Here is a 55171-nt window from a genome sequence, read left to right as displayed (position 1 = left end):
CTAAGGTAACGCGTCATCATCAAGCACTCACACTTATCGGTTGTTCGTTTGTTAAAGAGCGGTTGCAACTAACTTTAAACTTTCGTAAACTCAGCTGTTTTTCGCTTCGTTTCGTCGTCTGCGTCAGCAGCAGAGAGGCGAACTATACGCACCAGACCAAACAATGTCAACACCTTCCCTACACCTTTCTTTACAGACACCACCATCAAAACACATCAACCCTTTGATTCCAAAAGAAAATATTACATAAATATTTTTTGAAACTTTTAGACCAGATCTTATCTTTCTTCGACACCACTAAATAAAACTAACCTTTAATACCTAAAAATCTCTCTACAAAAGTCGGAAATGGACCTTAATCAGGTAAATAACTTCCACATGCAGCATTCAAAACACCTAAAGGCAAAAAATGAAAAAGGGTTGTCTTTTCAGACAACCCTTTTTCTTTGGAAGCAACTATATATTAATGAGCAAAAGGATGTCTCATCACAATTGTTTCTTCACGATCCGGCCCTGTTGAGATCAAGTCAACTGGCGCACCACACACTTCAGCAATACGCTTTAGATAGGCTTGAGCATTTACAGGCAGTTGATCAAATGCTTTAACACCCACCGTAGTCTCAGACCAACCTGGCATGGTTTCGAAAATTGGCTGGCACCCTTCTACCAATTCTGCACCATATGGAAGAATGTCATACTTGATGCCATTTACTTCATAGCCAGTACAAAGATTAATGGTTTCCATGCCATCCATCACGTCAAGCTTAGTTACACACAAACCGGTGACACCGTTCAATTGAATTGAACGCTTTAATGCAGCGGCATCAAACCATCCGCAGCGGCGTGGGCGACCTGTTGTTGCTCCGAACTCGTTACCGCGCTTTGCAAGGAATGCGCCTGTATCGTCAAACAATTCGGTTGGGAATGGACCAGAACCTACACGTGTTGTATAAGCTTTTGTGATGCCTAAAACGTACTGAAGCATTTGCGGCCCAACACCAGCGCCTGGCGCGGCTGCACCTGCAATACAGTTTGAAGAGGTCACAAAAGGATAGGTTCCATGATCTACGTCTAGCAACGAACCTTGAGCACCCTCAAATAGAATTGATTTACCAGCTTGCGACAGGTCATACAACTCGCGAGATACATCTGCAACCATCGGACGGATACGCTCAGCAAATGCCAATGTTTCATCCAGCACTTGTTGATAATCAACTGTATCTACCTTGTAGTAGTTTGCTAACGCGAAGTTATGGTACTCCAATACTTCTTTTAACTTAGCAGCAAAACGTTCTGGATAGAACAAATCCTGCAAACGAATTGCACGACGCGCTACTTTATCCTCATACGCAGGACCAATACCGCGGCCAGTAGTACCAATTTTTGCCTCGCCTTTTGCTGCTTCACGTGCCTGATCTACAGCTACGTGGTAAGGCAAAATTAGTGGACAAGCTTCTGAAATTCTAAGACGTGAAGAAACAGCAATACCAGCAGCTTCCAACTTAGTGATTTCATCAAGTAATGCTTTTGGAGAAAGAACAACCCCATTACCAATGTAGCACGCAACACCCTCACGCAAGATTCCACTTGGAATCAAGTGTAAGACAGTTTTTTGACCACCAATAACCAATGTATGACCAGCGTTATGCCCGCCTTGGAAACGAACAACACCTTGTGAATGGTCTGTTAACCAATCAACAATCTTGCCTTTACCTTCATCACCCCATTGGGTACCAATTACTACGACATTGCGTGCCATTTGTATTCCTCGAAATACATCATCTAAAACAATTAAATAAAAGCCAAACTTACTGTTAATGGATTTTATTTAGCAAAAAACATTCAGCAATTACAACTAGGAATACTATTTTGATACAACTTCCCAGCCATTTACTGACTTAACAATCTTTCGATCCCAGGCTAGTTCATCTGAACTGCCGCCTGAAATATCTACTCGCACGATTTCTCCACTTTCACGGAGTTTTGCAATCAGTTCGCGAAGCTCAGGTTCCTGAGAATCAGGCGCCAAAATCGACATTTTACCAGAAGGAGTACTCAACCCCCTAAGGATATCTCTTAAATCAATACTAAAACCCGTTGCTGCACGAGCCCGGCCAAACTGCTGACCAATATTGTCATACCGCCCCCCTCTAGCCACAGGGTTTGACCATCCCTTAGCAAAAGCAGTAAATACAAGGCCATTATGATAAAAACCGGTTCTTAGCTCGCCGAGTTCTACAGAACATCGAACCCCAATTGTCGCTAAGTGAACACACACACGCTCAATCGTCTCTAATGCATCTTGTATGGCAGGAACAGTTGGCAGTTTTAATCTCGCAGTTGCGAGTACAGATTCAGCTTCACCAAATAAACTAGGTAAGGCGAGTACAGCCACCTTTAACGACTCTTCCCAATTAATAGTGAGTTCGGCAATAGACGGAAGATCTTTTGTTTGCAATGCAGTAAAGAGTTGGTCAACTATTTGGGGTGATGCTTTAGCCAACTCGCAAATTGTACGAAAAATTCCTACATGCCCAATATCAACATTCATCTCACTAATGCCAGCAACCTTTAATGCTGAAGACATCAATTCAATGATTTCAATATCTGCCGTAAGATTTTTCGAACCATAAATTTCTGCACCTACTTGCAATGGTTCGCGGGTTGAAAAGTGTCCTGCCGGCAAGGTATGAACAACATGACCAGCATAACAAAGTCTGGTTACATCCATCCTATTGAGTAAGTGAGCATCTATGCGGGCAACTTGAGGCGTCATATCAGCTCTGAGCCCAAGTTGCCTACCTGTGATCTGATCCACTAGCTTAAAGGTTTTCAGATTTAGATCATCACCCTCAATGCCCGTTAGCGACTCAATGTATTCCACATGAGGAGGAATAACTAGCTCATATCCATATGATTTAAAAAGGGATAGTAACTTTGCTCTTACATCTTCCACCTGCCAAGCCGCCTCAGGTAGAACATCTTCAATATACTCAGGAAGTAACCAGCGATTATTCATTTCACACCAATTTTTACTTTGCAGGCTTCAGTGCACCTGAAGGATTTTTCAAATATTTAAAGAAATCAGATGAAGGGTCTAACACAATAACATCTGACTTATTCTTAAAGGAGTTTTGATAAGCTTCCATACTTTTATAGAAACTATAAAACTCTGGGTTTTTAGAAAATGCTGAAGCATAGATTTTTGCAGCTTTGGCATCCCCTTCACCTTTAACTTCTTGTGCCTTTTTATAGGCTTCAGCAATGATTACCTCACGCTGGCGATCAGCATCCGCTTTGATTCTTTCAGCTTCTGCAGCACCTTCAGAGCGCAATTCATTTGCAACTCGTTTTCGTTCTGCGTTCATACGCTCATAAACTGCAGTACTAATATTTTGCGGAAAGTCTACACGCTTTAGGCGAACGTCCAACACCTCAACCCCTAGTTTAGGAGACTCCATGTTTACCTTTTTGCGCACTTCACTCATGATGCTGTCTCGTTTTCCGGTAATCACCTCATAGACCGTGACATTACCGATTTCATCTCGCAACCCACTATTCACGATTTGACGAATTCGCATCTCGGCAACTTGATTATCACCACCTGTAGATTTATAGAATTGCACCACATCAGAGACACGCCATTTGATAAAGCTATCTACTAAGACATTTTTCTTTTCTTTAGTATTAAATGGGTCCGGCGCTTCAGCATCAATAGTCTGCACTCGCTTCTCGAAGAGTTTTACAGATTGTGTTAGTGGTACTTTAAACTGAATGCCAGGTTCTTTTACAACACGGACAATCTCACCAAACTGAAACACCATCGCATACTGAGCTTGATTAACAGTGAAAAGACTCACATTTACCAAAAAGAGTGCCAACAATAGAACGACTGCAGTTGAAATTAGCTTTTGCATAATTATCTCCCCTCTCTTACTGCTGAATCAGGGGTATCTTTAGTTACCGTCATTGACGAAGAGGGAACATTTGAAGTTGACCCCGAAACGCTCGGAGATTTTGCAACACCTAGGTTTTCTTGTTGTAGTAGTTTATCTAAAGGTAAGTACAATAAATTATTACCATTTTTTTGATCAACCAATACCTTACTAGATGAAGTCAAGACCTTCTGCATCGTATCTAAATACATGCGTTGGCGAGTAACCGCCGGGGCTTCAGAATAAGCCTCTAGCACTTGAGAAAAACGACTTGCCTCACCTTCAGCATTTGCAATGACGCTTTGGCGGTAGCCTTCTGATTCTGCCTCTAGACGAGAAGCTAAACCTTTAGCCTTAGGAACCTTGTCGTTGAAATATGCTTCACCCTCACTCTTTGACTTATCCTTATCTTGTACAGCACGAGTAGCATCATCAAATGAAGCTTGAACAGCCTCAGGAGGTTGAACTTGATTAATACTTACTTGGGTAACACGTACACCTGAACCGTACTTATCTAAAATGGATTGGATAGTTGTTTTAACATCGACTGCAATTTTTCCACGACCCTCATTCAAAACCGCATCAATTTTATTTCTACCGACAACTTCTCTTATAGCAGCCTCACCTGCCTGCTTAACAACATCTTGGGCATCAGCCATCGTAAAGACATTATTAAACAAGTATGCTTTTGGATCAGTTATGTCATATTGAATGGCTAGTTGAACATCAACAATGTTCTGATCTTCAGTAACCATCAATGCTTCTTCAGGGATTTTATTCTTAGAATTGTCACGATACCCGATTTCAACACTACGAACTTGGGTCAAGTTAATTACATAGACATCTTCAAAAGGATAAGGGAGATGCCAATTTAGACCTTCCGATGTGACCTCACTAAATTTACCGAATCGAAGTACTACACCTCGCTCTTTGGCATCGACAATATAAAAACCAGTTGCAGCCCAAATTAAAAGCAGCACGATTAATGCAATGCCAACCACCCCACCAATACCAGAAGGCTGGCTCGTTGGACCGCCATTAGACGGGGCCTTTTTCCCAAAAAGAGAATAAATTTTTTCATTTAATTGACGAAAGATATCATCAAGATCAGGTGGGCCACCATTCTTATTACCTTTACCCCACTGAGAATCGCTCATGTAAAAACACCTATGTTTCTAGAATGTAAGATCTATGCTTGTTCGTCCAAAGGACTCCAGTCACTACCCACTGACTCTTTTGCCGTAGCAACTATTGTTCCAGTCGTCGCTTGATCTCGTAAAATTGCTCTTAAAAGATCAAATCCGTCACCAGTTAACGAACTCACCCGAACCCCGTGAATTTTACCATATTCATCAGTTTCAACCCCATGCTCCAAACCGGGCTTAAGGTCGATTTTATTCCATACAATCACCTGAGGAATTTGATCTGCTTCGATTTCTTTTAATACTTTATTCACTTCAATGATATGTTGATCACGAAGTGGATGACTAGCATCAACAACATGCAGCAATAAATCTGCATGAATTGTCTCTTCCAATGTCGCACGAAAGGCCGCGACTAAACTATGCGGTAATTGGCGTATAAACCCTACAGTGTCAGACAACACCATATTCTCGCCTTCCGCCAAAAATACTTTTCGACTCGTGGTATCTAAAGTTGCGAATAGTTGATTCGCCGCGTAGGCCTGCGCTTTAGTCATTCGGTTAAACAGCGTAGATTTACCAGCGTTCGTGTAACCAACAATAGAAACAGAAAACACTTTACCCTTATGTCTTGCCCCTCTTTGCACATGGCGCTGCATTTTTGCTTTGGCTAAACGATCTTTTAAAAGTTTTACGCGCTTTCCAATTAATCGCCTATCCGTCTCTAGCTGTGTTTCACCTGGTCCACGCAGGCCAATCCCACCTTTTTGTCTTTCTAGATGTGTCCAACCTCTGACAAGCCTGGTCATTAAATGTTCCAACTGCGCTAACTCTACTTGTAACTTACCCTCATGGCTCTGAGCACGTTGGGCGAATATATCTAGAATAAGACTAGTTCGATCAATTACCCTACATTCGAGACGCTTTTCCAAGTTACGCTCTTGGGCTGGGGATAATTGATGATTAAAGATAACCAAATTGGCATCAACCGACTTTAGACAATAGCCAACCTCATCCACTTTTCCCGTCCCAGCAAAATACGCAGGATCGGGTCTATCTCGCTTTCCTGTCACCTCAGCGACAACAGAAAGCCCTGCACTTCTAGCTAACTCTTTCAGTTCAGCTAAAGACTCTAGAAAATCAATATCACCAAAATCAATTGCCACAAGGACAACAGAGTTGCCTATTTCCGGACGATCAAACACTTAGCTAATTTCTCGACAATGTGGGGAACAAAGAAATACCCAAGCTCCTTTACAGGTGCTTGGGTAACTAAAACAAGGAGGGGTGATTAGCCTTCAGAAGGCTGATCGAATGGAATCGAAACAGAACGAGCTGGAACTACAGTAGAAATGGCGTGCTTATACACCATCTGCGTCACAGTATTTCTCAATAGCACCACATATTGGTCAAATGACTCAATTTGGCCTTGAAGTTTAATTCCGTTCACTAAGTAGATAGAAACAGGTACGTGTTCTTTTCTAAGAATATTTAGAAACGGGTCTTGTAAAATTTGCCCTTTGCCACTCATGTTTTGACTCCATGTCAATGTTCTGATTTAAATTATACCGATCATCGGCTTACATTTTTAAATGTAATCTATCTGACCGAAAATACAAAGATTAATTCACTTCAATTAGATAAATTAGGCTGAATAACCACAATTTATCAATTCAATTTTGTTATCTCTTTTTAGTTCTCGATTGCACTTTCACTTTTGATTCAGGCTTTGGTTTTCTTCTTGCGCCTGGTTGGCTTGAAGTTCGACCTGGAATCACAGGATCTTTTGGTGCAAACGGATTGTCATTACGTTTATATTGTACGCTTAATGGCGTGCCTTCGAGCTGGAACATTTTGACAAATGTATGCTCTAGGTATCTCCAATAACTGTCTGGAATATGCTCCAGCGAAGTACCATGCACAACGACAACAGGTGGATTACTTCCCCCTTGGTGAGCATAACGTAGCTTTGGTCTAAACATCCCCGCTCGTGGAGGCTGTTGCTTCTCTACAGCCAATTGAAGCGCCCTGATTAATTTAGGTGTCGCTAGTTTCGCCATTGCAGAAGAGTAGGCCTTGTCAATAGAAGCAAATAATCCGCCAACACCATTACCTTGCAATGCTGAAATAAAGTGTAACTTAGCAAATGCCAAGAAACTTAACTTTCTTTCCAATTCATATTTAATTCTTGTACGCTGATCTTCTGGTAAGTTATCCCATTTGTTAACAGCAATGACAAGGGCACGACCACACTCCAAGATAAACCCAGCAAGTGAGGCATCCTGATCAGAAATTTCTTGGCGTGCATCTAAAACCAAAACAGCAACGTTTGCATCCTCTACCGCTTGCAACGTTTTAATAACCGAGAACTTCTCTATTGCCTCAGTCACTTTGCCTTTTTTACGAACGCCAGCAGTATCAATAATTGTATATGGCTTGCCTTCTCGCTCAAAATCGATATAGATACTATCTCTAGTTGTTCCAGGCGCATCAAATGCAATGACACGTTCTTCACCTAAAATTCTGTTCACTAATGTTGATTTTCCAACATTAGGGCGTCCAATGATCGCAATTTTAGGGTGATCGGGGTCTTCTTCTGCTGATGCCTCAGGAAAGTCACCCAGCACAACATCAATCAACTCACGTAACCCATCCCCATGCGCTGCAGAAATGGCCATCGGATCGCCAAGTCCAAGCTCATAAAACTCGGCTGTGACCACTGAACGCGCCATACCTTCGGCTTTATTCACTGCCAACCAAACTTTTCGGCCTGTTTTACGTAGTTGATCGGCAATTTGCTTATCTTGTGGGGTAAGACCCTGACGCGCATCAACAATAAATAAAATCACATCGGCTTCGTCTACTGCTTGTAACGTCTGCCTAGCCATTTCATGCATAATGCCATCTTTGACGACCGGCTCAAAACCTCCAGTATCAACGACTAGATAAGACTTATTGCCAACTTTACCGTTGCCATAATGCCTATCACGAGTTAAACCAGGCAAATCAGCAACCAAGGCATCTCGTGTTTTTGTTAAACGATTAAATAATGTTGACTTCCCGACATTAGGGCGACCAACTAAAACTAAAGTAGGCTTCATTCTTTTGTTTGGTAACCCTTAACGGATACCCAATCCATATACATTTCCATTCACCGTTTGAACAATGAATGTTTCATCTTTCACCAAAGGCTGTGCAACTACCGCACTGCCATCTAATTGTTGTCTACCAATAATTTGGCCATTATCTCTAGATAATACGTGTAAGTACCCTTCTGAATCAGCTACGGATACATATCTACCAAGCACGGCAGGTCCACTCACGTCACGATACTTTAGCTTGTCATTCTTCCAAACGCTTGCGCCAGAGTCTTTATCATAAGCATACACAACACCACTTGTATCAGTTACATAAAGATTTTTAAAATCTAAAGCAACACCTTTTTCACTTCCAACATCTCGGGACCATTTTAACTGCCCAGACTTTGCTTCGTAACACGCCACTTTTCCTTGATAGGCAACTGCACATACAGAATCAGCATTCACAGCAGGCGTGCTAGTAATATCGGACATACGCTCTAAATCGGTGGCCCCTCTAGGCTGAGCAATTATACTTTCCCATAACACTGTGCCCTTGCTTAATTCGATAGCCACCAAACGACCACCAGCAGTACCTACAAAAGCCACTGAGTCTATCACGGCAGCTGGAGCAAAATTTCTTAATAACAAGGCAGGCTGGGTTCGTGGCACCATCCATTTTTTGTTACCAGAAAATAAGTCAAAACCGACAAAACTTCCATCACCCGTACGCACAAATACCGTGTTTGCTGCGATCGTTGGTGCAGCTAGCACTTGCGAGCCAACATCTGCCTTCCAAACCAGCTTACCATCTTCATCATAAGTCAATAAGGATCCTTGGGTAGTAACAACGGCGATACGACCTTGCCCAGCACCAACACCAGATGACAATTGTTGACCTGTTGCAATTGAAAAACTGCTACCAAGTTGCTTGATTTGCCCATCTGAACCGGTTGCAAAAACTTTGCTAGCACTAATTGCGGGTGTAAATGAATATACACCGTTGGCACCAACACTAGTTTGCATAACTGTTTTAACTTCAGCCTGGGCCACAAAGTCTGTCAAAGGACTAGGTGGGTTTGCTCGTTCACCAGATGTCCATGAAGAACATCCTGACAAAGTTACCAATGCAGCTGCCACTATTACCAAACTAGCGCGTAAACGCATTACAAGCCTCCTAAGGAGTCGATTTTCATCTCAACGACTGATCTCAATGGATCAGCCTGATCCAATTGCTCTAAAGCCAAGCGAAACGATGTTTTTGCACCTGCTTTGTCATTTTTAGCAAGTAGCACATCACCTTTTTGAAAGCTGACCAATCCTTTCAGGCCATCTGTAGTTATTGCATTTAAATTTGATAATGCCTCATCAAATTTCTTTTGGTCTAATTTTAGTGAAGCTAGTCTCAAACGAGCTACATCTTGAATAGGTAGCTCTTTGCTATTTTGGATAAGCCATTGTAGATCTGTTGTTGCATCATTCAATTTTCCAGCCTCAATTTCAGCAGAAGAAATAATTAATACTCCTCTACCGGCATATGCAGACTCTGAATAATTGGTCAACAACGCATTTTTGTGCTGCTGAGCTTTAGCTAGATTTTTCTGTTGTACCGATTGCTGCAACGACTCAAACTCTACAGCAGCTTTAGCTGATTGTTCATTTTTCCAATACTTCCAGCCTTTGTAGCCAGCCAATCCAACCAAGGTAATAGTAACAATACTAACAACAAATTTTTTATTGTCTTGCCACCATGCCTTTAATGCATCTATTTGTTCTTGTTCTTGCAGATCATACACAGCCATTTTTAAGTCCTTACTTATTTTTGAGGCTTGTCAACTTAACGCCCTTGCCTACTAAACAATAGCTTTAGTTAATTCTTCAATTGTAAGCAATTGCTGAGTTGACTCTTCTCGCAATGCTTTTAGCGCGACTTTAGATTCAGCAGCTTCATTATCGCCAATAATGACAGCAAATCTAGCGCCCGACTGATCTGCTTTTTTCATTTGAGATTTAAAGCTTGACTCACCCATGTGCTGTTGAACACTAAACCCTTTTGCCCTAAGCGCCGCTGAAACGTTCCATGCAAAGCTACTTGCCTGCTCGCCCTGATGAACCAGATATACATCTAATTTTCGAATTGGCATCTGAACAGACTGAGCTTCCAACAATAATAGCAGTCGCTCAACTCCCATACCAAAACCACAAGCTGGCGCAGGCTTGCCACCTAACTGGGCAATTAGACCATCATAACGGCCACCGCCACAAACAGTACCTTGAGAACCAAGTTCGTTGGTCACCCATTCAAATACTGTTAAATTGTAATAATCTAAACCTCGCACAAGACGCGGGTTAATATTGTAAGAAATATCACTCGCAGCTAACAGTGATTGAAGACGTTCGAAATGCTTTAACCCAGCTTCATTTATGTAATCAATTAACTGAGGCGCTGCATTTACCATTTCCTGCATTGCAGGATTTTTAGTATCCAAAATCCGCAAAGGGTTTGTATGCAAACGTCGTTTAGCATCATCATCTAATAATTCTGAGTGCTTTTCAAAATAGGCAATCAAGCTATTTCGATGAGCTGCGCGGCTATCGACATCCCCTAGCGTATTGATTTCCAGAGATAAGCCCGTGAGACCTAATTTTCTCCATAACTCCGAAAGCATCACCAGTTGCTCTGCATCCACATCTGGACCAGCCAAACCCAATGCTTCAGCACCAAATTGATGGAACTGACGATAACGTCCTTTTTGTGGGCGTTCATGTCTAAACATTGGGCCGCTATACCATACCTTTTGCGGACCATCATATAACAAATTATGCTCCATCACTGCACGTAGGCAAGAAGCGGTCCCTTCTGGACGCAAGGTCAAGCTATCGCCATTAAGACGATCTGTGAAGGTATACATCTCCTTCTCGACAATATCAGTAACCTCTCCAATTGAACGAACAAATAGATCTGTCTGCTCAACAATTGGCATCCTAATGTTTCTATATCCATATGAAAATAAAACATCACGAACAGTATTTTCGAAAGCTTCCCAGCGGCCACTCTCACCTGGGAGGATGTCATTCATACCTTTAATTGCTTGTATATTTTTTGCCATTTCTTTTGAACATTTCTCAATATAAGAAATAGATTGTCATTTTTTCTATTTACTAATTGTTTTCAACAAAACTGCTTTAGACATTGATGATTGGAATCACTTTTGATTTTTCAGTACGTTTCTTACCACCTTCAATGTAGTTTTTCTCAACATACTCTTGGACCAAGACTTGAAACTCTTCTGCAACCAAGTCACCTTTCAAGGTAACTGTCTTTTCGCCGTCCACATACACAGGACATACAGGTACCTCACCCGTTCCTGGTAATGAAATACCAATATCCGCAAGACGTGACTCACCAGGACCGTTAACCACACACCCCATCACAGCAACTTTCATATCTTCAACGCCCGGATATTGCAAACGCCACACAGGCATTTGCGCTCTTAGAAACGTTTGAATTTTTTCAGCCAACTCTTGAAAGACTGTACTTGTTGTCCGTCCACATCCAGGACAAGCAGTCACTAACGGGGTGAAGGAACGAATACCCATTGTTTGCAGTATTTCTTGAGCAACAACTACCTCTTTTGTTCTGTCACCACCAGGCTCCGGGGTCAAGGAAATCCTGATTGTGTCACCAATACCTTCTTGTAATAGCACACTTAACGCAGCAGTTGATGCCACAATACCTTTACTACCCATGCCTGCTTCAGTCAAACCAAGATGTAATGGATAGGAACAGCGCGCAGATAAATCTCGATAGACGTTAATCAGGTCTTGAACATGACTAACCTTACAGGACAAAATAATTTTGTCAGGAGACAAACCAAGCTCAACCGCTTTTTGGGCTGATTCTAATGCAGAAACAATAAGTGCCTCTTTCATTACCGCATCAGGAGGCAATGGATTAGGCTGGTTTGCATTTTCATCCATCAAACGCCCAGCTAACGATTGATCTAGGCTGCCCCAATTCACGCCAATTCGGACTGGCTTATCGTAATCAATCGCACATTGGATCATAAAAGCAAATTGTTCGTCTTTCTTGCTTCCTTTGCCCACATTTCCTGGGTTGATGCGGTATTTATCCAATGCCTTGGCACATTCAGGATAATCTCTTAATAAGCGATGCCCATTAAAATGAAAGTCTCCAACAAGAGGGACATGAACCCCTTGCGCCAATAACTGCTTTTTAATCTCAGGTACGGCAGCAGCTGCTTCAGCAGAGTTAACAGTAAGGCGAACAATTTCAGACCCAGCAACCGCTAATTCAGTAATTTGTTTTACTGTGCCTGCAATGTCAGCGGTATCGGTATTCGTCATTGACTGAATAACAACGGGATACTCCCCTCCAACAACCACATTGCCAACTTTTACTTGATGGGTATTTCTTCTGGGCAACATTTTTATGTTCTTAAATAGATAATATTAAAAAATATTAGTTAAGCGTAAACTTAGCGACCTCACCTTTTATATAAGGCGCTAGATCAATAGGCTGCTCACCAAACTTAATCACAACATGCGAGGCTTTGCCAATTTTTAGATTTAACGGCTTTGAAGCAGGAACTTCAATAGGCGATCCAGGAGTGACAATTTGAGAGACTAATTTTTTACCAGCATTATCTCTAATTTCAACCCAAGCAGCTTGATCGCTGGAAACCGAAAGTTTTCCATTTTGCACACTTGATTGCACCAGTGGCGTAGATAACATAGTTTTAGGCTCACTCGCAGGCTGAGCAACAGTGAGAGGCATTGATGTGGATGAAGCAATAGAATCAGATTGTGAAGCACTGTCCTCATTGACAACAACCGGGATAGAGCTATCAACGGGCGCAACCGTTTTGGACGAAAATGCTTTTAGGAGATTCGTTTCCTTATAAACAAATACCCCACCACCTATTAGCACAGAAAGTACGATCACCCCAAAGAACCAACGGGAGTAATGACGTGAACTCTCAAACTTTTCTTGAGTATAAGGTAGCGCAATGACAGGAGAAACATCTGCAGGCAAAACGGTTTTTAATCGTTGATTCAACTGCTCTAAATCAACGTTTAAGAATTTGCCATAGTTCTTAACGATCCCTTGTAAATATACTCGACTAGAAAAGTCTTCATATCGATCTTCTTCTAATGCTTTTAATTGCGAGACTGAAAAACGTAGTGACTGACTTACCTCTTCGATACTATAACCTGCAGCTGTTCTCGCTTCTTTTAAATATTGACCTAGCGAGCTTTCACCACTAGATGTCGAACCATCTAGCACATCCATATCACTCATCCTCAACTCCTCGTTGGTACATACCAGCTTCTCTAGAGTTAGGATACAAACGCAACAATCTGGTTGCAGCAGCTTGCAATGCATCTTGCTTATCTAGTTTGCGATACACCTTTACCGCCAACCAGTAAATCAACGGAGAGTCAACATTCATTTCAGACAGTTTTTGTAAATACTCTGCAGAAGCAGCATAATCTTTTGCTTTATAACGCATATCCGCCAAGCCATAAATTGGCTCAGCCATATCTGGATTTCTACGATTTGCACGTAAATAGTATGTTTCAGCAGTCGCAAAATCACCCATTTTCTTCGCGCATTCAGCAGCATAAGTGTATGGAATTTCAGGGGTTTTATACAAAGGATCTCGCACCGCGATCATAAAATGATCAAATGATGCAGCAGGTGTCTTTTTGCATAAAAACCAACCATAGTTGGTATTGTAAGCGGCATTATTTGGATCCATTTTTAATGCCAGCTTGAAATTCTGTTCAGCCAAATCATCTTCGGCCAACTCTGCATAGACCATACCCAAAGAATTGTAGCCAATAGGTAAATCAGGCCTCGCTTGTTGCGAAATACGAGCCTCGTCTAATGCCTCTTTGTTTTTACCTACACCCAAATAAAATGCGGACAATTTTGCATGCACATCCGCTCTTTGAGCTTCAACCTGCTTTGAATCTTCAGCTGAAACAGCCAATGAAAATAAAGATAGTAATAACGAACTATATTTTAGCAGCTTGAACATCATAGGTTGCTTTATTCCTTATCAGTCAACTGTTGCCACTTAATTTGGCGCTGTGTTTTATCTTTGACTTGACCTGCTAATTGACCGCATGCAGCATCAATATCATCACCACGAGTTTTACGTACAGTTACCACATAGCCCGCATCAACCAAAATCTGTCTAAAACGTTTGATTTGATTTGGATTTGACCGATTGTAACCCGAATTTGGAAACGGATTAAAAGGGATCAAATTAAACTTACAGGGCGTCTCTTTCACTAATGCAATTAACTCTCTCGCATTTTGGTCTGAATCATTGATGCCATCAAGCATTACATATTCAAATGTCACAAAATCACGAGGCGCTTTCTCCAAGTAACGATTGCATGCCGCCATTAACTCTTTAAGCGGGTACTTTTGGTTAATTGGGACAATGACATCGCGAATTTTATCATTCGGCGCATGCAGGCTAACCGCTAAAGCAACGGGACAGTCTTCTTTTAGGCGATCCATTGCTGGAACTAAGCCAGATGTAGATAGCGTAACACGTCTTCTAGATAGTCCATATCCAAAGTCATCTAACATCAAGCGCATAGCACTAACGACATTATCATAATTAGCCAATGGTTCGCCCATCCCCATCATGACAACGTTTGAAATAATTCGTTCCCCTTTAGGATCTTTTCCTAGGGATTTATTTGCCCACCAAACTTGACCAATTATTTCTGCCACAGTCAAATTACGGTTAAAGCCCTGACGACCAGTAGAGCAAAAAGTACATTCCAGAGCACACCCGACCTGTGAAGATACACACAAAGTACCCCGATCATCCTCAGGGATAAACACGGTCTCGATTGCGCCGGCCTCACCAACATTTAATGCCCACTTCCGAGTACCATCTTCAGACTTTTGTTCTGCAACTAGTACAGGTGGCGCAATGTGAGTTGACGTTGCTAGTTTTTGCCTTGTCACCTTGGCTATATCAGTCATTGCATCAAAATCTGATTCACCATATTGATGCATCCAACGCATAAGCTGTTTGGCTCGGAATGGTTTTTCACCAATCGATACCAAATATTCAGTCAACCCAGCCAAGTCAAAATCTAACAAATTCACCATACCCACCTCACCAAAAAGGCCAGCAAAAGCTGGCCTATTATGGTACAACCTATTACAACTCACCAATCAAAACAATAAATAATTGCTTTGAAATTAACGTGAGTATACTTCTGCCTGTGGGAAGAAGTATGCGATTTCTACTGCTGCTGTTTCTGGTGCATCAGAACCATGAACAGCATTTGCATCGATGCTATCTGCGAAGTCAGCACGGATAGTACCTGGTTCAGCTTTCTTAGGATCAGTCGCGCCCATCAGTTCGCGATTTTTAGCGATTGCGCCTTCGCCTTCTAGTGCCTGAATCATTACAGGACCAGAGATCATGAAGTTAACCAAGTCATTGAAGAATGGACGAGCAGCATGTACTGCGTAGAAACCTTCTGCCTCTGCACGAGACAGGTGTTTCATTTTAGAGGCAACCACCTTCAAGCCTGCTTTTTCGAAACGGCTGTAGATTTCGCCGATTACATTTTTAGCAACTGCATCAGGTTTGATGATAGAAAGTGTACGTTCGATTGCCATGCTTAATATTCTCCAGCTAAATTTTCGTAATTAACCATTTAAATTTGGTCTAATCTAGCATTATAACAGATGTAATAATTCTAGAATAGAAGTGAACTAAGCGCCGTGCACCTGGATTCTTTGCCCGCGCACATCTTTGCTATCGGCTCCTAACAAATATAAGTATGTCGGAACTACACTAGCAACAGTTGGTAAGCGCTCTCTATCTTCCCCTGGATGTGTTCGTCCACGAAACGGTGAGTTAATTGGGCCAGGAACCACTATGTTTACGCGTAAATTATCGAATCTCTCCCATTCTTGCGCCCATCCCAAAGCTGCGTGCTCTGCAGCTAGGCGTGTAGAAGAATTACCAGTCCAGTATGCCTGCGGCGCAGCCGTGTGAGATTCACTCGTTAAAATGATAGAGGCATTGTCTGCATTTTTAAGCAATGGTAAAAATGCTTTGGTTAATGCAAAAGGAGCAACAGTATTCACTCTTAATCGCTTCACATAGTTATCTACCGAATCCATTTCCATAGGACTCAGCTGATCATCAAGTGCGGCACAGTGCACTATGCCATCTAAACGTTTCAATTGTCTTTCAACCACTGATGCGGCATGATTAAATTCATGCTCTCCGGCAACCGACAAATCCATTGGCATAATCGCTGGTTCAGCGCCACCTGCTGCCAAAATTCTGTCATAAACCTTCTCTAACCACTTCACTCTTCTAGCTAGTAAAATAACGGTAGCACCCAAGGCCGCTGCAGATTCAGCAACCGCAGCGCCTACTCCCGTACTTGCACCCGTTACCAAGATTACTTTGTCTTTCAGTAAATCTTTCGGCGCTTCATAATTTGTCATCAATTCAATCACTCCAAAGCTTTGTCTTATTTAATTTTAATTTCAGTTAACGCAGCCGACAAACTACGTTAATAAATATTTATGCATTAACTGTGCAGCTTGCTCACCACTTTGGCATGCAGATTCAAGCGTTGCAGGATACAAAGGATGCAAATAATCCCCAGCCACATAAAAAGAGTTGGTTAAACTCACGACATTAGAAGTTGATTGCACTTTGTGTACATCGCAACTGATTGTCGCCCTTTTTTCTCTAACCGTTTTAATCCAAAGTGGATGCTGCTTTGGAAAAAAGTACTGAGTGATTTCAGATTGTACTTTGGCCTGTAACACCTCATCAGGGAGCTGATCAACAGTATCTCCAGTACTAACAACCACCGCAATTAAACCTGCTTGATTTGTAATTTGTCCACGATCAAACGCCCATTGCCCCAATGCGTTTTCAGTACAACCATGAATACCTACCATCGCAATTGGTAAACGACAATCAGATGGGTATTGTAGATATACAGTGGTTATAGACTCATATGTCAGCTGGTTGAGATAGCTTCTATACTCATCGAGCGATTGGTTGTTTTCTAGCTGAATATCAATATATTTCATTTGATAAGGTGCAATTGCTAACACAATGCCATCGAATTCAGAACGCCCTTGGGCATCATCAACGACAAACTTCTTCGCACTTTCATAAATCGCTTTCACTCTTCGAGACGTCAGTATGCGCCCATTTTGTTCGGCGATTGTATTCGCCATGCGATCAGGAAGCAAAGCCGTCAGATCAACACTTGGTAAAATCAGAGCTTCCTTTAAAGGTGCCTTGATCAGGCCATCCCTTAAAACATGATAAAAGACTTGAGCATCTGCTTTGAAGATCGGTGTATTTAATGCGGCCACACATAGAGGCTCCCAAAAATACCGAATGATTTTTGCTGGCTGTGTGCTTACCCATGCTGCAACAGTTAAACCAGATTTTGGCTTTTTACCAAACTGTAGCCCCATCAAAAAAGATAGAAACTTCAATTTTTCTGGAAATGTAATTCCTTTCGCTCGGCAAATGCCAACCAAAGGGGATAATGGACCAAAATTAGGTTTAATGGTTAGCCGAAACCGATTCCACATCCACCAATCTAAAGTTAATTTGTGTAAGTGCGGTGGGTTTGAATCAACAGCATCGTACAACTTTAAAAGCGAATGATATGCACCAGAAAGGATATGCTGTCCATTATCTAAGACTTGCTGGTTGATTACAGCTCGCCGTGCCCGGCCACCTAAGATTCGAGCCGACTCATACACAGTCACTTGATAACCAAAATTAGATAAATGGTATGCAGCCGTCAGGCCTGCGTAACCCGCCCCTACGACTGCAATGTGCTTCTTCATTTCGAATAACCAAACACCCAAGTCTTTAAAGCTAAGTATATTTTTCGGCCTGCAGGCAGCGAAAGGTGTTGATTTAATACCTTAGATGGGCCATCTAACACAATTTCTTCTAGAGTCGCTCTATAAATTGCAGCCATGATTAAGCCAGTCTTTTGTGACGAGGCATCTTCCTTTGGTAATTGAGCTAAAGCAAGATCATAATATTTCCTTGCTCTTTCTATTTGATACTGCATTAACTGCTCAAATCTATCTGACTCTTGATATCGCAACAGTTCTGCAGCAGGAACATCAAATTTTTGCAACTCTTCAACAGGCAAATAAAGACGCCCTCTCCTAGCATCTTCCCCAACATCACGAATAATATTAGTTAACTGAAACGCAATACCTAGTTCATGCGCATACTTCAGAGTCGCATCATTTTTATAGCCAAAAATTCGAGCGGATAGCGTGCCAACAACACCAGCGACACGATGACAATAAATTAATAAATCTTCAAAGCGATTATATCGAGCTTGATGAAGATCCATCTCCATACCATCGATGATTTCAAATAATTCAGACGGTGGGAGTGAGTAATTTTTTACCGCCATCATTAATGCTTTAGTGACTGGATGCTGAGGATTGCCACTCACCGCTTCTGCCAATTCAGTACGCCACCACGACAATTTCATTGAGGCCACTTTTTCATCGGCAATTTCATCCACCACATCATCAACTTCCCGACAGAAAGCATATAAAGCCAACATTGCTTCTTGCTTCGCTTTAGGCAGTAAACGCATTGCTAAATAGAAGCTAGAACCACTTTTAGCTGCTTTATCTTTACAGTACTCTGCAGGTGTCACCCTAAAATTCCTTAGTAGAAATCATTTACGATTTAAATAGCCGAGGAAATACTCCTCGCGAGACAATATATAACCAATCTTGAAGTTTAAGGGTAGGACGACGGTTATAAACATCACCATCGACTTCCCAAATTTTCTTTAAAATCCGCTCACCACCCAAAACAATCATCCGCACTTCTAACCCAAATCGCCCACTCAATCTGATTCCTAATGGAGAACCGGCCTCCAGCATCTTTTGGGTTCGCTCTACTTCAAACTGAATCAAATTTTTCCAACGATAATCTAGTACTTGATTTTCAATTTGCTGCTTACTTACGCCAAATCGAACCAAATCTTCATTTGGAATGTAAACCCTGTTCTTCTGCCAATCTATCGCAATATCTTGCCAAAAGTTAATTAACTGTAGCGCACTGCATATGCCATCACTCATCGCCAAATTTGTAGGCGTTGCCTCACCAAAAAGATACAACATCAATCGACCTACAGGGTTTGCAGACCTTCTACAGTACTGAATTAATTCACCAAAAGTGTCGTACTCTTTCTTTACCACATCTTGTTTAAACGCCGAGAGTAAATCTTGAAACAAAGAGACTGGTAAACCAAACTCTTTAATAACTTTACCTAACTCAATAAATAATGGGTCGTTGCTAGCCAGATTTTGTTCAATTTTGTCTAACTCTTCAGAATAGTTATTTAGCCATGCCAATCTTGTTTCGTTATCATGATCCCCTTCATCAGCAAAATCATCTGCAGATCTCGCAAAATGATAAATCACCTCAACAGGTCGCCTTAACTTCTTTGGCAACACAATTGAAGCAACAGGAAAGTTTTCGTAATGATCAACAGGCATCTTTAGCACATTCGAAAAATCTAAAACCAAACAAGCCTAGATAAAATTTTAACTAGCTGAATTGAGAATCAAAACATCATTTGGATCGACATAAAAAAAGCCACAATGAATGTGGCTTTTTTAAAGTTGGCGTCCCCGACAGGAATCGAACCTGTATCTAGGCCTTAGGAGGGCCTCGTTCTATCCATTGAACTACGAGAACGAACCATTTAACCGCCAAGAGTATATCACACAGCAATTTTGGATGTGATTTAGAACTTTAAACTCAAGTGAATCTCTTAATTTTTTAGGCTAAATTTCACCAATTGATTGTCTAATCGCCTCAAGTGAAGCAACAGGATCAACGGATTTAGTAATTGGTCTGCCAATGACTAAATAATCTGAACCATTCTTCACCGCCAATTCAGGTGTCATGATTCTGGATTGGTCATCCGTACTTGCATCAGCAGGTCTAATTCCTGGTGTAACAGTTAAAAATTCAGAGCCATTCATTGATTTAATCATGCCCGCTTCTAATGCAGAACATACAACACCATCAAACCCTGATGATTTCGTCAGAGATGCTAAGCGAGAAACCATCTCTTCAGGAGAGTAGTTGAGACCAATTTCAGTTAAATCAGCAGCTTCCATACTGGTTAACACAGTCACCGCAATTAATTTGGGACGCTGATTTAGATTGGACACACGCTCACAGACGGTTTCCATCATTCTTCGTCCACCTAGCGCATGAACGTTGACCATCCATACACCTAAATCGGCTGCTACTTTTACAGCTTGTGCAACTGTGTTTGGAATATCATGGAACTTCAAATCCAAGAAAATTTCAAAACCATTGCTTTGCAATTTTTCGACGAACTGCGGACCTTCTTTGGTAAAAAGCTCTTTCCCAACTTTTAAACGACAGCTCTCAGGAGAGATTTGATTGACGAATGCCAACGCTTCATCCTGACCGGGATAATCAAGAGCAACTACTATTCGCTTATCAACCATTCTTAGACACAATCCATTTTGTAAGACTTAATAATTAAAACCAAACTATTGGGCTTATTGATAACGTTTAGGACTATATGACTCCCAAGAGCCACAACCAGGGCAGTGCCAAAAATACTGCCTTGCTTTAAACCCACAAGCGTGGCAACTATAAAAGTGTTCTTTATCTGCTTGTTTCTTAATTAATTGTCTAACCTGTTCAATATCCGCCCGCTTATCTACAGGAACAATTTGTAACTGAATAAACAAAAACTTATCCAATGCTGCCATAGTTGGATTTCGGCGAAGTTCATCTTTTAGTAAAAGATATGCTTCATCTAAATTCGATTTATCAAGTAAGGCATCTACCAGAGGCAGGAGTAACTCTAGAGAAGGATGAGACTCATACAAGCCTTTCAGTAGTGCAATTCCCTCTTGAGGTTTATCTAAACCCTCAAATGCTCTGAGTATTTTGTCCGCAACTAACGATAGGTAATCTGCATTTTGGCTTTCTAGTTTCAGCCAAATGTTAATCGCTTCTTGTGTACTACCTCGAAGCAAAGCTAGTTCACCTTGCATAATCGTCGCACGCGTACATTGACGATGAACGACAAGAGCCTCTACTAAATTTTTCTCAGCTTCTATATAGTCTAAAGAGGAGATTGCACGATGAGCGATCTCGCAATGATATTCTGCTACTTCCGCTTGCCAAGCATGGCTAGTACCTTCTAGTTGCTTAGCCATCGCAATGGCTTTTTCCCAATCTCTTTGCTGCTGATAAATACCTAACAGTGCTTCTTTGCCTGTATTCGCACGGTCTGTATTTAACAATTGAGAAAACGATTCTTCTGCGCGATCAAACAGTCCAGCTTTCAGAAAATCAGTTCCTAATGCCTCCAAAGCATCAGACTTAACAGATGCCGGCAAATTAGAACGATTAACGATGGATTGGTGTAATGAAATCGCTTTATCAATTTCACCTTTACGGCGATACAAGCTACCCAATGCAAAATGAAGTTCAACATTATCAGGATGATTATGAGCAACCGAAACTAGCTCTGAAAGCGCTTTTTCATGGCGCTCAGAAAGCAATAGGTTTAAGGCTCCAAAGTAAGACTGTGGAACCCTTTTTGCCTCTTTCAAAAGCTGCTTTAAATCAATACGAGCAGCGAGCCAACCCAAACCAAAAAAAACAGGTAGCGCAAGCAACCAAAGAAAATTAAATTCCAATTAAAAACCTACTAAAATATTAAATTGATGGATCAAGAGAACCATCAACCACCCCATCAATCGGAGGGTTAAGTTCAGTATTTACAACTGATTTATGGCGAAGTTCTTTTTTAAGCTGCAGAAGCTCTTTGCGAACTCGCATTACAAAAATAAAACTGGCCAGCAACCCTAATAGTGCACCAATAACAAAGAAGAGGAGCAATAGCACAATTAAGGGGGTTCGCCATGAATACCCAAGAAAAAACTGCAAATCGACCGGTTGTGTATTATGCATAGCAAAACCGAACAACAGGAGAAACACAATTATTTTTACTGCCCATAAGAGATACTGCATTGCTCGGCACCTTTTTTGATCGACGGAGAATTAGATAGCTAAACTATCCAAACCACGAGCTAAATCCCGCTTCAAGTCATCAACAGACTCAAGCCCAACAGACACTCTTAGCAACCCTTCAACCACACCAGCAACTTCTCTCGCCTCTGGAGAGATACGGAAATGCGTTGTGCTTGCAGGATGTGTAATTGTGGACTTTGCATCCCCCAAATTACCCGTAATTGAAATTAATTGCGTAGCGTCAATCACCTTCCAGGCAGATTCTCGACCGCCTTTGACGATAAATGACAGGACACCACCGCCAAATTTTTGTTGCCTTGCGGCTAATTCAAACTGAGGATGTGAAGCGAGCCCAGGGTGAAAAACCCGACTGACAGCTGGATGGCTCTCTAACCATGTCGCAAGCTCAAGAGCTGACTGGCAATGTCGTTCCATTCTTAATGGCAACGTCTCAAGTGACTTAAACAATGTCCAAGCATTGAAGGCCGATAGCGTTGGACCTGCTGTTCTTAAAAACAAGAAGACTTGTTGCATCAACTCATTAGAGCCCAATACAGCGCCACCTAACACACGCCCCTGACCATCGATATATTTTGTTGCTGAATGGACAACCATATCGGCACCAAGCGAAATCGGCTTTTGCAATATGGGTGTTGCAAAGCAGTTGTCCACTGCGAGTAGAACACCTTTTGATTTGGCAACAGCAGACACGGCAGAAATATCGCCTAACTCAAGCAAAGGGTTAGAAGGTGTTTCCATAAAAAACAACTTCGTATTTTCATTGCATGCATCGCCCCAAGCTTCTGCATTATTCAAAGGAACGTACGATGTTGAAATGCCAAATCGAGTCAGAATATTGTTAAATAAGCCGATCGTTGATCCAAATAGACTTTGCGATGCGACGATATGATCTCCCGCCTTCAAGGTTGCCATGCATACCGCTAAAATGGCTGACATACCACTAGCTGTTGCAACACATCGTTCAGCCCCTTCTAACGCAGCAAGTCGCTCTTCGAACATCGAAACAGAAGGATTAGTAAAACGAGAGTAAGTATATCCAGGCTCGGCTTCGCTAAATCTGGCAGCCGCTTCAGCTGCTGATTGAAACACATAGCTTGATGTCAAAAACATCGCTTCACTATGTTCACCAAATTGGCTTCTATAAGTACCGGTTCGCACCGAACGGGTTTCATCATCCCAATCTTGATAGTAACTGCCAGATTCAACTGCCACGATTATTCCTCGTATCTCAATGCTTGCTCAGCAACGCCAAGATTCATATCTAAACTTCTGGTTTGCCCATCATCACCATTATCAGACTTACCATCTGAACGTTTTTCTTCAATAGAAGTTAGATATTCTTCAGTGATATCGCCGGTTGTGTACACACCATCAAAACATGATGCATCAAAAGAAGTATTAGCTGGATTAGCCGCAATGACCGCTTGTTTCAACGCATCAAGATCTTGATAAATCACCGCATCAGCACCAATCTCTGCTGCAATTTCTGCATCCGTACGGCCGTTTGCCAATAGCTCATGACGGCTTGGCATATCGATACCATAGACATAAGGAAAACGAACAGGAGGCGCAGCAGAAGCGAAGAATACTTTATTAGCCCCCGCCTCACGAGCCATCATCACAATTTCATGACTAGTTGTACCACGAACGATAGAGTCATCAACTAATAAAACGTTTTTACCCTTGAATTCGACACCAATCGCATTTAGCTTCTGGCGAACTGACTTTTTGCGCATGGCTTGGCCAGGCATAATGAATGTACGTCCGATATAACGGTTTTTAATAAAACCATCACGGTAAGGCAGATTTAGATGATTGGCTAGTTGAAGTGCACTAGGGCGGCTGGTATCGGGAATTGGAATTACCACGTCAATTCGCTCATCCCCCAACACTTGCTTCACTTTTTTACCAAGCCCTTCCCCCATCAATAGACGTGCTTCATGAACAGAAGCACCATCAATAACTGAGTCTGGACGTGCCAAGTATACGTATTCGAAAATACATGTATTTAAACTTGGATTCACTGCGCACTGTTTGCTATGGAAAGTACCATCAGACTCAATAAATAGCGCCTCGCCAGGAGCGATATCACGCTCCAATTTAAAGCCTAATGAGTCTAGCGCAACAGATTCTGATGCAACTAGGTATTCTTTGCCTTTTGCTGACTCTGCAATACCAAATACCAATGGACGGATACCGTATGGATCACGGAAAGCCACCAAACCATATCCCGCAATCATTGCAACCACTGCATATGCACCTCGGCAGCGGCGATGAACGCCAGCAATTGCGCCAAAAACCGCTTCTGCATTGATTTTGTTGTCTTTAGTGAGGCGTTGCAATTCGTGAGCAAACACATTGAGCAACACTTCAGAATCAGAGTTGGTATTAATATGACGCAGATCCAATTGATACATTTCTTTTTTCAATTGATCTGCATTTGTTAAGTTTCCATTGTGTGCGAGCACAATACCAAATGGAGAGTTAACGTAGAAAGGCTGAGATTCAGCAACAGAAGATGAACCAGCTGTTGGGTAACGAACGTGCGCAATACCACTAGATCCGATAAGTGAGCGCATATTGCGTGTTCTAAATACATCACGCACAAGACCATTGCCCTTGTGCATATGAAATGAATTTCCGTTTGCTGTCACGATACCTGCTGCATCTTGACCACGATGTTGCAGGATCAGCAAACCATCATAAAGCAGTTGGTTAACAGGTTGTTGACCAATTACACCCAAAATACCACACATGATTCATTCTCTTTTAAAGAATTGGAAAACTATCAAGAAGCTGTTCGCTTCGAGAGTACATATATACTTATTTTAATACTTAACTAAGGCGCCTAGCTGCTGTGGTAAATACGGTTTGACTTCCACGGCAACGGCTTCCATTGGTGATGAAATAGCAGACTCTTTCCAAAATGCTGTTTGAGGAATTTTCGTTAGACCCGCCATAATTGTTAGTACAGTTAGTACAAACAAACCTCTGGCTAGTCCAAATAAAACCCCAAACACTCGATCTAAAGTTGTTAGGCCAGTTTGCTTCACAAACTCGCCCACTGCGATCGTTATTAAGGACATTAATAACCAGCCTGCCAATAACACCAATAAAAATGCGGTTAAAAACTTTAGCGCGATACCTGGAATATCATCAGGTAGCCATTCCACAACATCTAAATAAAAAGTTTGAGCTAAAAAATACGCAAAAAACCAAGTTAGGAGAGACAATGTTTCTTTAATGAAACCTCTCATCACCCCTAATAGCACCGAGATGCTGACAACAGCAATCGCTAGATAATCCAAGCTTGTCATAGTCAATAAAACCTTAAAAAGATTTATTGATTAACAATGATCAAAGCTGGCAATCCTGCTGCTTCCGCTTTTTTCTTGACAAATTCAGCCTCTTCGCGCGAATTGTAAGGCCCTGCCCTAACCTTGCTAAATTCACCCTTATCAGTATGAACAGTAACTACAAACGCTTTAATTCCATGTCCAGACAGTTTTTGTAGCAACTCTTTAGCTTTAGAACCATCATTTAAAGCTGCAAATTGAACAGCAAATGGCTTTTTAGGTTTTTCTGATTTTGACGCACTATTTTCTACGTTAGATGTAGGCTTAGTGGATTGCAACGCTGCTAGCGCATCCTGCTTTTCTTTATTTGCTTTAGCTAATTCAATTTGCTGCTTTTTCTTTTCTTCCGCTACTTTTTGTTCAGCAGCTTGTTTTTTTGCCTCTTCAAGCTGTGACTGCTTTTTCTGCGCTTCTGCTAGTCCAGCATTCTCCGCGGCTTTATCAACTGGTGGTGGTGTGACAGCAGTTGTATCTTGCGGCACAGCAGCAACTGTAGATTGAACAGGCGTTTCAGACGCGGTAACGACAGAGGTTTCATCTATTGCAGTTGCTTCACTGGCGCCTTGTTCTGCAGTTGCAAGAGCAGGTAAGTTAGATGAATTTTGATCAGGAATTTCAATCTTTACATCTTGATTGACCGCTTTTGGCTGATTATCTAGCACCATTGGCAATACGATTACCATGACCAATACAAGTGCGATAGCACCAACTAGGCGACGTCGAGCACGCTTCTTAATTTGTTGCTGCTCTTCATTTAAGCTCTGGATCTTGGAAACCTTATCATTCATCTTTGTGTTCTTATCTGATTTAGTTGAATTCAATTAACACATATTCGAAATGGTTATTTTTTATTAATTTCTGTCAACACATCACCGACAGTCACAAATGAACCAAATACCAATATGCGATCACGTTCGCCGGCCATTTCCTTTGCTGCTTGCCATGCAAGGATAGGACTATCAAATGAATAAGCGGTTCCACCGATATCTGTAATTGCGCTAGCCAGGGAAGCACCGGAAGCACCTCTTGGTGCAGGCAGTGAAGCGGTATACCAAATATCGATATCCGTCTTTAATAAATCAATGACAGAAAGCACATCTTTATCAGACATCATTCCACAAACGGCGATTGTTTTTTCTGCATATTGTAATTGTTTTAAATTTTGAGATAACGCTCTAGCTGCATGAGGGTTATGTCCAACATCCACAATTACTTGCGGCTGACCGGGAAGTACCTGAAAACGTCCAGGCAACTCAACCTCTAGCAAACCTCTTCTGATTGCCCCCATTGAAACAGGCAATCGATTTTGCAGTGTTGAAATAGCAGCAATTGATGCTGTGGCATTATTTAACTGATAACTACCGCGTAAAGCGGGAATGGGTAAAGAACGATAAGCGCGGTCTAGACACCACGCGTTCCATTGATTATCCATCCTACGGTATCCCAATCCACCTTCCTGCATATTCAATGGCAACCACTGTGCATTAATCGAATTTGCATGATCAATCATTGATTGGGGGGGAGCTGGATCAACGCATATGGCAGGAATACCTTCTCGGAAGATACCAGCTTTTTCAAAACCAATTTCTTCCCGCGTATTTCCCAAAAAGGCTTGATGATCCAAATCAATGCTGGTGATGACAGTACAATCAGGTTCAAACACATTGACCGCATCTAAACGACCGCCAAGACCAACCTCTAAGATAATGACATCAACACCCGCATCAACAAATGCTGACACAGCTGATAGCGTTCCAAACTCAAAATAAGTTAATGGAATGTCGCCTCTACCCTTTTCAATCGCTAGAAATGATTTCGAAAGTGCTTGATCATCAACTTGCGCCAAATTGATACGAACACGTTCGTGATAGCGAATCAAGTGAGGTGAACTATAGACACCCGTTTTATAACCGGCAGCAGCATAAATGCGTTCGATCATCGCACAGGTTGAACCCTTACCATTGGTTCCACCGACAATAATCACTGGCACGCTAGGCTTAAGATTCATCTGTTCAACTACTTGACGAACTCGACTTAACCCTAGGTCAATCACATCTGCATGCAATGCTTCCAGATGTGATAGCCATTGTTCAACACCATACTCTTCAAACGTTATGCTTTTGGTCATCAGGCATCCAAAGGAGGATTCTTTTGCAACAAGGAAATCAACTCTGCAACACGGCGGCTTAACTCGCGTCGATCAACAATCATGTCGATCGCACCATGTTCTAGTAAGAATTCTGAACGTTGAAAACCTTCAGGCAAGGTTTCTCTCACCGTTTGCTCAATCACACGTGGACCAGCAAAGCCAATTAACGCACCTGGCTCAGCAATCACTACGTCACCTAAGAAGGCAAAACTAGCAGAAACCCCACCCATTGTTGGGTCTGTCAGCAAGGAAATAAAAGGTAGACCTTTTGCTGATAATCTCGTCAAGGCAGCACTGGTTTTAGACATCTGCATCAAAGATGAAAGACCTTCTTGCATGCGTGCTCCACCTGATGCAGAAACACACATAAAAGGAACGCCTAGCTCGACAGCTGCATTTACACCTTGGACAAAGCGCTCACCTACAACAGAGCCCATTGATCCACCAATGAACTTAAACTCAAAAGCGGCAATGACAATCGGCTGGCGATGAATTGCACCTTGCATCACAACCAATGCATCTGTTTCTCCGGTGTCGTTCTGAGCCGCAGATAAACGATCTGGGTATTTTTTGCTATCTTTAAACTTAAGGCTATCTACAGGCATGACACCTGCACCAATCTCAAATCGACCTTCAGTATCTAACAGTAAATCTAGACGTTGACGAGCCGTTAATGGATTATGGTGCCCACATTTTGGACAAACATGCTGATTATTTTCTAGGTCTGTGCGATATAAAACTGCTTCACAGGCCGAGCATTTACTCCATAGTCCTTCTGGGACAACTGTCTTGCTACCCGCTGGTTTACTTTTGATTTTTGGCGGTAGCAGTTTTTGTAACCAGCTCATCCGGCGTTCCTCACTTACTAAATTCTGAATAAGCAATAAGCTGATTTAGCTTATGCTGTCGCTTCATCCATTGCTGTACGAATTGACGATACCAATACACGAAGATTGTCAGCCATCGTTTCCGGTGAACTGCTTTCAATCTCTTTCACTAATCTTGAACCGATAATGACAGCATCCGCTACTTTTGCAACCGCAGCAGCACCTTGTCCATCACTAATTCCAAAGCCAACACCTACAGGTACGTTTAGATACTTTTTCAATTCAGGCATACGATCACCCACCGCACTGTAATCTACGTGAGCAGCACCCGTTACCCCTTTCAGCGAAACATAGTAAACATAACCTTTTGCACGTTCAGCGATTGCTTTCACTCTGAATTCAGGTGTAGTTGGCGCCAACAAATAAATTGGTGCAATTTGATGTGGCGCTAAGGTCTCAACAAATTTGTCACTTTCTTCTGGCGGCAAATCGACAACTAGCACACCATCAACACCTGCCTTTGATGCTTCTGATGCAAAGGTATCGTAGCCCATACGCTCAATAGGATTTGCATAGCCCATTAAGACAACTGGCGTTGTTTTATTACTTTCCCTAAATGCACGTACCATCTCTAAAACATGCACTAAACCTACTTTATGTTTTAGCGCGCGTTCACTTGCTCGCTGAATCACTGGACCATCAGCCATTGGATCAGAAAATGGAATACCTAATTCAATTAAATCAGCCCCACCATCTACCAAAGCATTCATTAAGTTTAGCGTCACATCTGGATGTGGATCACCTGCTGTAATAAATGGAATAAGTACTTTTTGTTTGTTTTTGGCACGAGCCTCGAAGGCTTGTTCAATTCTAGACATTTCAAACTTTACCTATATTTTATTTACAGGGTGATTCCAGCAATTTTGGCAACTGTATTGATATCTTTATCGCCACGACCGGATAAATTCACTAAAATTTTCTTATCTTTGCCAAGTGTAGCAGCCAATTTTTTTGCTTCAGCTAATGCATGACTAGATTCTAAAGCAGGGATTATACCCTCAAATCGACAAAGAGAATGAAAAGCATCCATCGCTTCATCATCCGTAACAGCTGTATATTGAGCCCGTCCCAAGTCCTTCAACCAGCTATGTTCTGGTCCAACACCTGGATAATCAAGACCTGCAGAGATAGAGTGCGTTTCAATAATCTGACCATGCTCATCTTGCATTAAGTATGAGCGCGCGCCATGTAGAACACCTGGAATACCAGCGGAAAGTGGAGCGGCATGCTTGCCTGAATCAAGTCCATGCCCGCCAGCTTCTACACCAATCAGCTGAACAGATTCATCTTTTAGAAACTCATGGAACATACCGATAGCATTTGAGCCGCCGCCAACACAAGCGAGGACGTAATCTGGCAATGAACCAGTCATCTCCAACATTTGTGCTCTAGCTTCTTTACCAATGACAGACAAGAAATCTCTTACCATCATTGGATAAGGATGAGGCCCTGCCGCAGTACCAAGAATATAAAAGGTACTATCCACATTTGTTACCCAATCACGCATCGCTTCATTCAATGCGTCTTTGAGGGTTTTGGAACCACTAGAGACTGGAACAACCGTTGCACCAAGCAATTTCATTCTGAATACATTAGGGGCTTGTCTCTGAACATCCTCCTCCCCCATGTAAACAATACACTCCATGCCGTATCTTGCAGCCACTGTCGCTGTTGCAACACCGTGCTGGCCCGCTCCGGTTTCTGCAATCACACGCTTCTTACCCATGCGTTTTGCTAGCAACGCCTGACCAATTGCATTTGATATTTTGTGAGCACCAGTATGATTTAAGTCTTCGCGCTTTAGGTAGATTTGCGCACCACCAATAACTTCAGACCAACGGGCTGCATGATAAACAGGGTTTGGGCGGCCAACAAAATGTTTTAACTCACTTAGAAACTCTTGTTGAAACTCTGGATCAACTTTGAATTTTTCATATTGCTGCTTTAACTCTTCAAGCGCTGACATCAATGTTTCTGCAACATAAATGCCGCCATACGCACCAAAATGGCCTTTGGCATCTGGTACATTGTAATATTCTTGATGACCCATATTTACTCCGTTAAGCCTGATTCACAGCATTTACAAATGCGAATATTTTTTGATGGTCTTTCAAACCTTTTTGGCGTTCTACTCCGCCAGAGACATCTACTGCCCACGGTTTCACTTTTTGAATAGCTTCAGCGACATTTAAGTCATCTAAACCACCCGCCAAAATCACCGGCAAATCTAAATTAGTGGGAATTAAGTCCCAATCAAACTTCTCACCAGTTCCACCTGGGATGCCCGGTACAAATGCATCAAGCAACAATCCGGAAGCATTTTTGAATTCTTTAGCGTATTGTATCAAATTCAAGCCCGGTTTTACTCGAACTGCTTTAATATAACTTTGATTAAATTGTTGGCAGTAATCAGCTGACTCATCACCATGAAACTGCAAAAGATCTAGTTTTAATACTCGCGCAGTTTCTTTTACTACCTCAGGTGATTCATTAACAAACAATCCCACTTTAGTAACAAAGGCGGGTATGGTTTCAATAAAACCTAGCAACTGCTCTATAGTGATTGCTCTTGGGCTTGGTGGATAAAATACAAAACCTACCGCATCAGCGCCGGCAAGACAGGCAGCTGCAAGATCTTCTTTGTTAGTAATACCGCAAATTTTTACTCGTGTACGCATTGATCTATATTTCTTTACCAAGCCAAACGACTAGTTTCATTCCATGACGGAAGAAGAAACTCATCAGGATACAAAACACCCGCTAAATACAACCCATCAGCTGCGAACATTGGTGCGGCAAACTCTCTTTTTTTCGCTTGCAATAACTCTTGCATCCAGATTGAAGGGCGATTACCTGCCCCAACAAACACTGCCGCTCCGATTAAGTTTCTGACCATATGATGAAGAAATGCATTCGCTGTCAATTTCGCTTCATACAAGACACCGGACGAAGGTTGAACTGCAGCTAATTCAATCGAAAACTCTTCCAAATGCTTGATGGGCGATTTTGCTTGGCACTCGCTAGATCTAAACGCAGAAAAATCATGCGTTCCTAGCATATATGAAGCAGCTCGTTGCATCTCATCAAGCTTTAGTGACTGATGAGTCCAACCAACCTGATTTGCTAGCAAAGTAGGTCTGACCGGGTGAGAGTAAATGAAATATCGATAATGTCTTTTTACTGCCGAGAATCTAGCATGAAATTCTTCAGGCACGGCTCGAGACCATAAAACAGCAACATCTTGAGTTAAAAAGGAATTAACACCACGCACCCATGCATTATCCGAGCGTTCGCAATTTACATCAAAATGCACCACCTGCATGGATGCATGAACACCTCTGTCCGTTCGTCCTGCAGCATAGACTTGAACAGGATGCCCTGCTATTTTCTCTATGGCAAATTCTAAGTGTTCTTGTACGGACAAACAATCAGGCTGACGCTGCCAGCCCGCGAACCTTGTACCACGATACTCTACACCAATTGCCCAACGCATTCTGTTTCTTTCATATAACAAAAAAGCACAGCAACCAAGATTGCTGTGCTTTTGCTTGAATCTAGTTTGATAATTGTAACGGAATTATCAATCAGACTAAAGTTAGCTTAATGTAGAAATGATCGATCTAGCTTCATCTTGTTGAGCAGAGCTACCTTCAGCAACTACCTCCTCAAGAATTTCTCTCGCACCTTCGTGATCCCCCATTTCAACATATGCCTTTGCCAAGTCTAGTTTTGTAGAGACTGGATCATCACCTTGTACATCATCAAAACCCGAGATCTCGCTTGATTCTGACTCACCAAGATCTAAACTAATTGAATCCAAATCAAAATCAGAAGTTTCTGTCGATTCTAACGAAGTCTCTGGTGCACCTTCCGAAACCGATGGCTCGTCAAAACCATCGAAAGAGAAGTCAAAATCAGGGGCCTCATCTTCTTTAAGTTCGGCAGTATTGAGCACAGGGGGCTCTTCATTCGGCTTATCTTCAGTTAAAGCGTCACCAAGGTCAAAGTCAAAATCTAACAAACTATCATCAGATTTAATTTCCTCTGCCGAAGTTGGCTCTTCAGCTTCTAGCACAGGCAGTTCATCATCGAGATTAACCTCAACCCCGCCAAGATCTTCCATCAGAAGATCTGGTTCAGAGGTCTCTGGAAGCGCTAATTCTGGTTCTTCGATTGCATCAAAAGAAAGCATGTCCAAGCCATCTTCATCAGCAGAAGCAATCTCTTCTTCAACTTCAGCAACCTCAGGTACATCAGCGGCAAAAGAGCCTAAATCAAAATCTAGCATGACTTTATCATCAACTTCAGGCGCAGGGGTATCTTCCACTGCTGCACCAAAGTCCAACGCATCGTCCTCTAGCGAAGGCGCACTAGCGACATCATCCACATCTGAGTGGAAGTCCATCATTTCTTCAGATTGAGGCTCTGCAGCATTTGCAGCCATTAGATCTGCAAATGGATCTAAGTGATCCACATCTTCAGATACTGATGATGCGATTACTGCAGCAGCGCCAGACGCGATGCCATAAAGACTATTACTTGGATCGATCATACGACCCATTTCAGAGGCTTTAGTCCAATTCGCTCCTTGACCTTGCGTTAATGCATTCAGCTCTTTTGCATGCACTTCAAAGTTATCTACATCTTTACGATTAAAGTAGATTTCCATCAGTTTTAGACGTACTTCTTGTCTAGCAGGATCTTTAACAAGTGCATCTTTAAGAATTTCTTCGGCTTGCGGATCACGTCCATATGCCAGATAAACTTCTGCCTCAGCAATTGGGTCAACTTCGTCCGTATCAATTGCGCCCAAACCTTCACGACTAAAGTCAGTTAGGAATGAATTTTCTGTTGCACCAGTATTAATAATTGCACCACCGGTACTACCAATATTGGTATTTGCACGCAAATCGCTACCAGTGATGATGCTGTCAGCAAATGCGGTGGTTTTACGGCGTCGCCAAACTAGTAAACCGCCAAGCAACGCAATCGCACCTACACCACCACCTACCAACGGTAAATTATCTAACAAGATATCCATTGGAGAAGTTTCTGGCTCTGGTTCTGGTGCAATAAATACCTTTTTCTTGGCTGGTTTTGGTTTTTCAACCGAGGCAATGGCCTCTTGTGAAGCAGTAGACTCAACAGTAGAAGCGACTGTTTCAGCTGGTTTTGAAGCAACAACTTCAGGCGTTGCTTTAGAGGCTACAACCTCTTCATTTTTCTTCACAGTCGCTTCGGCGCCTTTTTCAATCTTAGCGCCAGCTGCATTTTTCATTTCAAGCAACTCTTTGAGTTGTTTGTTCATTTTTTCAAGTTCGGCAATTCTCGCTGAACTTTCTTTAGCTGATTTTTCTTTGGCTATAGATTCATCTTGTAAAGCATCAATTTGCTTTTGCAAGTTCTTGATTTTAGAGGAATCTTTGCCTGCAGCAGCACCTAATTCAGATTGGGATAGTTTGACAACATCTTTTGTACCAGTTGCCTTTGGAGCAGCTTTATCTTCAACTTTTGGCGCAATTTTCCCAGTTGCTTTTGCACTAGATGATTCTGTTGGCTCAGACTTCTCTGCCACCATTCCGGCTAGTTTTGTTTTATACGATTGCCAATCGGAAGAATGCGCTTGAACCTCTTTGTGCGCTTCATTTGCGCTAATTGAACTAATATCTCCGCTAGAAGGTAGTTTTAGTACGCTACCCACTTTTAGACGGTTCATATTTTGTCGGTCAAATGCACTAGGGTTTGCTCTATATAAAGCAACGAGCATTTGATCTAAGTTCACACCAGGGGCTTTATTTTCAGAAGCGATCTCAGCTAAGGTATCTCCACGCTTCACCTTATAGCTTCCATCCCCACTTGCTGGTTCATCTGTTTTCTCTGGCGCTTCAGCCTTAAGTTTCTTGGCCACTTTTTCAACAGGGACATCAGATGCCAAGTTCGCATTACTTCTTACTTTAGGTGCTTTTTGCTTTGAAGCATTAACTTTGCCTGATTTAGGCAACGTAACGGAAGTAGAGCCAGAACTAATCGCAGGCGCCGCGTAATCTACTGGATCAAGTAGGGCTGTAAATTCTTTGACCATTTTCCCTGATGGCCAACCCAACTCTAATAACATATCTACAAATGGCTCATTTACCGACTGACTAGTCGTCACACGAATGTATGAACGATTTGCTTTACGCTCGATTGTGAATCTGGCGCCTGTAAGATAGGAAGGATATTCAATTCGAGCATCTTTAAATGCATCTGCCGAAGCCAATCTAACTGTGAAATTAGAAACATCGTCAGAGGGCGAAGTGATTAACTCAATCTCCGCACTTAGGGGTTGCCCTAGACCTGAAAGCACAGTTAGCTTTCCTAGCCCTGCAGCAAATAAGCCTGTTGGCAACATTGCCAATGCCGCTGCAATTGCTGTGGCTTTTATTTTAGCTTTAACCGGCACGATGCCTCTCCTTGCCATTGCAAAAATTTGTGGATGTCATATTTTAAAATAACATCAAGCAGTTAGCGTTGCAAGTTTATCCGTCACATTAATTAAAGTGCATCTAAACTTGCTTTTTCTATCATTTTTTCAATAAAAATAAAGGCTTATGACATTTGATAGCCATTTTTTTTATTCTTCGATCGTATTACCCTCGATTAACTCAAGCAAATTAACAACAGTTTTAACCACATTTGCAACAGGATCCAAGGCTAAATAGCAAATGCATCTAGATTCACTTACCTGTCTAACGCGGGAGACAAATACCTGCTCTTTACCAACCGCATCCACGGGCGTCATATAACCACCCGGTTTTGCTTCATCAATAATAGAGAGTTGATCAGCTGTTTCTAGTAGCGTTTTCCACGTTTTGGTTTCAAGAGGATATTTTAAATCGATGACAATTTTTGCAGTTGCACCATAAAAAACAGGTACGTGAGATGCAAAAACACTAATCGTCGCCTCTTCTTCTAATAAAGAAGCAATAGAGTTTTCTAGTTCTATCTCAAATGATGATGTCGCACAACTGTCCAAACGCCCTACATGAGGAATCGTATTAAATGCAGCGCGAACTGGGAAAGCGGCAACTTCCACATCCTGACTATTGAATAATGCAACCGTTTGCTGAGCTAATTCTTCAACCGCACTTTTCCCTTTAGATGCGGCTGGTAATGACAAAGTTATATCAAGCGCACTAATGCCATTTTCTTCATCTAGCACTTCGACGATTGGCTTGAGCATATTAATAAATGGGGAGGAAATCTGAACATCCTGCCCAAGTTGGTCGATAGTTAATTTCGCCAATTGCTCTTCATTTAATCCAACTGACGTTTGGTTAATGCGCACGACCCGACAGTTTTTATTCAATGCTCTAGAAACATATCTTTCTGTCACAATTTGTGGGGTAGCAAAAATTGCTACATTCACTTGCGAGAAATCAAAATCATCCAATTGCTTAACTGGAACAAACTTTCCCTTTAACTCAACCTCTTCGCCAACAGACTCACCGGTTGCCAAGCAAAACAAGCGGTCAAAAGTGAGTGATGACTCATTTAGGGATTCAACAATTGCATTACCAACCAAACCAGTTGCCCCAACAATCGCAATAGATGTCTTTTCTGTCATTCCAAACTAACTTCCAAATAAAAATGATTGATAACTAAAGGTATTTTTAGAAAGTATACAAGCACAAAGGGCGCTTTGCGCGCCCTTTTTGAATACCACTACAATTTTGCTATTGATTATTTATCTAGCAAAATACGTAGCATTCTACGTAGAGGCTCAGCAGCACCCCATAGTAGTTGATCACCAATCACAAAAGCAGAAATGTATTCTGGTCCCATGTTTAGTTTACGTACACGACCAACACCTACCTGTAAACCGCCAGTAATTGAAGCTGGGGTCAATTCTTGCTCAGTGATAGAACGATCGTTTGGAACCCATTTTACCCACTGGTTTCCTGATTTGATGATTGACTCGATCTCTTCCAATGGAAGGTCTTTTTTCAATTTAATCGTCAGCGCCAAGCTATGGCAGCGCATTGCACCAATACGAACACAAAGACCATCGACAGGAATCACATCTTGATTACCAAGAATTTTGTTAACTTCTGCTTGGCCTTTCCACTCTTCTTTAGACTGACCATTATCTAACTGCTTGTCGATCCATGGAATTAATCCACCAGCCAAAGGAGCAGGGAAAAACTCACGAGGCACATCTTCACGGATGGTTTTTGCTACTTTGCGATCGATTTCCAAAATAGCAGAAGATGGTGTTGCTAATTCTTCAGCAACAGCTGCATTAATCACACCCATACCTTTTAGCAATTCACGCATGTGATTTGCACCGCCGCCAGATGCAGCCTGGTAGGTCATAGAGCTAACCCAGTCAACCAATCCTTCACGGAACAATGCGCCGACACCCATCAACATAATTGAGTTTGTACAGTTTCCGCCGATGTAATTTTTTACGCCACGTGCCAAGCCATCTTTGATCACATTCATGTTGACTGGATCTAGAATGATTAGCGCCTCGTCATCCATACGCAAGGTAGAGGCAGCATCAATCCAATAGCCATTCCAGCCAGCTGCACGCAACTTTGGAAATACTTCAGTAGTATAGTCGCCACCTTGGCAAGAGATGATGACATCCATTGCTTTTAGCGCATCGACAGAGAATGCATCTTGCAATGCTGGTGACGCCTTACCCACATCAGGAGCTGCACCACCTACATTACTAGTTGTAAAAAATACTGGATCAATTAAAGCAAAATCTTGCTCTTCACGCATACGTTGCATCAGCACAGAGCCGACCATGCCGCGCCAACCTACAAATCCTACTTGCATTACTTTCCCCTACTTTGTCAGTTTTTACTCCGCTTCCCTGGCCCCTTCCGCTTGCGGAGCCAAGGCGGGAGGTGCATGACGTCAAACCAAGATAATTGTCTTGGTCTTCTTGGTGATAATGGTGGTGATAGAAAGCACAGTTGCACGGCCTGCAGACGCAACAATGCCTGCCTTGTGGGCATGCTTGCGTGATGCAGTGATAGCAACGAATGAGTAGTTCATGTAAAACAAGTGCTTTCTGTTCGTCTGAATGAAATCAGAGCTGATGAATTTTCGATCAGCTCTGATCATACATCAAAATTTATTGAAGTGCAGCCAAAACTGCATCGCCCATTTCTGTAGTCGATACTTTGTTGGTACCTGGCTCATAAATATCACCAGTGCGATAACCTTGAGCAAGCACTTTCTTCACTGCATTTTCAATGCGTAACGCTTGCTCTTCTTGACCGAAGCTATAGCGCAACATCATTGCAGCTGACAGAATCGTCGCCAATGGGTTGGCCATGTTTTTGCCTGCAATATCAGGCGCTGATCCATGGCAAGGTTCGAACAAGCCTTTGTTGTTTTCATCCAAAGAAGCGGATGGCAGCATTCCAATTGAGCCAGTTAGCATGGAGGCTTCGTCGGACAAAATATCACCAAACATATTGCCTGTGACCATGACGTCGAATTGTTTTGGATTACGTACTAATTGCATAGCAGCGTTATCAACCAGCATATGGCTTAATTCAACGTCTTGGTAGTCTTTGTGTACTTCAGTTACGACATCACGCCATAATTGGGTAGACTCAAGCACGTTCATCTTATCTACTGAACACACTTTGCGATTACGACGGCGTGCTGTTTCAAATGCTACTTTTGCAATACGGCGAATCTCTGACTCAGAGTAAACCATGGTGTTATAACCCACACGCTCGCCGCCGCGCTCTTCAATACCACGTGGTTCACCAAAGTAAATATCTCCGACTAGTTCACGAATAATGATGATATCTAGCCCAGAAACCACCTCTGGCTTCAAGGTCGAAGCATTAGCTAGTTCAGGATATAAAATCGCTGGTCTTAAGTTAGCAAAAACGCCAAGTTGTTTACGAATACCTAGTAATCCCCGCTCTGGACGCTGCTCTCTAGGCAAGGTATCCCATTTTGGACCACCAACTGCGCCTAGCAAAATTGCATCTGCTTCTTTTGCTAATCTTTGCGTGGCTTCAGGGTAAGGAGTGCCGGTTTCATCCACTGCACCACCACCCAGTAGGCCGTATTCAAACTCCATTTTCAAGCCATCTTGCTTTAGCACTTCTAACACACGCATCGCTTGAGAAACAATTTCTGGACCAATGCCATCACCTGGCAATACACAAATTTTCATTATTTCTTACCTGTTGTCTTGATAGTAAATTAGGCAGTTAATCTAACTGCCTAATTGAAAGAATATCTATCTGTTGATCAACCAAACAACCAAGGTTGCTGTTGTTTACGAGTCTCTTCAAATGCTTTGATTTTTTCAGCATGCACTAGCGTAAGGCCGATTTCATCAAGTCCATTTAACATGCAATGCTTACGGTGCTCTGTAATATCAAAACTATAAGATTGGCCGTCAGGTGTCGTTACTTTTTGTGCAGCTAAATCAACAGACAATTGATAGCCTTCATTTGCTTCTGTTGCGTTAAATAGGCTATCGACCACTTCTGCTGGCAAGACAATCGGTAACACACCATTTTTGTAGCAGTTATTAAAGAAAATATCTGCAAAACTAGGCGCAATAACGACTCGGAAGCCATAATCTTCTAACGCCCATGGAGCATGTTCACGACTTGAACCACAGCCAAAGTTTTCACGTGCCAGAAGCACCTTTGCACCTTGGTAACGTGGGAAGTTCAGAACAAATTCAGAGTTCAAAGGGCGAACAGAGTTATCCATTCCTGGTTCGCCATGGTCTAGATAACGCCACTCATCAAAAAGGTTAGGTCCAAAACCTGAACGCTTAATCGATTTTAAAAACTGTTTTGGAATAATTGCATCTGTATCCACATTGGCGCGATCCAATGGACAAACAATTGCTTGTAAGGTTGTAAATGCTTGCATTTTAGGTTGCCGCTTTCTGGATGGCTTCGCCACCCTTTTCAATATCTTTACCGATTCCTTTGACAGTATTGCAACCAGCAAGACCTAATACCAACGCAAACAACATTAACATTGCCATAATAGATTTCATGTTGACTCCTTTACTGTAATTTAGGCATGAATCAAGATTTAAATTGCCAGCTCCGTACATCGACAAAACTACCTTTTACTGCAGCAGCAGCAGCCATTGCCGGACTCACTAAGTGAGTTCTACTGCCCTGACCTTGGCGACCTTCGAAGTTACGGTTGCTAGTAGAGGCACAACGCTCTCCCGGCTGTAGACGGTCTGCGTTCATTGCCAAGCACATAGAACAACCTGGTTCACGCCATTCAAACCCAGCTTCGATAAATACTTTGTCTAGGCCTTCTTTTTCCGCTTGCTCCTTCACATAACCAGAGCCCGGAACAACCAAAACATATTTTACGTTTGCAGCTTTTTTGTAGCCGCGAGCAATAGATGCCGCCTCGCGAAGATCTTCGATACGAGAGTTTGTACAGGATCCGATAAAAACTACATCAACTGGAATATCTGTAATATTCGTGTCAGCAGCCAACCCCATATAGTTCAATGCACGCTCAATAGAGCCTTTTTTTACCGCATTGTCTTCATTTGCTGGGTTTGGTACTTTGTTATCTACGCCAACAACCATTTCTGGCGAAGTTCCCCACGTAACTTGAGGAATAATATTCTCAGCAGTTAACTCAACCACCGAATCAAACTGAGCACCTTCATCAGACACCAAAGTACGCCAGTAAGTTGCAGCAGCTTCAAATTGGTCTGCAGTTGGTGCAAATGGACGGCCTTTTACATATTCAATCGTCTTTTCGTCAACCGCGACCATACCCGCCCGCGCACCACCTTCAATTGCCATATTACAGAGGGTCATCCGACCTTCCATTGACAGCGAACGAATAGCGGAACCACCAAATTCAATGGCATAGCCAGTACCACCTGCGGTACCAATTTTTCCAATAATTGCCAATGCGATGTCTTTAGCAGTAACACCAACAGGCAGATTACCCTCTACTTTTACCAACATTGATTTTGACTTCTTAGCTACCAATGTCTGGGTAGCTAAGACATGTTCAACTTCAGATGTACCAATACCATGCGCCAAACAACCAAACGCACCGTGGGTTGATGTATGACTATCACCACAGACGACTGTCATCCCTGGCAATGTTGCACCTTGCTCTGGGCCAACAACGTGTACGATACCTTGACCTTTATCCTTAAATGGGAAGTATGCAAGTGAACCTACTTCACGGATATTTGCGTCTAAGGTATCCACTTGTTGGCGAGAGATAGGATCTTGAATGCCTTTGTCCCAATCATTGGTTGGGGTATTGTGATCTGCTGTAGCGACAATTGAGCTAATTCGCCAAGGTTTACGACCTGCGATTTTTAGACCTTCAAATGCCTGAGGGCTAGTTACTTCATGAACTAGGTGACGGTCGATATAAAGAAGTGCTGTTCCATCTGATTCTTGATGGACAACATGGCTTTCCCAAAGCTTATCGTACAACGTTTTTGCGGTCATAATCGTCTGCTTCTTTACGAAAAAAAGTAAGTGAAACGATTATTACACAGGGTGATACGCAAATATAGTAGTCACAAAAACTACCAGGATAAATCCAATGTAGTACCACTTTAATTTACATTGAATTTATCCGCGTGATGAAATGGCATTAGATGAAGGTGTCCACAGCCAAGCCATCTAGGCCGATCTGTTTCGTAATAACCGTTGGCGCAACTGTTGCATCTGTTTCTGCTGTTGCAGTGACAGCGCCAATATTACCAATGGACTTAGAGGAAGATTTTCCATCAGACTTACCCTGAGCCTGTCTTTGCTCGGATTGCTGAGAGCCCACATTCACATTCGCCAAACTCAAACCACTTCCAGAAAACATTTCAATCAACTGAGGTGCGGCAGATTGAATTGCTTCCCTTACCGCAAGGTGAGGTGAACTAAAACTAACCGAAGCTTCTTGATTCTGGATATCCAAGCGAACAGATACAGGCCCTAGGTTAGGTGGGTTTAAGTGTAATTCCGCAGACTGAAGATCTTGACCTGCCATCATTAACACACGCTGGCTCATCGCATTTGCCCACGCATCATCACCAACAGGCACATCAACAGACATTTGGCTAGATTGATCTACCGCGACATCAGTCGACACATTTTGCACAGCATGGCGACCTTTGGCTTCTTGGATATGATTCAGTAATTCACTACTAAAATCACTACCATCCGCCTCACTTGTCTTAGCATCTGATTTTAAGAATAAACTGGATAGTTCTTCAGGAGAAATTGCGGCAACATCTGCCGCTTCAACGCCACTCACGGCAGAATTTGCCTCATCAATCATTTTAAAATCTTGTGATAAATCATCAGCATCTGAAGATTGATTATTTAACTGACTAGATAAAGCGGTTTGCTGATGGGCAACACCAAACATAGAGGCCATGAGCGAGGCTAAGCTTGAGTCTGAAGTATCATCCTTTGAATCTTTTTTGGTTTTGCCTAATGTATTAGATGCTAACTCATCCGATAAATTCGTTGAACCAGACTGAGATTGGCCCGACATTAATGCAGCAAGTTGCTCTGCAGAGACACCTGGCAGCGTATTTTGCAGCATTTGGAGGAATAATGAATCTTGCGAGCTAGCCGTTTCGCCGGACGAATCCGCAAATAATAGACTTGCTAGATTCGTTGTTTTATTTGCAGTGGTTTTAGCACTGGCGTCGGTGTGAACTGAGGTTAGATTAATCATCGCTATGCTCCAAGATGGTCACACCATATGAAGCAAAGTTTATGCCAGACTATTACTAATGAATATTAACCGTTCTCAGGCGTGTGCCGCCCTGCTCTGCCTGCAAACTCATCATTGAGTTTTTGCTCTTGCTTATTTTCTTTTTTAAGTTCATTAGCGTGATGTCTAACTTCTAATGCTTCAAACGCTTGAACCTTTGAACGCTTTTCCATCCATTGATTTCTTGCAGCAACCAAGATCTGCTCGTACCGCTCGACTTCTTTTTGTTGCTGCTGAATGGCGGTATCTAATTTGCTCATAAACAATTGATAATCTTTTAATTGAGCAATAGTGATACCTTGGGATTGCGTTTGGCCCAGCTTATCAAGGTAATCTTGGCGGTATTGGCCAAGTGTTTGAAACTGCTGTTGACTCTGATTTAAGCGCTTTTGCGCATCTTGCATTGTCCGAGCTGCTTTATCTTCATCTTGCCTTGCTAGCTCCAGCAGTTTCTCGAATTGAAACTTGGCCATCCTTTAATTGCCTTTAGCGGCGCGCACCGGGAATTCTTGGCGTAGTCACTTTAACATCCGCATTCTGACCACGATGGCGTAATGCATGATCAATCAACACCAATGCCAACATTGCTTCAGCGATAGGCGTTGCACGAATACCAACGCAAGGGTCATGACGACCCGTTGTTTGCATCATTACTGCATTGCCGTTTAAATCAATTGAATTTCTATCTTGCGGGATACTAGATGTTGGCTTGATTGCAATGCTCACGCGGATGTCTTGTCCAGTAGAAACGCCACCCAAAACACCACCGGCATGATTGGTTGCAAATCCAGTTGGCGTCAGTTCATCACAATGCTCAGAACCCTTTTGTGCAATTGAAGCAAATCCAGCACCGACTTCCACCCCTTTTACCGCATTGATGCCCATCATTGCATAAGCAATATCCGCATCTAAACGATCAAATACGGGTTCACCCCAACCCACAGGAACACCTTCAGCCACCACATCAATTCGAGCGCCAATAGAATCACGTGCAGCTCTAATTTCATCCATATATGATTCAAGTGTAGGAACAATTTCTGCATTCGGCGCAAAAAAAGGATTATTGCCCACCTCATCCCAGCTAACGAACGGAATTTGTACACTGCCTAATTGGCTCATATAACCACGGATGGTAATTCCAAACTTTTCCGCTAGCCATTTTTTAGCAACCGCGCCCGCAGCCACTCTAACAGCAGTTTCTCTCGCACTAGAACGACCACCACCACGATAATCACGGATACCATATTTATGCCACCATGAATAATCCGCATGTCCAGGGCGGAAGGTTTGCATAATCTTGGAATAATCCTGGCTACGCTGGTCAGTGTTACGAATCAGCAGAGCAATTGGCGTGCCAGTCGTTTTGCCCTCAAAAACGCCAGATAAGATTTCCACCTGATCAGGCTCTTTACGTTGCGTCACGTGTCGTGATGTACCTGGCTTTCGTCTATCCAAGTCTTGTTGAATATCTTCAGCAGTAATCTCCAATCCAGGAGGGCAGCCATCAATCACACAGCCGATACCAGGACCATGGCTTTCGCCAAAAGATGTAACCGTAAAAAGAAGACCAAAAGTATTACCAGACATGGATGAACCCTGAAGGAAATATGCAAGAAAGAAGCGTATTCTAACATAAGACGATTTAACGTTTTCTCGAGTTAGATACCTTCCCTTAAGTTTAAACAGATAATTCCATTCTATCTTTATAACAAAATAGTCTTTAAGATGTGTTTTTATTGCACTAATCTTATCGCATGAATTTTTAAATACAGGAAACACCGCATGAAAATCGCAAACTCCGTCACAGATTTGATTGGGAATACACCACTTGTCAAAATCAACCGATTGACTGAGGGTGCTAGCGCAACGGTTGCTGCTAAGCTCGAATTCTTTAACCCTGGCCACAGCGTGAAAGATCGTATCGGTGCAGCCATGATTGATGCCGCTGAAGCCGCTGGGAAAATTACACCAGAAACGATCATCGTTGAACCAACCTCAGGTAACACAGGCATTGCTATTGCCATGGTTTGCGCAGCTAGAGGCTACAAATGCGTGCTCACGATGCCTGAAAGCATGAGTAAAGAGCGCAGAATGCTATTGCGTGCTTACGGCGCAGAGCTAGTCTTAACACCAGCTGCTGAAGGCATGGGTGGCGCAATCAAAAAGGCAGAAGAGCTAGCGGCCAGCGATAGCAAGTACCTAATTTTGCAGCAGTTTGCTAACCCAGCAAACCCTGAAATTCACCGCCAGACAACTGCAGAAGAAATTTGGCGTGATACCGATGGGAAAGTGGATATAGTTGTAGCTGGTGTTGGTACCGGCGGCACAGTAACAGGGATTGGTGAAACCTTAAAAGCCAAAAATCCTAACATTCAAGTATTTGCCGTAGAACCAGATGCATCACCAGTGCTTTCTGGCGGAGCCAAAGGCCCGCACCCAATTCAGGGTATTGGTGCAGGGTTTGTGCCAGCTATTTTAAACACCGAGGTTTATAACGAAGTTGTTCGTGTAAAAAACGAAGATGCGTTTGATACAGCAAGAAAAATGGCTACACAAGAAGGGTTGCTAGTAGGTATTTCTAGTGGTGCAGCAACTTGGGCGGCCATTGAACTAGCAAAGAAACCAGAAAATGCGGACAAGCTAATTGTTGTAATTATCCCATCATTTGGTGAGCGCTATCTTAGCACCCCACTTTATGAACACTTAGCAAACTGAGCATCAATTGATGCATCAATCAAAAAAAGCCGCCTTCAAAGGCGGCTTTTTTGATGACGGAAGAAACAGAACCATCATTTCAGTTCAATTAGAGTACCGCAACAGGATAAGAACCAAGCACTTTTACAAATGCAGCACGCTCTTTTAATGCTTCAATCGCATCTACCACGTGTGCGTCAGTAGAGTGACCTTCCACATCAACAAAGAAAACATATTCCCATAGACCAATCCGAGACGGTCTAGACTCGAATTTGGTCATCGATACACCGCGTTCAGCCAGAGGCGCCAATAATTGATGTACGGCACCAGGCTGGTTTTTAGCAGACATCACCAAGGAAGTTTTGTCTTTTCCACTACTAGTTGCATCATGTGGACCTAACACCAAGAAACGTGTGGTGTTATTTGGCTCATCTTCAATGTTAGAAGCAAGTTGAGTCAAATTAAAACGCTCAGCAGCTGCATCGCCTGCAATTGCGGCAAACCTGGCATCTGCTGCGGCCAATCTTGCTGCTTCCGCATTGCTTGCCACTGATACGCGCTCTACATCTGGTAGATGTGTATTCAACCATTCATGACACTGACCCAGTGACTGAGCGTGAGAGTACACCTTCTCGATCCCTTCTAGGGAAGGCGTATTACGCAATAAATGCTGATGAATTCTTAACACCACTTCACCGCAAATTTGTAGCGGTGTTTGAGTTAACAAGTCTAATGTACGACCTACTGCACCTTCGGTAGAGTTTTCTACAGGCACAACGGCGTAATCTACATCACCGGACTCTGCAGTTCTAAAGACTTCATCAATTGAAACACAAGGTTTTAGATTTGCTGCATGGCCAAAATGCTTCACACTCGCCGACTCACTAAATGTGCCACTTGGACCAAGATGCGCAATCGTTAATGGTTTTTCTAACGACAAGCACGCAGACATAATCTCACGGAACAAGCGAGCAACCGTTTCGCCCGACAAAGGACCAGGATTAACATCCTTAATGCGGCGTAAGACTTGCGCTTCACGCTCCGGGCGATAAATCACTCCACCGCCTTTTATTTCGCCAATTTTCCGTGCATGTTCGGCACGTTCATTTAGGCATTGCAAAACCTTAAGATCCAGCGCATCGATCGCGTCGCGGTGTTGCTTTAGTAAATCATCAGACATTTCTCTCTCCGCTTGGCATTAACCGTTACGCTGTGCAAAGTCTTTCATGAAACTCAATAATGCTTGAACACCCTCGACAGGCATTGCATTGTAAATAGATGCGCGCATTCCCCCTGCAATCTTGTGACCTTTTAGCTGTAACAACCCAGCCGCTTTGGATTCTTTCAAGAATGCAGCATCTAGTGCTTCATCTTTTAATCTGAAAACCACATTCATACGAGAACGATCGGCTTCTGCAATTGGGCTATAGTAGAAACCGCCACAATCGTTTAGGTAGTGATAAAGCAAATTAGATTTCTCAACATTGATAGCTTCCATCGCTGCAACGCCACCTTGTGCCTTTAACCACTTAAATACTAAACCAGCCAAGTAAATACCATATGTAGATGGGGTGTTATACATAGACCCTGCATCGGCATACTTTTTGTAATCGTAGGTCACAGGGGTAATTGGCAAAGATTTACCAATTAAATCATCTCGAACAATGACTAAAGTTAATCCACTTGGACCAATATTTTTCTGGGCACCCGCATAAATCAGGCCAAATTTAGAAACATCAATTTCGCGAGATAAAATATTAGACGACATGTCCGCCACTAATGGCACATCACCCACTTCTGGAACCCACTGAAACTCTAACCCACCCACTGTTTCGTTCGGAGTGTAATGCACATAAGATGCATCTTTAGATAACTTCCACTCACTAAACGCTGGGATATGGTCAAAACGACTATCAGCACTAGAACAAACTTCGTTCACTTGGCCAAAACGCGCCGCTTCTTTCATCGCCAATGTAGACCAGTGGCCAGTATTGACATAATCGGCTTTGCCCGTTGCGCCGATCAAGTTAAGCGGAACTGCAGAAAATTGACCTTGCGCACCACCTTGCAAAAACAAGATTTGGTAGTTAGAAGGAATATTCATTAATTCGCGTAAATCTGCTAACGCCTCATCAATGATAGATTGGAACTCTGGCCCGCGATGGCTCATTTCCATCACACTCATTCCACTTCCATGCCAATCAATCAACTCAGCTTGTGCTTGCTCTAGAACAGGTCTTGGCAGTACAGCCGGTCCTGCTGAAAAATTGAATATAGTCATCCTACTCGCCACTCAAATCTCGTTATTTGCTCATTCAGCAAAGAATAAATTATTCTTCTGCTGCGGCCTCTTCACCATCAACGGCAACATCTTCTGCATCACTCTCGATTACCTTGGCCAAACCAGTTAACAACTCACCTTCATCCAAGTTAATCAAGGTTACCCCTTGCGTTGCACGACCCATTTCACGAATCTCTGCAACACGGGTACGAATCAATACACCACCAGTCGTAATCAGCATGATTTCATCGGTTTCTTGCACCAAGGCAGCCGAAACCACTTTACCGTTACGTTCACTAGTCTGAATTGCGATCATCCCTTTAGTACCGCGTCCATGACGAGTGTATTCAGTGATAGAAGTACGCTTACCAAAACCATTCTCTGTCGCAGTTAATACAGACAGTGATTCACCTTCAGCAACTAGCAAGGCCATGATTTTTTGATCTGCCTCTAGGCTCATACCACGCACACCACGCGCGCCACGACCCATTGGACGAACATCATTCTCATCAAAACGCACGGCTTTACCTGCATCAGAGAACAACATGACGTCATGCTTGCCATCTGTAATCGCCACACCAATGAGGTGATCACCATCATCTAATGTCACAGCAATAATGCCGGCTTTACGCGGATTACTAAAATCAGATAATGGCGTTTTCTTCACTGTTCCGAGTGCAGTTGCCATGAAGATATATTGATCTTCAGAGAACTCTTTTACAGGCAGAACAGCAGAGATCTTCTCACCTTCAGACAATGGCATTAAACCAACCATTGGCTTACCGCGGGAGTTACGTGTTCCCTGAGGTAATTCATACACCTTTAACCAGTACACACGACCTGCATCAGAGAAGCACAAGATGTAATCATGGGTATTTGCAACAAATAGGCGATCAATAAAATCGTCATCCTTCATTGCCGTCGCTTGCTTACCACGACCACCACGTTTTTGAGCACGGTAGTCTTCCAATGGCTGGGCTTTAATATAGCCACCATGCGAAAGGGTTACGACCATGTCTTGCGGTGCAATCAGATCTTCTGTACTTAGGTCTTGGGCATTAATGACAATTTCTGAGCGACGTGCATCGCCATATTGCGCTTTAATCGCATTCAGCTCTTCGCCGATAATAGCGGTCACCCGCTCTGGACGCGCCAGAATATCCAGCAAGTCTGCAATCTTATCTAGAATGTCACGATACTCATTGAGAATCTTGTCCTGTTCTAGACCAGTTAGGCGTTGTAGACGAAGATCCAAAATCGCTTGCGCTTGAACTTCTGTCAGGCGATAGCCTTGGCTAACCAAACCAAACTCCGGAGACACATCCTCTGGGCGGGTCGCATCGCTTGATGCACGTGAAAGCATCTCTTCGACTAGCGCAGACTTCCAGAAACGCTCCATTAAGCCTTGTTTAGCAATCGCAGGGGTTGCCGCAGCTTTAATCAGCGCAATGACTTCATCCACATTCGATAAAGCAACCGCCAAGCCTTCTAATACATGACCGCGCTCACGAGCTTTACGCAATTCAAAGATGGTGCGGCGAGTCACTACTTCACGGCGGTGACGCAAGAAGCATTCAATTAATTGCTTCAAGTTAAGTAGACGTGGCTGACCATCAACCAGTGCAACCATGTTCATACCGAACGTATCTTGCAACTGCGTCATTTTGTATAGGTTATTAAGTACAACGTCGGCGTTCTCACCACGTTTTAACTCAATCACTACACGCATACCGTCTTTATCAGACTCATCTTGAATATGAGAAACACCTTCAAGACGCTTGTCATTGACCAACTCTGCAATTTTTTCTAGCAAAGTACGTTTATTGACTTGGTAAGGTAATTCATCCACCACGATCATCTGGCGGTTACCTTTTTCCATCTCTTCAATATGGCAACGCGCGCGCATCACGACACGACCACGGCCTGTGCGGTAGCCCTCACGAACGCCGGTAATGCCGTAAATCAGACCTGCGGTTGGAAAGTCTGGCGCTGGAACAATTTCAATTAAATCGTCAATTGTCAGTTCTGAATTAGCTAACAAGGCAAGGCATGCATCCACCACCTCTGTGAGGTTATGTGGAGGGATATTGGTTGCCATACCAACCGCGATACCTGACGAACCATTAATTAGTAAGTTAGGAATTCGAGTTGGAAGAATAAGTGGTTCGTTTAATGAACCGTCATAGTTAGGGCCGAAATTGACCGTTTCTTTCTCGATATCTTGCATCAACTCGTGAGCAATACGAGACATACGGATTTCGGTATAACGCATCGCCGCTGCATTATCACCATCGACGGAACCAAAGTTACCTTGGCCATCTACTAATAAATAACGCAGAGAGAAATCCTGAGCCATACGTACGATAGTGTCGTACACGGCTGAGTCACCATGAGGGTGATATTTACCAATTACATCACCGACAATACGAGCTGATTTTTTGTATGGTCGATTCCAATCATTGGAAAGCTCATGCATAGCGAATAACACGCGACGATGCACTGGCTTAAGACCATCTCGTGCGTCTGGTAGCGCACGTCCAACAATCACACTCATTGCGTAGTCTAGATAGGACCTACGCATTTCCTCTTCTAGACTGACCGGTATCGTTTCTTTTGCGAATTGTTCCATTAGTTACTCTGGTTAATTTTCCGGGAGGAATAACCCATAGAGTTTAACATGAGCAAGAGATTGCCTCTAGGTTTAGCGTTGAAATCCACTCAATTAATCTGTCATAGCGCTTTAAAATGTAAAAAATTGTCACGACGCTGCGCATTTGCCGCTTGTTTATTAGATTAATAGTGAACTTTTGTTGTAAAATGCATTCAATTTGAATATCAACGCGATGTACATGCCTTGCAATTATGGTTTCTCATGATAGGATTCCAAAGGTATACAACAAATTGATAATTAATTTGAGTCCTAAGTTGAACCTTTGCTAGAAACAATTGACAAATCAACTATCAGGCACTTAAGTTAAGTGTGTATTGATTTAAAACTAACGTTTTAAAAGATTCAGGGAACAGTTTAAAGCCTGCTTAGCAGAGAACATTTTCTGCTAAACAAGTTTTAACTGTAAAAGCTTAAAACAAACGGGAGTTGTTTCTTATGAACAAGACCAAATTAGCATTCGCAGTGATTTCAGCAGTTGTTTCTTTCAGCGCATTCGCTCATGACAGCGATCCATACGCTGGTGACGCATACCTAACAGACACACGTGGTAAAGTTGTTCGCAACGCATACGACGAGTGCTGGAGAACTGGTGAGTGGACACCTGCTAAAGAAATCTACGGTTGTGGTGGCGCAGCTCCTAAGAAAGAAGTGCCAGTTACTCCAGTTGCTGAAACACCAGCAGCGCCAAGCGGCCCAGCTAAACCAGCTTTCGAAAAAGTAATGCTTTCTGCAGAAGCTTTGTTCGACACAAACAAATCTGTTGTGAAATCTGAAGGTAAAGCATCTTTGGATGACCTTGTAAGCAAACTACAACAGTTCCCACAAGTGGAATTGATTCTGTTGACTGGCCACGCTGACTACCGTGGTAGCGACAAAGCAAACCAGAAGCTTTCTGAAAACCGCGCTAATGCAGTTAAAGAATACCTAGTTTCTAAAGGTATTGCTGCTGACCGTATCCAAGCTGAAGGCAAAGGCGAGTCTGAGCCAGTTACCAAACCAGGTGATTGCAAAGGTAAAAAAGGCGCATCATTGTCTGCTTGCCTACAACCAGACCGTCGCGTTCAGGTTGAAATCGCTGTACAGCGCGAAGTTAAGTAATTTAATTTTCTTTCGCGAAAAAGCCCCGCTCTGCGGGGCTTTTTTTATAATGATAGGAAACTGTACTGGGGATTTAAATTAACCAGTACTTAACCAAATGGCCGTTTCCAGCTAAAAACTGAATTAATTGAGATAAATGATATCCAATCAGACTGGATAAGATAAAGTCGAGAACGAGATGAAAAAAATGATGAATCGCGCAATTGTATTGCTTGCTGCTGCAATGGCGACCTCTGTTCATGCTGATGCGATAGGTCAATTAAAAAGTTTTTTAGGCAACACACAAACCGTATCATCTACTTTTAGCCAAGTAGTTCAAGGAAAGAAGAAAACCAATACATCTACAGGTACTTTTGAGTTACAGCGACCAGGCAAATTTCGTTGGGAATACCTGAAACCGTACCAGCAACTTATCGTGAGCGATGGCAAAAAAGTATGGGTGTATGATGCGGACTTAGAACAAGTTACCGAACGCAAATTAGATCAAGCGTTAGGTGATACGCCTGCAGCCCTACTCTCTGGCTCCAATGAACTAGAAAAAGGTTTCTCGCTTAAAAATCTGAGTGATAAAGATGGACTTTCTTGGGTAGAGGCTCTACCTAAACAAAAAGAAGGGACATTTGAAAAAATTGAACTTGGCTTACAAGACAATCTGCTAAAGAGAATGATCTTAAAAGATCAATTTGGGCAAACTACCACACTCGATTTTGCCAATATTGTGAAAAACCCCAAAATTGAACTAAAGCGTTTTAGCTTTACGCCACCAGCTGGCACTGACATTATTAAAGACAAGGAATAACGCTCGGTGAGCGATCTTTTCTCTCAAGCCCCAGCGGCTCCACTTGCTGAATTATTAAGACCACAGTCCATTGATGATGTGATTGGGCAAACACATTTACTTGGTTTAGGCAAACCGCTTCGCTTAGCCTTTGAATCTGGAAAGCCCCACTCGATGATTCTATGGGGCCCGCCAGGGGTTGGTAAAACAACCTTAGCGAGAATTACAGCCAAAGCATTTGAATGTGAATTTATCGCTCTTTCTGCCGTTCTGTCTGGCGTGAAGGATATACGCGAGGCAATGGAGAAAGCGCAACAATATCTGGATAGAGGCGCTAAACGCACCATCTTATTTGTGGATGAGATTCACCGCTTTAATAAGTCTCAGCAAGATGCGCTTTTACCATTTGTCGAATCTGGCTTAGTGACATTTATTGGCGCCACCACAGAAAACCCTAGTTTTGAGGTGAACTCCGCCCTACTTTCACGCGCTCAAGTTTATACACTGAAATCACTCTCTGATAGTGAAATGCACCAATTACTTGAGCGTGCGCAGAAACATGGGCTAGATGGATTAAGCTTTACCAAAGAAGCAGAAGACACTTTAGTTGGTTATGCAGATGGGGATGCAAGACGTTTTCTGAACTTACTAGAACAAGCACAAACGGCCGCCAAATCGGCACGTACGCAAACCATTGATGCAGAATTTGTTACCACCGCCATGAGCATGAATGCTCGTCGTTTCGATAAAGGTGGTGATAATTTTTATGACCAGATTTCTGCACTTCATAAATCAGTACGGGGATCGAGTCCGGATGGCGCACTATATTGGTTTTGCCGGATGATTGATGGTGGTGCGGACCCCAGATATTTAGCAAGAAGAATTGTTCGGATGGCTTGGGAGGATATTGGAATTGCAGACCCCAGAGCCATGCAAATTGCTAACGATGCGGCAGAAACGTTTGAGCGACTTGGCTCACCAGAAGGTGAACTTGCGTTAGGCCAAGCGGTGATTTACCTAGCATGCGCACCGAAGAGTAATGCGGGCTATATGGCATTTAATCAGGCAATGGCGTTTGTGAAGCAAGATAAAAGCCGAGAAGTACCTATCCATCTACGTAATGCTCCTACAAAACTAATGAAAGAGTTGGGGTATGGCCATGAATATCGATATGCGCACGATGAACCCAATGCGTATGCAGCAGGAGAAACGTATTTACCGGATGGAATGCGCGAACCACACTGGTATCAACCGGTCCCGAGAGGCTTAGAAATTAAGATTAAAGAAAAACTGGCTTACTTACAGCAACTGGATGCACAAGCCAGAAAAAAATCTTAATGATAAGTGCCAGATTAGGATCAGTACTTTCGCTAAAATTGTGAAATATCAGATTTTTATTGCTTGTTTTCATTTAGGCTAATGACGAAAGCCCTGAAAATCAGGACAATATCAAAATGAAAGAAATGAATAAAACGGCATAGTGCCGACCGAATAACTTTAGAACGAACTACACTTCACATGTTAGATATTCAATTACTTAGAAATGATCTAGACGCCGTCGTTGCTAGACTGGCAGGTCGTGGTTTTCAGTTGGATACTGAAACGTTTAAGCGTTTAGAAGAAGAGCGCAAAACAGTTCAGACCCGTACACAAGAACTACAGGCACAACGTAATAGCTCATCCAAACAAATTGGTATCGCAAAAAGCAAGGGTGAAGACGTTTCCGCCATCATGGCGCAAGTGGCTAATTTAGGTGACGAGCTGAAAGCAGCGGAAAGCCGTTTGTCTGTCATTCAAGACGAAATGCAAGCGTTATTAAATACCATTCCTAACCTGCCACATGAATCTGTTCCTGTTGGGAAAGATGAACAAGATAACGTGGAAGTTCGCCGTATTGGCACACCAAAAGCATTTGATTTTGAAGTAAAAGATCATGTGGATGTCGGTCAGCCATTGGGTTTAGATTTTGAAACTGGCACAAAGCTATCTGGCACGCGATTTACGCTAATGAAAGGCCAGATTGCACGCCTACATCGTGCCCTAGCGCAGTTTATGTTAAACACCCAAACAGGTGAGCATGGTTACACTGAATGCTACACACCCTACTTGGTGAATAGCGCAACCCTGACTGGTACGGGTCAGTTGCCAAAATTTGAAGAAGACCTATTTAAACTGCCACGCCATGATGCAGAGGCACTGTATCTGATCCCTACTTCAGAAGTCACGCTAACCAATACGGTGCGTGGTGAAATTCTGAAAGCAGAAGATTTACCAATCAAGCTAACCGCCCATACCCCTTGCTTCCGCTCTGAGGCTGGTTCTTACGGCCGCGACACGCGCGGGATGATCCGTCAGCACCAATTTGATAAAGTCGAAATGGTGCAGATTGTTCACCCAGAAAAGTCTTACGAAGCATTAGAAGAAATGGTTGGCCATGCTGAAAAGATTCTGCAATTGCTAGGCTTACCATACCGCGTCATCACGCTATGTACAGGTGATATGGGCTTTGGTGCAACCAAGACTTACGACTTGGAAGTTTGGTTGCCAGCACAAAATACCTACCGTGAGATTTCTAGCGTATCTAACTGCGAAGCATTCCAGGCGCGCCGCATGCAAGCACGCTTTAAGAATGAAGCAGGTAAAAATGAACTAGTACATACCCTGAATGGATCTGGTTTGGCTGTTGGCCGTACCTTGGTTGCTGTATTAGAAAACTATCAGAATGCAGATGGTACTGTGACGGTACCTGAAGTATTGCGCCCTTATATGGGTGGCTTGGAAACGTTGAGCGCTTAATTTCGCACAGACTGTCCCTACCAAACAAGAGCCGGCTTCATGCCGGTTTTTGTTTATCTGGCTAACGCAATAGATTAGATGATTTTAAAAGGCAAAAAAAAACCGGGGTCTAAGCCCCGGCAATGCCCTTCTGATGCACAAAAGATAACAACAAAGCAATTTAAAACAAGGTATTACTTAAAGAAAACTGGTGCCGGTGCTACTGCATTCGGTTGCCCTGGACCGCTGCTGATTAACCATTCGTGGGCAGGGTCGTTCTTGAAGTGCCATTGGCGCTTTGGCCCTGCCATCACATTGAGGTAGTAACTTTCGTAGCCGTAAGGCGCTGAAACCGGGTGGTAGCCTCTTGGCACCATCACCACATCGCCGTCTTCTACTGCCATGGTTTCATCAATGCTA

At 42.8% G+C, this 55171-nt stretch carries 52 protein-coding genes and 1 tRNA gene; 5 read left to right on the top strand and 48 right to left on the bottom strand.

Translation table 11 applies throughout. The features are described from left to right. Nucleotides 1–463: 463 nt before the first annotated feature. The 44 genes from LIN78_RS17185 to aroC form a co-directional block, all read right to left on the bottom strand. Nucleotides 464–1759 carry an adenylosuccinate synthase gene (locus LIN78_RS17185; protein ID WP_227182115.1) on the bottom strand — a complete coding sequence of 432 codons (1296 nt, stop codon included), beginning with the start codon at nt 1757–1759 and terminating at the stop codon, nt 464–466. A gap of 105 nt (nt 1760–1864) precedes the next feature. Further along, nucleotides 1865–3019: an ATP phosphoribosyltransferase regulatory subunit gene (locus LIN78_RS17180; protein WP_227182114.1), complete on the bottom strand. Its 1155-nt coding sequence runs from the start codon at nt 3017–3019 to the stop codon at nt 1865–1867. 13 nt (nt 3020–3032) lie between these two features. Further along, complete coding sequence (gene hflC / locus LIN78_RS17175; RefSeq protein WP_227182113.1) at nt 3033–3917, bottom strand: protease modulator HflC; 885 nt, start codon at nt 3915–3917, stop codon at nt 3033–3035. 2 nt (nt 3918–3919) lie between these two features. Then, on the bottom strand, nt 3920–5092 hold the full coding sequence (hflK, locus tag LIN78_RS17170; RefSeq protein WP_227182112.1) for an FtsH protease activity modulator HflK: 1173 nt from the start codon (nt 5090–5092) through the stop codon (nt 3920–3922). A 32-nt stretch (nt 5093–5124) separates the two neighbouring features. After that, nucleotides 5125–6282: a GTPase HflX gene (hflX, locus tag LIN78_RS17165; RefSeq protein WP_227182111.1), complete on the bottom strand. Its 1158-nt coding sequence runs from the start codon at nt 6280–6282 to the stop codon at nt 5125–5127. Nucleotides 6283–6368: 86 nt separating this feature from the next. Next, a complete protein-coding gene (hfq, locus tag LIN78_RS17160) occupies nt 6369–6608 on the bottom strand; it encodes an RNA chaperone Hfq (protein WP_227182110.1) in 240 nt (79 codons plus the stop codon). 151 nt (nt 6609–6759) lie between these two features. After that, nucleotides 6760–8178, bottom strand: coding sequence for a ribosome biogenesis GTPase Der (gene der / locus LIN78_RS17155; RefSeq protein ID WP_227182109.1), 1419 nt, complete (start codon nt 8176–8178; stop codon nt 6760–6762). Nucleotides 8179–8196: 18 nt separating this feature from the next. Then, entirely contained in the window at nt 8197–9321 is a 1125-nt protein-coding gene (gene bamB, locus LIN78_RS17150) for an outer membrane protein assembly factor BamB (RefSeq protein ID WP_227182108.1), read from the bottom strand. Then, on the bottom strand, nt 9321–9956 hold the full coding sequence (locus LIN78_RS17145; RefSeq protein WP_227182107.1) for a YfgM family protein: 636 nt from the start codon (nt 9954–9956) through the stop codon (nt 9321–9323). Before LIN78_RS17145 ends, bamB begins: the two co-directional genes overlap by 1 nt. Before the next feature lie 51 nt (nt 9957–10007). Further along, on the bottom strand, nt 10008–11264 hold the full coding sequence (gene hisS, locus LIN78_RS17140) for a histidine--tRNA ligase (RefSeq protein WP_227182106.1): 1257 nt from the start codon (nt 11262–11264) through the stop codon (nt 10008–10010). 76 nt (nt 11265–11340) lie between these two features. Next, nucleotides 11341–12603: a flavodoxin-dependent (E)-4-hydroxy-3-methylbut-2-enyl-diphosphate synthase gene (gene ispG, locus LIN78_RS17135; RefSeq protein WP_227182105.1), complete on the bottom strand. Its 1263-nt coding sequence runs from the start codon at nt 12601–12603 to the stop codon at nt 11341–11343. Nucleotides 12604–12637: 34 nt separating this feature from the next. Continuing rightward, on the bottom strand, nt 12638–13477 hold the full coding sequence (locus tag LIN78_RS17130; protein WP_227182104.1) for a helix-turn-helix domain-containing protein: 840 nt from the start codon (nt 13475–13477) through the stop codon (nt 12638–12640). After that, complete coding sequence (locus tag LIN78_RS17125; protein ID WP_227182103.1) at nt 13470–14222, bottom strand: tetratricopeptide repeat protein; 753 nt, start codon at nt 14220–14222, stop codon at nt 13470–13472. The genes LIN78_RS17130 and LIN78_RS17125 overlap by 8 nt, the downstream gene beginning before the upstream one ends. 8 nt (nt 14223–14230) lie before the next feature. Next, nucleotides 14231–15316, bottom strand: a complete 1086-nt coding sequence (rlmN, locus tag LIN78_RS17120; protein ID WP_227182102.1) for a dual-specificity RNA methyltransferase RlmN — start codon at nt 15314–15316, stop codon at nt 14231–14233. 93 nt (nt 15317–15409) lie between these two features. Next, entirely contained in the window at nt 15410–15835 is a 426-nt protein-coding gene (gene ndk, locus LIN78_RS17115; protein WP_227182101.1) for a nucleoside-diphosphate kinase, read from the bottom strand. Nucleotides 15836–15931: 96 nt separating this feature from the next. Then, nucleotides 15932–16678, bottom strand: coding sequence for an SDR family NAD(P)-dependent oxidoreductase (locus tag LIN78_RS17110; protein ID WP_227182100.1), 747 nt, complete (start codon nt 16676–16678; stop codon nt 15932–15934). Between the two features lie 63 nt (nt 16679–16741). After that, nucleotides 16742–18055 (bottom strand): hydroxysqualene dehydroxylase HpnE, encoded by a 1314-nt coding sequence (hpnE, locus tag LIN78_RS17105; RefSeq protein WP_227182099.1) that lies wholly within the window; start codon nt 18053–18055, stop codon nt 16742–16744. Continuing rightward, a complete protein-coding gene (gene hpnD / locus LIN78_RS17100; RefSeq protein ID WP_227182098.1) occupies nt 18052–18897 on the bottom strand; it encodes a presqualene diphosphate synthase HpnD in 846 nt (281 codons plus the stop codon). Before hpnD ends, hpnE begins: the two co-directional genes overlap by 4 nt. Nucleotides 18898–18922: 25 nt before the next feature. After that, entirely contained in the window at nt 18923–19747 is an 825-nt protein-coding gene (gene hpnC / locus LIN78_RS17095) for a squalene synthase HpnC (RefSeq protein WP_227182097.1), read from the bottom strand. Between the two features lie 127 nt (nt 19748–19874). Further along, nucleotides 19875–19949 (bottom strand) — tRNA-Arg (locus tag LIN78_RS17090). Nucleotides 19950–20038: 89 nt separating this feature from the next. Beyond that, entirely contained in the window at nt 20039–20737 is a 699-nt protein-coding gene (gene pyrF, locus LIN78_RS17085) for an orotidine-5'-phosphate decarboxylase (protein WP_227182096.1), read from the bottom strand. A 54-nt stretch (nt 20738–20791) separates the two neighbouring features. After that, nucleotides 20792–21946: a lipopolysaccharide assembly protein LapB gene (lapB, locus tag LIN78_RS17080; protein WP_227182095.1), complete on the bottom strand. Its 1155-nt coding sequence runs from the start codon at nt 21944–21946 to the stop codon at nt 20792–20794. Between the two features lie 19 nt (nt 21947–21965). Beyond that, the gene (locus tag LIN78_RS17075; protein WP_227182094.1) at nt 21966–22280 is read right to left on the bottom strand and encodes a LapA family protein; all 315 of its coding nucleotides are present in this window, start codon (nt 22278–22280) and stop codon (nt 21966–21968) included. Between the two features lie 30 nt (nt 22281–22310). Continuing rightward, a complete protein-coding gene (locus LIN78_RS17070) occupies nt 22311–23513 on the bottom strand; it encodes an O-succinylhomoserine sulfhydrylase (RefSeq protein ID WP_227182093.1) in 1203 nt (400 codons plus the stop codon). Between the two features lie 2 nt (nt 23514–23515). After that, nucleotides 23516–25057, bottom strand: a complete 1542-nt coding sequence (gene purF, locus LIN78_RS17065) for an amidophosphoribosyltransferase (protein WP_227182092.1) — start codon at nt 25055–25057, stop codon at nt 23516–23518. Nucleotides 25058–25129: 72 nt separating this feature from the next. After that, nucleotides 25130–25618, bottom strand: a complete 489-nt coding sequence (locus LIN78_RS17060; protein WP_227182091.1) for a CvpA family protein — start codon at nt 25616–25618, stop codon at nt 25130–25132. A 23-nt stretch (nt 25619–25641) separates the two neighbouring features. Next, nucleotides 25642–26445 carry an SPOR domain-containing protein gene (locus LIN78_RS17055; protein ID WP_227182090.1) on the bottom strand — a complete coding sequence of 268 codons (804 nt, stop codon included), beginning with the start codon at nt 26443–26445 and terminating at the stop codon, nt 25642–25644. Between the two features lie 53 nt (nt 26446–26498). After that, nucleotides 26499–27785, bottom strand: a complete 1287-nt coding sequence (folC, locus tag LIN78_RS17050; RefSeq protein WP_227182089.1) for a bifunctional tetrahydrofolate synthase/dihydrofolate synthase — start codon at nt 27783–27785, stop codon at nt 26499–26501. Further along, nucleotides 27785–28654: an acetyl-CoA carboxylase, carboxyltransferase subunit beta gene (gene accD / locus LIN78_RS17045; RefSeq protein WP_227182088.1), complete on the bottom strand. Its 870-nt coding sequence runs from the start codon at nt 28652–28654 to the stop codon at nt 27785–27787. Before accD ends, folC begins: the two co-directional genes overlap by 1 nt. 50 nt (nt 28655–28704) lie before the next feature. Further along, complete coding sequence (gene trpA / locus LIN78_RS17040; protein ID WP_227182087.1) at nt 28705–29511, bottom strand: tryptophan synthase subunit alpha; 807 nt, start codon at nt 29509–29511, stop codon at nt 28705–28707. 23 nt (nt 29512–29534) lie between these two features. Beyond that, a complete protein-coding gene (trpB, locus tag LIN78_RS17035) occupies nt 29535–30743 on the bottom strand; it encodes a tryptophan synthase subunit beta (protein WP_227182086.1) in 1209 nt (402 codons plus the stop codon). 10 nt (nt 30744–30753) lie between these two features. Next, nucleotides 30754–31371, bottom strand: a complete 618-nt coding sequence (locus LIN78_RS17030) for a phosphoribosylanthranilate isomerase (protein ID WP_227182085.1) — start codon at nt 31369–31371, stop codon at nt 30754–30756. Nucleotides 31372–31385: 14 nt separating this feature from the next. Continuing rightward, on the bottom strand, nt 31386–32186 hold the full coding sequence (gene truA, locus LIN78_RS17025) for a tRNA pseudouridine(38-40) synthase TruA (RefSeq protein WP_227182084.1): 801 nt from the start codon (nt 32184–32186) through the stop codon (nt 31386–31388). 102 nt (nt 32187–32288) lie between these two features. Further along, nucleotides 32289–35135, bottom strand: a complete 2847-nt coding sequence (locus LIN78_RS17020) for a motility hub landmark protein FimV (protein ID WP_227182083.1) — start codon at nt 35133–35135, stop codon at nt 32289–32291. A 171-nt stretch (nt 35136–35306) separates the two neighbouring features. Continuing rightward, a complete protein-coding gene (locus LIN78_RS17015) occupies nt 35307–36299 on the bottom strand; it encodes an Asd/ArgC dimerization domain-containing protein (RefSeq protein WP_227182082.1) in 993 nt (330 codons plus the stop codon). A 116-nt stretch (nt 36300–36415) separates the two neighbouring features. After that, a complete protein-coding gene (gene asd, locus LIN78_RS17010) occupies nt 36416–37519 on the bottom strand; it encodes an aspartate-semialdehyde dehydrogenase (protein WP_227182081.1) in 1104 nt (367 codons plus the stop codon). An 81-nt stretch (nt 37520–37600) separates the two neighbouring features. Further along, the gene (locus LIN78_RS17005; protein ID WP_227182080.1) at nt 37601–37741 is read right to left on the bottom strand and encodes a hypothetical protein; all 141 of its coding nucleotides are present in this window, start codon (nt 37739–37741) and stop codon (nt 37601–37603) included. A 79-nt stretch (nt 37742–37820) separates the two neighbouring features. Then, on the bottom strand, nt 37821–38885 hold the full coding sequence (leuB, locus tag LIN78_RS17000) for a 3-isopropylmalate dehydrogenase (RefSeq protein WP_227182079.1): 1065 nt from the start codon (nt 38883–38885) through the stop codon (nt 37821–37823). Nucleotides 38886–38962: 77 nt separating this feature from the next. Beyond that, nucleotides 38963–39601, bottom strand: a complete 639-nt coding sequence (leuD, locus tag LIN78_RS16995; RefSeq protein ID WP_227182078.1) for a 3-isopropylmalate dehydratase small subunit — start codon at nt 39599–39601, stop codon at nt 38963–38965. Between the two features lies 1 nt (nt 39602). Next, a complete protein-coding gene (locus LIN78_RS16990) occupies nt 39603–39731 on the bottom strand; it encodes an entericidin A/B family lipoprotein (RefSeq protein ID WP_227182077.1) in 129 nt (42 codons plus the stop codon). Between the two features lie 31 nt (nt 39732–39762). Then, nucleotides 39763–41181 (bottom strand): 3-isopropylmalate dehydratase large subunit, encoded by a 1419-nt coding sequence (gene leuC, locus LIN78_RS16985; RefSeq protein WP_227182076.1) that lies wholly within the window; start codon nt 41179–41181, stop codon nt 39763–39765. Nucleotides 41182–41329: 148 nt separating this feature from the next. Next, nucleotides 41330–42415, bottom strand: coding sequence for a flagellar hook-length control protein FliK (locus LIN78_RS16980; RefSeq protein ID WP_227182075.1), 1086 nt, complete (start codon nt 42413–42415; stop codon nt 41330–41332). Between the two features lie 65 nt (nt 42416–42480). After that, nucleotides 42481–42927 carry a flagellar export protein FliJ gene (gene fliJ / locus LIN78_RS16975; protein ID WP_227182074.1) on the bottom strand — a complete coding sequence of 149 codons (447 nt, stop codon included), beginning with the start codon at nt 42925–42927 and terminating at the stop codon, nt 42481–42483. A 13-nt stretch (nt 42928–42940) separates the two neighbouring features. Continuing rightward, entirely contained in the window at nt 42941–44041 is a 1101-nt protein-coding gene (aroC, locus tag LIN78_RS16970) for a chorismate synthase (RefSeq protein ID WP_227182073.1), read from the bottom strand. Nucleotides 44042–44236: 195 nt separating this feature from the next. Here aroC and cysK point away from each other — a divergent pair, with 195 nt between their 5' ends. After that, nucleotides 44237–45169 (top strand): cysteine synthase A, encoded by a 933-nt coding sequence (cysK, locus tag LIN78_RS16965; protein ID WP_227182072.1) that lies wholly within the window; start codon nt 44237–44239, stop codon nt 45167–45169. 88 nt (nt 45170–45257) lie between these two features. Here cysK and pheA read toward each other — a convergent pair whose 3' ends face one another. Genes pheA through gyrA form a run of 3 tightly spaced genes read right to left on the bottom strand, consistent with a single transcriptional unit; the run spans nt 45258 to nt 50058 of the window. Continuing rightward, nucleotides 45258–46328 carry a prephenate dehydratase gene (gene pheA / locus LIN78_RS16960; RefSeq protein ID WP_227182071.1) on the bottom strand — a complete coding sequence of 357 codons (1071 nt, stop codon included), beginning with the start codon at nt 46326–46328 and terminating at the stop codon, nt 45258–45260. An 18-nt stretch (nt 46329–46346) separates the two neighbouring features. Continuing rightward, a complete protein-coding gene (gene serC, locus LIN78_RS16955; protein WP_227182070.1) occupies nt 46347–47429 on the bottom strand; it encodes a 3-phosphoserine/phosphohydroxythreonine transaminase in 1083 nt (360 codons plus the stop codon). 49 nt (nt 47430–47478) lie between these two features. Continuing rightward, the gene (gyrA, locus tag LIN78_RS16950) at nt 47479–50058 is read right to left on the bottom strand and encodes a DNA gyrase subunit A (protein ID WP_227182069.1); all 2580 of its coding nucleotides are present in this window, start codon (nt 50056–50058) and stop codon (nt 47479–47481) included. 477 nt (nt 50059–50535) lie between these two features. Between gyrA and LIN78_RS16945 the strand changes: the two genes are divergently transcribed. The 4 genes from LIN78_RS16945 to serS all read left to right on the top strand — a co-directional run bounded on the left by LIN78_RS16945 (nt 50536) and on the right by serS (nt 54772). After that, entirely contained in the window at nt 50536–51198 is a 663-nt protein-coding gene (locus LIN78_RS16945; protein WP_227182068.1) for an OmpA family protein, read from the top strand. Between the two features lie 187 nt (nt 51199–51385). Continuing rightward, nucleotides 51386–51997, top strand: a complete 612-nt coding sequence (gene lolA / locus LIN78_RS16940) for an outer membrane lipoprotein periplasmic chaperone LolA (protein WP_227182067.1) — start codon at nt 51386–51388, stop codon at nt 51995–51997. Between the two features lie 6 nt (nt 51998–52003). Beyond that, nucleotides 52004–53314 (top strand): replication-associated recombination protein A, encoded by a 1311-nt coding sequence (locus LIN78_RS16935; RefSeq protein WP_227182066.1) that lies wholly within the window; start codon nt 52004–52006, stop codon nt 53312–53314. Between the two features lie 180 nt (nt 53315–53494). After that, complete coding sequence (serS, locus tag LIN78_RS16930) at nt 53495–54772, top strand: serine--tRNA ligase (RefSeq protein WP_227182065.1); 1278 nt, start codon at nt 53495–53497, stop codon at nt 54770–54772. A 173-nt stretch (nt 54773–54945) separates the two neighbouring features. On the opposite strand, the gene LIN78_RS16925 is transcribed toward serS, so the two are convergent. Continuing rightward, a partial coding sequence (locus tag LIN78_RS16925; protein WP_227182064.1) for a 5-deoxy-glucuronate isomerase occupies nt 54946–55171 on the bottom strand: 226 nt, incomplete at its 5' end.

The sequence above is a fragment of the Leeia speluncae genome (genome assembly GCF_020564625.1).
In the GTDB taxonomy this organism is placed as follows: Bacteria; Pseudomonadota; Gammaproteobacteria; order Burkholderiales; family Leeiaceae; genus Leeia; species Leeia speluncae.
This window is presented reverse-complemented; position numbering and strand designations above follow the sequence as displayed.

Bases quoted from the DNA above. Each gene is read 5' to 3' on its own strand.
- LIN78_RS16945 (WP_227182068.1), top strand. From the start codon at position 50,536: ATGAACAAGACCAAATTAGCATTCGCAGTGATTTCAGCAGTTGTTTCT.
- hpnC (WP_227182097.1), bottom strand. From the start codon at position 19,747: ATGCCTGTTGATCATTACGAAAACTTTCCTGTTGCTTCAATTGTGTTG.
- serC (WP_227182070.1), bottom strand. From the start codon at position 47,429: ATGACTATATTCAATTTTTCAGCAGGACCGGCTGTACTGCCAAGACCT.
- aroC (WP_227182073.1), bottom strand. From the start codon at position 44,041: ATGTCTGGTAATACTTTTGGTCTTCTTTTTACGGTTACATCTTTTGGC.
- rlmN (WP_227182102.1), bottom strand. From the start codon at position 15,316: ATGGTGAATTTGTTAGATTTTGACTTGGCTGGGTTGACTGAATATTTG.
- LIN78_RS17075 (WP_227182094.1), bottom strand. From the start codon at position 22,280: ATGCAGTATCTCTTATGGGCAGTAAAAATAATTGTGTTTCTCCTGTTG.
- hflK (WP_227182112.1), bottom strand. From the start codon at position 5,092: ATGAGCGATTCTCAGTGGGGTAAAGGTAATAAGAATGGTGGCCCACCT.
- hpnE (WP_227182099.1), bottom strand. From the start codon at position 18,055: ATGAAGAAGCACATTGCAGTCGTAGGGGCGGGTTACGCAGGCCTGACG.
- LIN78_RS17030 (WP_227182085.1), bottom strand. From the start codon at position 31,371: ATGCGTACACGAGTAAAAATTTGCGGTATTACTAACAAAGAAGATCTT.
- ndk (WP_227182101.1), bottom strand. From the start codon at position 15,835: ATGGCAATCGAACGTACACTTTCTATCATCAAACCTGATGCAGTTGCT.
- der (WP_227182109.1), bottom strand. From the start codon at position 8,178: ATGAAGCCTACTTTAGTTTTAGTTGGTCGCCCTAATGTCGGGAAGTCA.
- truA (WP_227182084.1), bottom strand. From the start codon at position 32,186: ATGCGTTGGGCAATTGGTGTAGAGTATCGTGGTACAAGGTTCGCGGGC.
- leuC (WP_227182076.1), bottom strand. From the start codon at position 41,181: ATGACCGCAAAAACGTTGTACGATAAGCTTTGGGAAAGCCATGTTGTC.
- LIN78_RS17015 (WP_227182082.1), bottom strand. From the start codon at position 36,299: ATGACAGAAAAGACATCTATTGCGATTGTTGGGGCAACTGGTTTGGTT.
- trpA (WP_227182087.1), bottom strand. From the start codon at position 29,511: ATGTCTAGAATTGAACAAGCCTTCGAGGCTCGTGCCAAAAACAAACAA.
- LIN78_RS17125 (WP_227182103.1), bottom strand. From the start codon at position 14,222: ATGATGTTCAAGCTGCTAAAATATAGTTCGTTATTACTATCTTTATTT.
- fliJ (WP_227182074.1), bottom strand. From the start codon at position 42,927: ATGGCCAAGTTTCAATTCGAGAAACTGCTGGAGCTAGCAAGGCAAGAT.
- LIN78_RS17060 (WP_227182091.1), bottom strand. From the start codon at position 25,618: ATGACAAGCTTGGATTATCTAGCGATTGCTGTTGTCAGCATCTCGGTG.
- pheA (WP_227182071.1), bottom strand. From the start codon at position 46,328: ATGTCTGATGATTTACTAAAGCAACACCGCGACGCGATCGATGCGCTG.
- LIN78_RS17055 (WP_227182090.1), bottom strand. From the start codon at position 26,445: ATGAATGATAAGGTTTCCAAGATCCAGAGCTTAAATGAAGAGCAGCAA.
- LIN78_RS17185 (WP_227182115.1), bottom strand. From the start codon at position 1,759: ATGGCACGCAATGTCGTAGTAATTGGTACCCAATGGGGTGATGAAGGT.
- LIN78_RS17005 (WP_227182080.1), bottom strand. From the start codon at position 37,741: ATGAACTACTCATTCGTTGCTATCACTGCATCACGCAAGCATGCCCAC.
- gyrA (WP_227182069.1), bottom strand. From the start codon at position 50,058: ATGGAACAATTCGCAAAAGAAACGATACCGGTCAGTCTAGAAGAGGAA.
- leuB (WP_227182079.1), bottom strand. From the start codon at position 38,885: ATGAAAATTTGTGTATTGCCAGGTGATGGCATTGGTCCAGAAATTGTT.
- purF (WP_227182092.1), bottom strand. From the start codon at position 25,057: ATGTGTGGTATTTTGGGTGTAATTGGTCAACAACCTGTTAACCAACTG.
- LIN78_RS16990 (WP_227182077.1), bottom strand. From the start codon at position 39,731: ATGAAATCTATTATGGCAATGTTAATGTTGTTTGCGTTGGTATTAGGT.
- hfq (WP_227182110.1), bottom strand. From the start codon at position 6,608: ATGAGTGGCAAAGGGCAAATTTTACAAGACCCGTTTCTAAATATTCTT.
- folC (WP_227182089.1), bottom strand. From the start codon at position 27,785: ATGACCAAAAGCATAACGTTTGAAGAGTATGGTGTTGAACAATGGCTA.
- ispG (WP_227182105.1), bottom strand. From the start codon at position 12,603: ATGTTGCCCAGAAGAAATACCCATCAAGTAAAAGTTGGCAATGTGGTT.
- LIN78_RS17110 (WP_227182100.1), bottom strand. From the start codon at position 16,678: ATGACAAATTATGAAGCGCCGAAAGATTTACTGAAAGACAAAGTAATC.
- hisS (WP_227182106.1), bottom strand. From the start codon at position 11,264: ATGGCAAAAAATATACAAGCAATTAAAGGTATGAATGACATCCTCCCA.
- LIN78_RS17130 (WP_227182104.1), bottom strand. From the start codon at position 13,477: ATGAGTGATATGGATGTGCTAGATGGTTCGACATCTAGTGGTGAAAGC.
- LIN78_RS16980 (WP_227182075.1), bottom strand. From the start codon at position 42,415: ATGATTAATCTAACCTCAGTTCACACCGACGCCAGTGCTAAAACCACT.
- lolA (WP_227182067.1), top strand. From the start codon at position 51,386: ATGATGAATCGCGCAATTGTATTGCTTGCTGCTGCAATGGCGACCTCT.
- leuD (WP_227182078.1), bottom strand. From the start codon at position 39,601: ATGCAAGCATTTACAACCTTACAAGCAATTGTTTGTCCATTGGATCGC.
- bamB (WP_227182108.1), bottom strand. From the start codon at position 9,321: ATGCGTTTACGCGCTAGTTTGGTAATAGTGGCAGCTGCATTGGTAACT.
- cysK (WP_227182072.1), top strand. From the start codon at position 44,237: ATGAAAATCGCAAACTCCGTCACAGATTTGATTGGGAATACACCACTT.
- serS (WP_227182065.1), top strand. From the start codon at position 53,495: ATGTTAGATATTCAATTACTTAGAAATGATCTAGACGCCGTCGTTGCT.
- asd (WP_227182081.1), bottom strand. From the start codon at position 37,519: ATGCAAGTAGGATTTGTAGGTTGGCGCGGCATGGTCGGCTCTGTGCTG.
- pyrF (WP_227182096.1), bottom strand. From the start codon at position 20,737: ATGGTTGATAAGCGAATAGTAGTTGCTCTTGATTATCCCGGTCAGGAT.
- LIN78_RS17145 (WP_227182107.1), bottom strand. From the start codon at position 9,956: ATGGCTGTGTATGATCTGCAAGAACAAGAACAAATAGATGCATTAAAG.
- hflC (WP_227182113.1), bottom strand. From the start codon at position 3,917: ATGCAAAAGCTAATTTCAACTGCAGTCGTTCTATTGTTGGCACTCTTT.
- LIN78_RS17180 (WP_227182114.1), bottom strand. From the start codon at position 3,019: ATGAATAATCGCTGGTTACTTCCTGAGTATATTGAAGATGTTCTACCT.
- accD (WP_227182088.1), bottom strand. From the start codon at position 28,654: ATGAGCTGGTTACAAAAACTGCTACCGCCAAAAATCAAAAGTAAACCA.
- trpB (WP_227182086.1), bottom strand. From the start codon at position 30,743: ATGGGTCATCAAGAATATTACAATGTACCAGATGCCAAAGGCCATTTT.